Here is a 53,669-nt window from a genome sequence, read left to right on the forward strand (position 1 = left end):
GTGGGCCCGGTCCGTCGGTCTTTTGCGAAATTAGAAAAAGTTCGTCAAAAATGTTCCGGTTCCTGCGGAGACGCCCGCCGCCCCGCTTTTCAGTGCCAGTACGATGGCGACGGCCAGTGCGACAACGGCAGCGGTCAAAACGACCCAGTCAACCGTGACGGCACCGTTTTCGTCGGAACGGATGCTGTTGATCATTTTGCGCATAGAAATAACCTTGTTATTCGTTGCATGAAATTTTGCCCGGATGGGCGAATGCAAAAGGCCGCGCCCTGCGTGCAGGACGCGGCCTTAGCGTCTTTTGACCTAAGCGGTCAGACCGAACCTATTACAGGTTGGGGTCTTGCTTGCCGAGGAATGTGTTGGTGTCTGCTGTCAGGTCCGACGCGCCGGTTTCGATCGACGTATAGGCGGCAACGGCCAGGCCAACAACGGCGGCGGTCAGCACGACCCAGTCAACGGTCACGGCACCAGCTTCGTTTGCGCGGAAGTTCTTGAAGAAGTTTGTCAGTTTTGTCATCGTAGTGTCCCTCCAAAGGATCAGTTTGTTTGTGTTAACCTTGTCTGCACTGTGTGGGCCGCTCTCTCTATTGGCCCGTGTTCGACTTGGTATGACGCTATATAGCTGTCTGAATGGGGCGCGAATTGGGCGGGAAACGGGACAAAATAAGTTTTTCAAGGTTGGCGTGGAAACAATCGGTTAACCTTTTGAAAAACAACAAATCTGTTCGCAAAGAAATTTTGAAACCCCGGTTTGTGTGATCCAAATCATACAGAATGTGGCGGTTTGGCCATGTTTGGGGGCTGATTTTCTGGTTTGCTGTCCGGTTTTCTGCAAGGATAGGCAAAATAATCAACAATAGCCGGACACGAGAGCAGGTCCTGACATGCGTTTTTTTGCGATTTCCCTGTTGGGGGCGGCTTTGGCCTGTGCGCCTGCGTGGTCAGAATCGCCCGCACCCTTTCCTGATTTCCAGGCCAAGCGGGTGAAACCGCCCGCCGCCGGTACGAAAAAGCGGATCACGATCCAGATTGACCCGACCGAAGTGGCGGTTGCGGCGCCCAAACCCACAGCGACCCCCAAAGCCCCCCAGACAGCGAAGGGGTCTTACGACTGGTTCTGGGAGAAAATCTCGCCCGATCTGGCGCAGGCGGGGCCGGGGCGTCTGGAAGAGGCCATGGCCGCGATCAGCGCAGGCGGGGTGGCCGCACCGCGTTTGCAGCAGATGCAGGGAATCGCGCAGGCCCAAGGTGTCGAGATTTTGAAATCGACCATCGGCACCCGTGTGTCCCCCGCGCTGGTGCTGGCGGTGATGACTGTGGAAAGCGCGGGCAAACCTGATGCGGTCAGCCGTGCGGGTGCCCAAGGGTTGATGCAACTGATGCCCGACACCGCCGCGCGCTTTGGTGTGGCCAACAGCCTGGTGGCCGCCGAGAACATTCGCGGCGGGGTGCAATATCTGGACTGGCTGATGGGCCGGTTCGACCACGATCCGATTCTGGTGCTGGCAGGTTATAATGCGGGCGAGGGGTCGGTGCAGACCCATGCGGGCGTGCCGCCCTTTGCCGAGACCCGCGATTACGTGCCCAAGGTGCTGGCGGCCTTTCAGGTCGCCCGTGGCTTGTGCCTGACGCCGCCGCAACTGATCAGCGACGGATGCGTCTTTGCGGCGATGAACTGATCCACAAACGCAAAAGGGGGCCACGTGCGGCCCCCCTTACTATAGTATACGGCCCTTTTGGGCGCAGTTTCAGACGATGGTCGCCTCGGTCGCTGCGCGCAGCTCGTCCTCGGTGACGCCGTCGGCGCATTCCACGATCTTCAGACCGCCCTCGACCACATCCAGCACGCCAAGGTTGGTGATGATGCGATCCACCACGGCCTTGCCGGTCAGCGGCAGCGTGCATTCTTTCAGCACTTTGGATTCGCCGGCCTTGTTCTGATGGTCCATGACCACGATCACACGTCCCACGCCCGCGACCAGATCCATCGCGCCGCCCATGCCCTTGACCAGCTTGCCCGGAATCATCCAGTTCGCCAGATCGCCGTTTTCGGCCACTTCCATGGCGCCCAGAATCGCGGCGGCAATCTTGCCGCCACGGATCATACCGAACGACATGGCGCTGTCGAAATAGGCCGTGCGCGACAACTCGGTGATGGTCTGCTTGCCCGCGTTGATCAGGTCGGCGTCTTCTTCACCTTCAAACGGAAAGGGACCCATGCCCAGCATCCCGTTTTCGGATTGCAGGGTGATGTCCTTGTCGCCGACATAGTTGGCCACCAGCGTCGGAATGCCGATCCCGAGGTTCACATACATGCCGTCTTCTAGCTCTTGAGCCGCGCGCGCGGCCATCTGGTTGCGATCCCAAGGCATTACTTTTCCTCCTGCGGGCGGGTGGTGCGTTGTTCGATGCGCTTCTCGTGTTCGCCCTGAATGATGCGGTGCACATAGATGCCGGGCAAATGGATGCTGTCGGGGTCCAGCGACCCGCGCGGTACGATTTCCTCGACCTCGACGATGCAGACCTTGCCGCACATGGCGGCGGGCGGGTTGAAATTGCGGGCCGTCTTGCGGAACACAAGGTTGCCGGTGTCGTCGGCTTTCCACGCTTTGACGATGGACAGGTCGGCCACGATGCCGCGTTCCAGGATGTAATCCTCGCCGTCAAAGGTTTTCACTTCCTTGCCCTCGGCGATCTGGGTGCCGACGCCGGTTTTTGTGTAAAAACCGGGGATGCCAGAGCCGCCAGCGCGCATACGCTCGGCCAAGGTGCCTTGGGGGTTGAATTCCAGCTCAAGCTCGCCCCCCAGATACTGGCGCATGAATTCCTTGTTCTCGCCGACATAGGACGAAATCATCTTCTTCACCTGCTTGGTCTGCAACAGGATGCCGATGCCGAAATCATCGACGCCGGCGTTGTTGGACGCAAAAGTCAGGTTCTTGGTGCCGGCCTCTTTGATGGCCTGCAACAGCAGTTCGGGGATGCCGCACAGGCCAAAGCCCCCTGCCGCGATCAACATGCCATCCGAAAGAACGCCATCCAGCGCCTCGGCGGCAGAGCCATAGACTTTTTTCATGAATATCCCCTTGTGTCAGTGTCCTGAGAGTTCTGACCTTAGGTCGCCGTGGTGTCAACAAGACCCGGCAGTTCGCAAGGGGGCGTGGGCGACACCGGGCGCATTTTGCGCAGCGGTGTCGCGATGTGCTTAAGCTTTGTCGTCGTCCGTAGATTTGGCCGCAGATTTTGCCGCAGGTTTTTTAGCGGCAGGCTTCTTTGCGGCAGGCTTTTTCGCAGCAGCTTTTTTTGCTGCGGGCTTTTTAGCAGCGGGTTTCTTCTTGGGGGCTGCTTTGCGCTTGGCCGGGGATTTGGCCAGCTTTTCCTCGATCAGCAAAACGGCGGCATCCATCGTCAGGTCGTCAGGCTCGACCTCTTTGGGGATCGTCGCGTTGACCTTTTCCCATTTCACATAGGGGCCATACTTGCCCTTCATGATGTTGACCGGTCCGCCCTGATCGGGGTGCTCGCCCAGTTCGCGGATCGGCTTGGCGGCCACGCCACGCCCCCCGCGCGAGGCGACCTTTTCGGCCAAAAGCTGCACGGCGCGGTTCATGCCCACGGTCCAGACCTCGTCGATGCCTTCAAGGTTGGCGTTGGTGCCGCCGCGCTCGGATGTGCTTTCGGCGTGTTTCAGATAGGGGCCGTAGCGCCCGATGTTGGCCCAGACGCTGATGCCATCCTCGGGGTGGGGACCGACCAGGCGGGGCAGCGACAGCAATTGCAGCGCCTGACCCAGATCGACATCGGCGGGCGGCCAGTCCTTGGGGATCGACTGGCGCGGCGGTTTCTTGTTGTCGTCCGTGACCTCGCCGCGCTGCACATAGGGGCCAAAGCGCCCTTTGAACGCGTAAATCTTGTCACCCTGGTCTTCGCCCAATGTCTTGCCTTCGGGCGGGATGCCGCCCGTGTCTTCGGCACCGGGAGGGCCAAAGGCGCGGGTGTAGCGGCATTCGGGATAGTTCGAGCAGCCGATGAATGCGCCGCCCGAACGAGCCGTGCGCATCGACAGACGGCCATTGCCGCAGTTGGGGCACAGGCGCGGGTCGGTGCCGTCTTCGGTGGGCGGGAACAGATGCGGCTCCAGAACCTCGTTGATCTTTTCCAGAACCTCGGTGATCCGCAAGTCGGACGTTTCGGCCACGGCGGCCGAGAAATCGCGCCAGAAGGTCGCCAGAACCGATTTGTAATCGCGATCCCCTGCGCTCACATCATCCAGCTCTTCCTCGAGCGAGGCGGTGAAATCATAGCCCACGTATTTGCGGAAATAGTTTTCAAGGAACGCGATCACCAACCGGCCCTTGTCTTCGGGGATCAGGCGGTTCTTGTCCTTGCGGACGTATTCACGGTCTTGAATCGTGGTGACAATGCTGGCGTAGGTCGACGGGCGGCCGATGCCCAGCTCTTCCATACGCTTGACCAATGTCGCCTCGGTGTAGCGGGGCGGCGGCTGGGTAAAATGCTGTTCGGGCGTGACGGCGCGCTTGTCCATCTTGTCGCCTTCGCTGATTTGCGGCAGGCGCTTGTCGTCGTCATCCGTCACGTCATCGTCGCGGCCTTCCTCGTAGACTTTGAGGAAACCGTCAAACAGCACGACCTGACCGGTGGCGCGCAGCATCACCTGACCGTCCTGGCTGCCCACATCGACGGTGGTGCGTTCCAGTCGCGCGCTTTCCATCTGACAGGCCAGCGTGCGTTTCCAGATCAGATCATACAGTTTGCGCTGGTCGCCATCGCTGATTTTCAGCGCGTCCACGTCCTGCGTCATCTCGGTCGGGCGGATACATTCGTGCGCTTCCTGGGCGTTTTTTGCCTTGTTCTTGTAAACACGCGGGCTGCTGGGCACATATTCGGCGCCGTAACGGTCCTTGATCGCGTCGCGCGCCATCTGCACGGCCTCGGGGGCCATGTCGATGCCGTCGGTCCGCATGTAGGTGATATAGCCCGCTTCATACAGACGCTGTGCGGCGCTCATGGTCTGGCGCGCACCCATGCCGAATTTGCGGCTGGCTTCCTGTTGCAGGGTCGATGTCATGAAGGGCGCAGACGGGTTGCGGTTGGCGGGCTTGGCCTCGACCGACTGCACCTTCAGATCGCGGCTGGTGATCGCCTGCACGGCCATTTCGGCCTGTGTGCCGTTTTCAATGTCGTAGCGGTCCAGCTTTTTGCCGGCCAGCGTGGTCAGACGCGCCTCGAATTCCTGTCCGCGCGGGGTCGCCAGCAGCGCCTTGACCGACCAGTATTCACGGGCACGGAACGCTTCGATTTCCATCTCGCGCTCGGTGATCAGCCGCAGACAGACCGATTGCACGCGGCCCGCCGATTTTGCACCAGGCAGCTTGCGCCACAGAACCGGCGACAGGTTAAAGCCCACCAGATAGTCCAGCGCGCGGCGGGCCAGATAGGCCTCGACCAGCGGCATGTCGACCTGACGGGGGTTTTTCATCGCCTCGGTCACGGCGGTCTTGGTGATCGCGTTGAACACAACCCGCGACACCGGGGTGCTTTTGGTGATCGACTTGCGCTTGGTCAGCGCCTCTTGCAGGTGCCAACTGATCGCCTCGCCCTCGCGATCGGGGTCAGTTGCGAGGATCAGTTCGTTGTCGTCTTTCAGGGCGTCGGCAATGGCTTTGACGTGCTTCTTGCTGTCGCTGCCAATCTCCCAAAGCATCTCGAAATCATGCTCGGTGTCGACGGAACCGTCTTTGGGGGGCAGGTCCCGAACATGGCCGTAAGAGGCCAGAACGGTGTAGTTGTCACCAAGATATTTGTTGATTGTCTTGGCCTTAGCCGGAGATTCGACGACGACGACTGGCATGAATGATGCACCTCGGGGACAGTAAAACTTGGGCGTCTATGGCGGCGCTAGATGTGGGGTGCAAGCCTTGAATGTCAACATGCCATCGCTTGAGGGCGTTGTGATGGCCCCTAATTGGGGCGTGTCAGCAGCCCGCCGGGGCTGCGTTCGATGTGTCCGTCCAGTTCAAGTTCCAGCAGAACCGGGGCCACATCAGACGGGGCGGCGGCAATGTCGCGGATCAACTGGTCCTCGGCCAGCGGTGCAGGGCCCAGACGGTTCAGGATCTGGCTGTGCAGGGCGGCGGTTTCACGCAAAGTGCGCCGGTCGCGCGGTGCTTGTGGTGGCGGTGTGTGCGGCAGGTCCATCGGCAGCACGGGCGTCCGGGGGGCCATCGGCGAAAGCGCTTCGATCACATCTGCGGCATTGCGGACCAGCGTGGCCCCGTCACGGATCAGCATGTTACAGCCCGAGGCGCGTGCATCCAGCGGGCTGCCGGGCACGGCCAGCACCTCGCGGCCCTGGTCCAGCGCATCGCGCGCGGTGATCAGGCTGCCGGATTTTGCCGCAGCTTCGACCACGATTGTCGCACGGCCCAGACCCGAGACGATGCGGTTGCGCGGGGGGAAATGTCGCGCCATCGGTTGCAGGCCCATGGGCTGTTCTGACAGCCGCAGGCCGTGTTCTGGAATGGCCAGCGCCAGATCGGTGTTTTCCGCGGGGTACATCATATCTACACCGCCGGCCTGAACCGCGACGGTGCCGGTGTCCAATGCTGCCATATGTGCGGCGGCATCAATGCCCCGCGCCAGACCGGAAACGATCACATAGCCCGCATCGGCCAGATCGCGTGCCAACGATTTGGCCATGCGTGTTCCCAGGCTTGAGGCATTGCGCGCACCGACGATCGAGACCATCGGTCGTTTCAGCACTGACAGATCACCGATGGCCCACAGGAACGGTGGCGCATCAGCCAGGTCGCGCAGCGCGTCGGGATAGTCCGGCGCGGTTTGCGAGATTAGAATTGCCCCGGCCGTCTGGCCGGCTTTCAGCTCGGCCTCGATGACGGCGACGGGGCAAGGGGCGTAGTTTTCCACACCAGCAGCGCGCGCCAGTTCCGGCAACGCATCCAACGCATTTTGCGCGGTGCCGTGTTCGATCAGCAATCTGTTGAACGTCGAGATGCCGACCCGGCGAGATCGCAACAGGCGGAGACGAAGGAACCAATCGTCTTCCGGGGTGGGTAGGAGTGGGGGGTGAATGGAAGAAGGATATGATCCTCGATCAGTCATCCGATGCTCCGCCTGTTGCTACAAGCGTTATGCCGTGACGAGGTTAACAACCCGTGAAGGAATCAACGCCGTTCCGACAAAAAACAATTCAGGTACCGCCAGCAATCAGCCGCCGCTGCCGCCCACGGTCAGCCCGCCGATCATCAACGTCGGTTGGCCTACGCCCACAGGCACCCATTGCCCCGCCTTGCCACAGTTGCCCATGCCGGGGTCAAGTGCGGGATCGTTGCCGATGGCGCGGATCTGTTGCAACGCAGTGGCGCCATCTCCGATCAAGGTCGCGCCTTTGACCGGGGCGCCGACCACTCCGTTTTGCACGCGATAGGCTTCGGTGCAGGAAAACACGAACTTGCCATTGGTGATGTCCACTTGGCCGCCACCGAATCCCACGGCATAAATGCCGTCCTTCAGGTCGGCCACGATGTCGCCCGGTGTCACGTTGCCGCCCAGCATATAGGTGTTGGTCATACGCGGCATCGGTGTATGCGCATAGCTTTCGCGCCGTCCGTTGCCGGTGGGGGCCACACCCATCAGCCGCGCGTTCTGCCGGTCCTGCATATAGCCGACCAGCACGCCGTCCTCGATCAGCACATTGCGCGCGCTTGGGGTGCCTTCGTCGTCGACGGTGATCGACCCGCGCCGGTCGGGGATGGTGCCGTCGTCCAGGACTGTCACGCCGGGGGCGGCAATGCGCTGGCCCATCAACCCGGCAAAGGCTGACGATCCTTTGCGGTTGAAATCGCCCTCAAGCCCGTGGCCGATGGCCTCGTGTAGCAGAATACCGGGCCAGCCGGGGCCCAACACCACGTCCATCACACCCGCAGGGGCCGGCACCGCATCCAGATTGACCACAGCCACCCGCAGGGCCTCGCGTGCTTTGGTCTGCCAGTCGGCCGGGTCCAGCAGGCCATCAAGGCCCACACGCCCGCCACCACCTGCCGTGCCTGATTCGCGGCGGCCGTTCTGTTCGACGATCACCGACACGTTTACGCGGGTCATCGGGCGCACGTCGCGCACCGATCCACCTTCGGGGCGCAAAATTTCAACCTCTTGCAAGGACGCCGCGATGGTGGCCGACACCTGCACCACCCGTTTGTCCAAAGCGCGGGCGAATGAGTCGATTTCGCGCAATGTGTCCAGTTTGACCGGAAAGGCAGCACCGGCAATCGGATCTTCGTCGGTATAAAGACGCGTGTTGGTGGCCTGTGGCGCGTCGGCCCATGTGCCGCCGCCATCGCCCACCGCCAGCCGTGCGGTCTCGCTCGCGCGCTTCAGCGCAGCCACCGAAAGCTCGGTAGAATGGGCATATCCGGCAACTTCACCCCGCACCGCGCGCAGCCCGAATCCTTCGGACGCATCGTAGCTGGCGGTCTTTAGACGTCCGTCGTCGAACACCAGTGCCTCGGACCGGCGGCGTTCCAGAAAAAGCTCGCCGTCATCAGCCCCGTCAGTGGCCGCGCGCAGCACCTTCAGTGCCTCTTCACGGTCCAGCAGAGTGTCAAACGGGGTAAATGGGGCATCGGTCATTGGGGGCTGATCCTGATTTTTTTAGGTGATGGCGTCTCTTTGACGCGGTAAGAATGGCTTTATCTTGCAGATAGAATATGATTGTAAGCGCGGGTAATACAACGGGAGGCGAAAGCGCAGTTTGCTTTGTCCGTTCCCCGCGCCCAACAGCGATCACAAGATCAGGACGATACATGACCAAGCATTTCTCGATCAAAGGCCTTGTTTCCGGCCTTTTTGCCGCCACCGCCGCACTGCCAGCGATGGCGCAGGACAACCTTGAAATCGTGGGCGCTCCGCGCGACGGCCTTATGGGCTTTCAGCCCGCCGTGACCGAACTGGCGCGTGATTTGCAGTGGTTGGACCACATGCTGCTGATCATCATTAGCGCGATTTCGCTGTTTGTGATTGGCCTGCTGGCCTGGGTCAGTATCCGCTACAACGCCCGTCGCAACCCGAAACCGGCCGGCTTCACACACAACACCCCGATCGAAATCGCATGGACTGTGATTCCCATCGTGATTCTGGTGTTCATCGGTGCGTTCTCGTTGCCGATCCTGTTCAAGCAGCAGGAAATTCCAGACGCCGACCTGACCATCAAGGTGACCGGTTACCAGTGGTACTGGGACTATTCCTATGTGGACGAAGGCATTGAATTCTCCAGCTACATGATCGGCGCTCCGGCGACCGGCGGTCAGAACATGATGACCCCCGAGGTCGAGCAGCAACTGATCGACGCGGGTTATTCCAAGGACGAATTCCTGCTGGCCACCGACAATGCGGTTGTTGTCCCCGTGGGCAAGATCGTCGTGATGCAGGTAACCGGTGCGGACGTGATCCACTCGTGGGCGATGCCTGCCTTTGGCGTCAAACAAGACGGCGTGCCCGGACGTCTGGCCGAATTGTGGTTCAAGGCCGAGCGTGAAGGCGTCTATTTTGGCCAGTGTTCCGAACTGTGCGGCATCAACCACGCTTATATGCCGATCACCGTCAAGGTCGTCTCGGAAGAGGCCTATGCCGCATGGCTGGAAACGGCCCGCGAAGAATTCGCAAGCCTGCCGATGCCGAAAAGCTTCCAGATCGCTTCGAAGTAAGCCAACAGGGCGGGGGCGTCTCGTTCCCCGCCTTTCCTGACTTCACATGATACGTGAGAGCCAAATGACCGACATCAGCAGCCAGCCACAGGCCTTTGAGGCCGAAGCGTCCTTTGGCGATTATTTCGCGCTGATGAAGCCGCGCGTGATGCAGCTTGTCGTGTTTACCGCATTGGTCGGCATGTTGGCGGCACCCGTCGGGGTGAACCCGGTTGTCGGCTTTGCGTCGATCCTGTTTATCGCCATCGGGGCAGGGGCCTCGGGCGCGCTGAACATGTGGTGGGATGCCGACATCGACCACATCATGAAGCGCACGGCCAACCGCCCCATTCCCGCAGGCAAGGTCCAGCCGGGCGAGGCGCTGAGTATTGGCGTCGCGCTGTCGGGCCTTTCGGTGATGATGCTGGCGCTGTCTGCCAACTTTCTGGCCGCCGGTTTGCTGGCGTTCACCATTTTCTTTTATGCCGTGATCTATTCGATGTGGCTGAAACGCTCGACCCCGCAGAACATCGTGATCGGTGGCGCGGCGGGGGCCTTTCCGCCGGTGATCGGCTGGGTTGTGGCCACCGGGTCCATGTCGGTCGAGGCATGGCTGATGTTCGCGCTGATCTTCATCTGGACACCGCCGCACTTCTGGGCGCTGGCGCTGTTCATGAAGTCGGATTACGACGATGCGGGCGTGCCGATGCTGACCGTGACGCACGGACGCCGGACCACGCGCAAACATATCCTGGCCTATACCGTTGTTCTGGCGGTTCTGGCTGTGGGCACCGCGTTCACGTCGATTGGCGGGCTGATTTATCTGACCACCGCCGTCATCCTGAACGGGCTGTTCCTGAAAGGGGCCGTTGCAATCTGGCGCCGTGACGAAGCGGATGCCGAAGCTGATGGCTATGCCGTTGAGAAGTCGTTCTTCAAGCTGTCGCTGCTGTATCTGTTCCTGCATTTCGGTGCGATCATGGCCGAGGCGCTGTTGCGCAGCTCGGGTATTGGAGGCTGGTGATGGCGATCAAGGCAGAACACGAGATTCATGGCCGCCGCCGTGGTCGGAACCTGGGCGTTGGCCTGTTGCTGGCAGGGTTTGTGGTGCTGGTGCTGGCGCTGACCTTTGCCAAGGTGACCAGCGGTGATTTCGAAGTGCCGCGCGCGGAGGCGTTGAAATGAAACGTCTTCAGGGGCCACAGCGTACAGTCGTTCAACTGGTCGGCGTTGTGCTGATTATGGGTGGTTTGTCGTGGGCATCGGTGCCGTTCTACAACTGGTTCTGCCGTGTCACCGGTTTTGGCGGCACGCCGGGCCAAGTTGCCGAGGGCGTGGATCACATTCTGGATCAGGAAATCACCATCCGGTTCGACGCTTCGGTCGACAGCGAAATGCCGTGGGAATTCAAGCCGGTCGAAACCAAGATGAAACTGCGCATCGGGGAAACGGCGCTGGCGTTTTACGAGGCCTATAACCCGACCGACCACCCGATTGCCGGATCGGCCAGCTATAACGTGACGCCCTATTCGGCGGGCGGGTTCTTCAACAAGATCCAGTGTTTCTGCTTTGAGGAACAGATTCTGCAACCCGGCGAGCGGGTGCAGATGCCTGTGACTTTCTTCGTCGACCCCGAGATTGTCGATGACCGCGATGCAAAATACGTGCATACGATCACGCTGAGCTATACATTCTATGAAATTGATCTGCCCGAAGGCTATGCCGCCCTCGATGTGGACAGCAACGATACCAACCTGAACTGAGGGACTGAACATGGCCCATGCCAAGAACCATGACTATCACATTCTGGCTCCGTCGATCGAGCCGCTTCTGGGCGCAGTAGCTGCCTTTATCATGCTGTTTGGCGGCGTGCTTTGGATGCACGGCATCACACCATTTGTGTTTCTCGCAGGATTCGCGGGCGTCCTTTATGTGATGTTCGCATGGTGGTCCAAAGTGGTCGAAGAAAGCCACGCTGGCGATCACACGCCGGTGGTGCGCATCGGCCTGCGCTATGGCTTTATCCTGTTCATCATGTCCGAAGTCATGTTCTTTTCGGCTTGGTTCTGGTCGTTCTTCAAACATGCGCTCTATCCGATGGAGGAATATATTGGTTCGGGTTATACGCCTCCCTTCATCGTTCCGGTTGACGCGCTGCATCTGCCGCTGATCAACACGCTGGTCCTGCTGCTGTCGGGCTGTGCTGTGACATGGGCGCACCACGCGTTGGTGCACGAAAACAATCGCAAGGATCTGGTGACTGGTCTGGCCATCTCGATCGTGCTGGGCGTCGCCTTTACCGCGCTGCAAGCCTATGAATACGCGCACCTGCTGCACGAAGGCTGGGAATTCGGCGCTGACGAGTTCTATTCCAACTTCTTCATGGCCACTGGTTTCCACGGCTTTCACGTGATTATCGGCACCATCTTCCTGCTGGTCTGCCTGATCCGCGCGATGAAGGGGCACTTTACCCCCGAACGCCACGTCGGTTTCGAAGCGGCTGCATGGTACTGGCACTTCGTGGACGTTGTCTGGCTGTTCCTGTTCTTCGCCGTCTACATGTGGGGCGTGCCCAGCTAATCAGCCGGGTCTGGTTGCACATCGCCAGCAAATCCCTAAAACCCGAAAGGCGCGTGGTGAACCTCGCGCCTTTTGTCATTCCATCGGGCAGCGAAAGACAGGATTGAAAGACGGGCATGGGACGTATTCTGTTTCTGATCGGTATCGGCTTGGGCGGCGCCGCTGTCCTGATTTCGCTGGGCGTCTGGCAGGTCCAGCGGCTGGCCTGGAAACAGGCGGTGCTGGCCGACATTACGGCCCGTATTTCCGCTGATTCTGTGGCATTGCCTGTCGATCCTGATCCTGTGGCCGACAAATACCTGCCTGTTGCCGTGACCGGCACCTACGACGATCAGGTGATCTATGTGCTGGTCAGCCAAAAGCAGATCGGCGCGGGGTACCGTGTGATCGCGCCAATGCAGACCGATGCGGGCCGTCGCGTGTTGATCGACCGGGGTTTCGTGCGGCTGGAAGAGCGTGACGCGGTCACAGCACCCGCAGGCAAGGTGACCGTAACGGGCAACCTGCACTGGCCCCAGGAAATCGACAGCTTTACGCCCGCGCCTGACCTGAAAGAGAACATCTGGTTCGCCCGCGACCTGCCCGCGATGGCGCAGGCCCTGAATGCGGACCCCCTGCTGGTGGTGGCCCGCGAAACGTCACTGCCGGACGGGCCGGTCACACCTTTGCCTGTGGACACTGCGGGCATTCCCAACGATCACTTGCAATACGCCATCACTTGGTTCTCGCTGGCCCTGATCTGGGCTGCGATGACCCTTGTTTTTGCCCTGCGCGGCAGCCGCCGCCGACCAGAAAGGCCCAACTTGTGAAATATATCTCGACCCGTGGCAAAGCGCCCGAGCTGACATTCGAAGACACCATGCTGACAGGTCTGGCCCGTGACGGCGGCCTGTATGTGCCGTCCGAGATCCCGACGCTGTCGCATGACGACATTGCCGCAATGGAAGGCCAGAGCTATGAAGAGATCGCCTTTCGCGTGATGCGCCCATTCGTGGGCGAAACGTTCAGCGACGCCGAATTCCGCGGCTGTATCGACCGCGCCTATGCCGGGTTCGGCCACGCCGCCCGCGCGCCACTGGTGCAACTGGATCAGGGGCATTTCCTGCTGGAACTGTTCCACGGCCCGACGCTGGCATTCAAGGACTTTGCCATGCAACTGATCGGCCAGTTGTTCCAGACCGCCCTGACACGGCGCGGTGAACGGGTGACCATCGTGGGCGCCACCAGCGGCGACACAGGCTCTGCCGCGATCGAGGCGTTTCGCGGGCTGGACAATGTCGATGTCTTCATCCTGTACCCGCATGGCCGCATTTCCGAAGTGCAGCGCCGCCAGATGACGACACCCAGCGAAAGCAACGTGCACGCGCTGGCTGTCGATGGCGACTTTGACGACTGTCAGGCACGGCTGAAGGATATGTTCAACGATTTCGAATTCCGCGATGCGGTGAAACTGGCGGGCGTCAACAGCATCAACTGGGGCCGCGTGCTGGCGCAGGTGGTCTATTACTTCTCGTCCGCCGTGTCCGTCGGCGCGCCGCACCGCAAGGTCAGCTTTACCGTGCCCACCGGCAACTTTGGTGACATCTTTGCAGGCTACATTGCCAAACGCATGGGCCTGCCCATCGACCGGCTGGTGGTGGCGACCAACCAGAACGACATTCTGGACCGCTGCCTGAAAGGGCAGGGCTATCACAAGGGCGACACCGTCCCGTCGATCAGCCCGTCGATGGACATTCAGGTGTCGTCCAACTTTGAACGCGCGCTGTTCGACGCCTATGGACGTGACGGCAAGGCCGTGGCGCAACTGATGGATGAGCTGAAAGAGGGCGGTTTCGACGTGAGCCAGGGCGCAATGGAAACCCTGCAAGAGCATTACGACAGCGGCCGCGCGTCCGAGGATGAAACCAACGCCACCATTGCCGCCACGCTGAAAAACAGCACTGAGCTGCTGTGCCCGCATTCGGCTGTGGGTGTGAAAGTGGCCAATGAACACCGCGTATCGGGCACGCCGATGATCACGCTTGCCACCGCCCATCCGGCAAAGTTCCCCGATGCGGTCGAGAAGGCCAGCGGCATCCATCCCCCCCTTCCCCCGCGCATGGAAGACCTCTATGAACGCGCGGAACGGGTGACGCGGGTGGCCAACGACCTTGCCGCGCTCAAGGACCATATCAAGGGACACATCGCACAGTGAGCTTGCAACAGCACCGCCTTGCCAACGGCTTTCGCATCGTGACCGAACACATGCCGGGGCTGGCCTCGGCGTCTATCGGGATCTGGGTCAATGCCGGTGGCCGGCACGAAACGCCCAAACAGAACGGCATCGCGCATTTTCTGGAGCATATGGCGTTCAAGGGCACGGCCAAACGCAGTGCCCTGCAAATCGCCGAGGCGATAGAAGACGTGGGCGGCTATATCAACGCCTACACCAGCCGCGAGGTCACCGCCTATTACGCACGGGTGCTTGAGGCGGATGTGCCGCTGGCGCTGGACGTGATCGGGGACATCCTGCTGAACCCGTCCTTTGACAAGAACGAGATCGAGATCGAGCGTGGCGTGATCCTGCAAGAGATCGGTCAGGCGCTGGATACGCCCGACGACGTAATCTTTGACTGGTTGCAGGCGCAGGCCTATCCCGAACAGCCCATCGGGCGCACCATCCTGGGCCCGACCGAGCGGATCGAAGCGTTTAGTCGCAGGGATCTGGCCAGGTTCGTGGCCCAGCATTACGGCCCCGAGGAAATGATCCTGTCGGCGGCAGGCGCGGTGGACCACGACAGTATCGTCAAACTGGCCGAGGAAATGTTCGGCGGCATGGTCCCGACGCCTGCCTTCAAACTGGCCCCCGCAAAGTTCCGCGGCGGTGAGGTGCGTCAGGTCAAGGATCTGGAGCAGGCGCATTTCGCGCTGGCGTTCGAAAGCCCCGGCTACCGCGACGAAGAAATCTATGTCGCGCAGATTTACGCAAGCGCCTTGGGTGGCGGCATGTCTTCGCGGTTGTTCCAGGAAGTGCGCGAAAACCGTGGCCTGTGCTATTCGATCTTTGCGCAGGCAGGGGCCTATGACGACACTGGTATGATGACCGTCTATGCGGGCACCAGCGGCGATCAGGTGGCTGAACTGTCGCAGATCACCATCGACGAGATGAAGCGTGCGGCCTCCGACATGAACCCGGCCGAAGTCGCCCGCGCCCGCGCCCAGATGAAAGCCGGATTGCTGATGGGACTGGAAAGCCCGTCCAGCCGCGCCGAACGTCTGGCCCGATTGGTGCAGATCTGGGACCGCGTGCCGCCGCTGGAAGAAACCATTGCGCGCATTGATGCGGTCACCACCGGCGACGTACGCGAGTTTGCGGAACATATCGCGGCCACTGCCCCTGCGGCGCTGGCACTGTATGGGCCGGTTGATACAGCCCCCACGCTGGACGCCTTGCAGGAGCGCCGGGTCGCCTGATGTTGCTGTCCAAGCGGAAACTGCGGATCGAGACCGAGCGCCTGACGCTGCGGCCGCCGATCCATGCAGATTTCCGCCCCTGGGCGGCGTTGCGGGCGCATTCCAAAGACTACCTGACCCCGTGGGAACCCGGCTGGGCCGATGATCATTTGTCGCGCAAGGCGTTTACCAACCGCGTGTACTGGGCGCAGCGGTCCATCTCCAACGGCTCGGCGTTGCCACTGTTCCTGATCCGGCGTTCGGACGAGGTGCTGGTGGGCGCGATCACCCTGGACAACATCCGCCGTGGGCCCGCGCAGGCCGGCACGCTGGGCTATTGGACGGGCCAGATGTTCGCGCGCAAGGGCTATATGCGCGAAGCCATCGAGGCGGTGGTGCACTATGCCTTTACCCGTCAGGACCTTAGCCGGATCGAAGCGGCCTGCCTGCCCGAAAACGCCGCGTCGCGCGGGTTGCTGGAAAAGTCCGGTTTCAAATACGAGGGCGTCGCACAGTCCTATCTGCAAATTGACGGACGCTGGCGAACGCACGTTTTGTACGCATCCTTGCGCCACGACCGTCGCGGGCGCACCGACGCAGGATGACTTTGGCGCAGGATGCGCTAGACTGAGGGTCACAAGGGTGACCATCATGTTGATCCGACTGCTGACAGCTTTGACACTGATGACAGGGACGGCGCAGGCCCAGGCCCAGGCCACGCGCACGCCCAGCCATTGCATCGCGTTGGCGGATGCCATTGACGGCGCGGCCTTCGTCCAGATGGCCAGCTATGACGCCGATGTGCCGAACGAGACGGTGCTGATCCACTATATCGACCACGCCAGTTTTCTGATCCGCAGCCACGGCGGGCTGAACATGGTCACCGATTTCACCGGCTACATTGGCAACGTGCCGATGATCCCCGACGTTGTCACGATGAACCACGCTCACGACACCCATTGGACGGCGTTTCCAGATCCGGCCATCGCCCACACCCTGAACGGCTGGGGGCCCTTCGGGGTGGGGATCGACCATCACGTCGATCTGGGCGAAGTGCTGGTGCGCAATGTGTCGACCGACATCCGCAGCCAGTATGGTGGCAGCGAACCCAAGGGCAATTCGATCTTTGTGTTCGAGATGGCAGGCCTGTGCATTGGCCATCTGGGGCATTTGCACCACGAACCGGACGCCGCGCAATATGCGGCGATTGGGCGGCTGGATGTGGTGATGGCACCGATTGACGGCGGCATGACGCTGGACCTGCCCACGATGACCCGCGTGCTGAAGCGGCTGAAGTCGTCGGTGGTGCTGCCGATGCATTGGTTCTCGGACTATACGCTGGATGATTTTCTGACCGGCATGGCGGATGAATTCGCCGTGGTCGAGGTGGGTGGCCCCGCCTTGCAGGTGTCGCGCGACCGCCTGCCGTCACGGCCCACCATCATGGTGCTGCGCCCGGAATGGTTGCGCCGCTAGGGGCTTGCCATTGCGCCGCTGTGGCAGGATGGTGCGGCCATGACATTGACCTCACTCACTGCCCAGACCGAAGCGCTGCTGACCGCTGCCTTGCCCGCCGACCGCTTTCGCCGCGCCGAAAGCCGCTATCTGGAAGAACCGCGCGGGCGGTATCAGGGGCAAGACACCCTTTTGGCCCTGCCGCGCAGCGCTGACGAGGTGGCTGTGATTGTGCGCCTGTGCGCCCAGCACCGCATCGGGATCGTCCCCTATGGTGGCGGCACGGGGCTGGTCGGCGGGCAGGTTATCGCGGATGGCCCCGTGCCGCTGATCCTGTCGCTTGAGCGGATGAACGCGGTGCGCGCGGTCTACCCGGACGAAAACGTGGCGATTGTCGAGGCAGGTGTGATTCTGGCCGATGTGCAGGCAGCCGCAGCGCAGGCGGGCCGGTTGTTCCCGCTGTCGCTGGCTGCCGAAGGCACCGCGCGGATCGGTGGCAACCTGAGCACCAATGCAGGCGGCACCGGCGTGCTGCGCTATGGCAATGCGCGCGATCTGTGTCTGGGGCTTGAGGCGGTGCTGCCCGACGGCAGCATCTGGAACGGGCTAAGCCGCCTGCGCAAGGACAACACCGGTTACGATCTGCGCCACCTGCTGATCGGGGCCGAGGGCACGCTGGGCATCATCACAGCCGCTGCGCTGAAACTGTCGCCACGCCCCGCGCACAGCGGCACCGCGATGCTGGTGGTCGAAAGCCCCGCGGCGGCGTTGAAGCTGCTGACGTTGGGCCGCGAATTGCTGGGCGACGCGATCAGCGCGTTCGAGCTGATGCACCGGCAAGGCATGGATTTCCTGGCCGAAAAGCTGCCCGACGTCCGCCGCCCGTGGGACACGCCGCCCGAATGGTGCGTGCTGGTCGAGGTCGGCCTGTCGGCGGGGCAGAACCCGACCGAGGCGTTGGAGACATTGTTTGTGGCAGGGGCCGAGCAAGCATTGGTCAGCGACGGCATCATCGCCCAATCGCAAGCCCAGTCAGACGACTTCTGGTCCGTGCGCGAACACATCCCCGAAGCCAACCGGCGCATCGGCGCGATCAGCAGTCACGACATTTCGGTGCCGCTGGGCGCACTGGCCGAATTCATCACCCAGGCCAATGCGCGCATCAAGGCCTTGGGCGACTTTCGCATCAACTGCTTTGGCCACGTCGGTGACGGAAATCTGCATTTCAACGTGTTTCCCGTGCAGGGCAAGACCAAGGCGGACCATCTGGCCGAGCGGGACGGGATCAAACAGGCGGTGCACGATCTGGTGCACGAACTGGGTGGATCGGTCAGCGCCGAACACGGCATCGGGCGGCTGAAAGTGGGCGATCTAGAACGCTATGGCGATCCGGTCAAGCTGGCGGCAATGCGCGCGATCAAGGCGGCACTGGACCCTGCGGGGATCATGAACCCGGGTGCCGTGCTGCGCGGGTAGGCACAGGGGCGCTGCCCCTCGGCGCCAGCGCGCCTCACCCCGGAGTTTTGCGGGCAAGATGAAGGGGGCTCAGTCGCCCGCATAGGCGCACAGCGCCTGCACATCCATGCCCATCGCTTCCAGCTTGGCGCGGCCGCCCAGATCGGGCAGGTCGATGATAAAGCTGCACGAGATGATCTTGCCACCCAGACGCTCGATCAGCTTGATCCCCGCCTCGGCGGTGCCGCCGGTGGCCAGCAGGTCGTCAACGATCAGAACGGTTTCGCCGGCTTGAATGGCGTCATCATGGATTTCGACCACCGCCTCGCCGTATTCCAGCGTATAGGCCTGTTCGATGGTGGCGCCGGGCAGCTTGCCCTTTTTGCGGATCGGGACGAACCCCTTGGACAATTGGTGCGCGATGGCACCGCCCAGAATGAAACCGCGGGCTTCCAGTCCCACGACCTTGTCGATTTGCAGCCCTGCATAGGGGTGCAGCATCTGGTCGATGGCCATGCGAAAGCCGCGCGGGTCGGCAAACAGCGTCGTGACATCGCGGAACATGATCCCCTCGTGCGGGAAATCGGGGATGGTGCGGATGTAGTCCTGGACGGTTTTCATGGGGATTTCCGTTGTTAAGGGGATCAGCCCCACAGTGGCGGTCTGTGGACCATAAGCCAGAAGATGGCGATCAGCGCAAGGAAGGCAGGCCAACCAAGGGCAAACCAGATGCGAAAGGCGCGGCGGGCGGCGTCCGGCACCGCCGTCGCGGCGGCGGTCAGGTTGCGGATGCGGATTTGCAAGCCGACAACGGGCACCCATGCGACAAAGGCCACGGCATACAGCGCATAGGTCAGCAAAAGCCACGGCTCGGTCAGGGGATAACCTTGCAGATGGATCAGCCACAGGCCGGTCAGTGGCTGGATCAGCCCAGCGGGGGTTGTGAACAGCCAGTCGGCCACCACCACGCCTGACGCAGTGCGGTGAATCACCACGGGATTGTTGCTGCGCATCGCCCAGACCATCTGGAACGCCGTGCCGATGCTGGTGCCGAACAGCACGGTGGACGACAGGATGTGCAACCATTTGGCGGTCAGGTAGGCGTCCATCAGCGTTCTCTTTCCACAATCGCGGCGATGCCGATCAGGGCCAGCAGCGGGACGTTCTTTAACAGACCACCCAAGGGCAGCAACCATAACGCGGGGTTCAATGCGGTGAAGGCGACGGTATAGGCGGCAATCATCCCAAACTGCACAGCCGTCATCAGCCGTGGCCGCCAACCGCGCAGCAATGCGGCGGCGATGGCCAGATCGGCAAGGCCTCCGGCACGTGCCATCACGATCAAGAGCGTATCGGGCAGGGTCTCTGGCACCAGCGGCAGGAACTGTGCTGCGGGAAGGGTCAGGCCAATCAGACCCGACACCAGCCACAACGCCGCCAGCACCAGCCGCAGCACGGGGCGCATCAGGTACAGGCGTGCGTGCCACAGGTCTTGGGTGCCGCAGGGTTGGGCGTGCAGGATGTCCGAGAAGGCGCGGGGCTGCGGGCCCTCGGTCAGCGCGTGGGGGGCGTGCACGCCTTGGGACAGTTGGTCGACGGCGGTACGAGAGATCGGGCCGAGGCGCATGGCATCCCCCACGGTGCCCATCAGGCGGGCCAGAGGGCGGGGCAGACGCAGGGGGATCGCAGGGCGCAGACCCATCCAGCCGCGCAGGGCGCGCAGCATCTGCTTTTGCGTCACGGTCTCGGGGCCGCCCACCACATGCGGACCAGGCGGCGGCGGGGTCTCAAGGCTGTGCAGCGCAATCGCCGCCAGATCGTCGGCGTGGATCGGGTTGAACGGCTGGTCGCCCTTGCCCACCACCGGCGTCACCAAGGGCAATGCCGCCAGCGCGCGGGCCAGCGACGACCCACCGTAAGAGGTTTGCCCCAGCACCAACCCGGGGCGCAATATGGTGATGGTCTGGGGTGCTGCGGCCTCGCCGTCGCGGCGGTGGCGGGCAAAGGGGGTATCGGCCTCGATCCCGATGGCCGAGATCAAGACACCCCGCGCGCCGGGGTCCAAAGCGGCATAGACGGCCGCAGGGGCCGTTACATGAACCGCATGCAGGGTGGCATCAGGGCCGTTCAGCACACCGGCGGCGTTGATCACATGCACGCCCCCCGCCAGCACCGGCTGCCAGAACGCCGGGTCGTGGGTTGCCGGATCGGTCAGGTCCGCACGCAGGGTGTCGAACCCCATGTGCTTCAATGCTGCCGGATTGCGGGCGTGCGCCGTCACCTGCCAGCCCGCACGGCGGGCGGCAAAAGCGATGTGGCGGCCGATAAATCCATCAGCGCCGAGGATCAGAACGTGTCGGCGCATCTCGCGGACCTTTGGTTAGGACAGAACCCGACCGGCTACGGCATCCAGCTTGGCCACCAGCTCGGGGTCGCGGGCTTCGGGGGCGGTCATGATCGCGTATTCCAGCGCGCGGTCGCAGCCGTGCGGGCAGGGCGCGCGTTCGGCCCCCAACAGCGCGGGCAGGCGCGACACCAGATTGCGGCCCTTGTCGGCGTTGCCGGTCAGGGTGGCGATAATCTGTGTCACGTCCACTTCGCCATGGTCGGGGTGCCAACTGTCATAGTCGGTGATCATCGCAACCGACGCGTAACACAGCTCGGCCTCGCGGGCGAGTTTCGCCTCGGGCATATTGGTCATGCCGATCACGTCCGCCCCCCAGCTTTCGCGGTACATGCGGCTTTCGGCCAGGGTCGAGAACTGCGGCCCTTCCATCGCCAGATAGGTGCCACCACGATGCACATTGATCCCCGCATCGCGCGCCGCTGTTTCGCAGGCGTCGGACAGGCGCGGGCAGGTGGGGTGGGCGACGCTGACGTGGGCGACGCAGCCGGTGCCAAAAAACGTCTTGTCGCGGTTCACGGTGCGGTCGATGAACTGGTCGACGATGACAAAATCACCGGGCGCCATTTCCTCGCGGAACGACCCGCAGGCCGACACGCTGATCACATCGGTGCAGCCGATCCGTTTCAGTGCGTCGATATTGGCGCGGTAGGGGACCGAAGTGGGCGTGTGCACATGACCGCGCCCGTGACGCGGCAGAAACGCCATTTCGACACCGTCCAGCGTGCCGGTCAGGATCTGGTCCGACGGCTTGCCCCAGGGGGTTGCGACCTGAACCCACTTGGCGTCTTTCAGCCCGTCTATGTCGTAAATGCCAGAGCCGCCGATGACGGCGATGCGGGTTGGGGTCATGGAAGCGGCCTTTGTTCAGGAGGTGCGATGGGCCGCAGACTAACGTGTCGGGGAGGGGCTGCAAGGGGGTGATGTACCTGCAACCGGCCTGACAGGATCGGTCCCCGCTGCTTTACGCAGGCCTAGGCGGCCGGCGCTTTGCCCACCAAAGGCAGCGTAAGGTCCGCAACCAGACCCTCGGCCCGCCAGTCAAAGGTCAGCGTGCCGCCCGAAGCCCTGACCAGCGAGCTGACAATCTTTGAGCCGCTTTCGCGGGTTGGCTGGCTGACGGCGGGGCCGTTTGTTTCTTTCCAACGCAGGTTCAGGGCCGCGGGGTCGTTGGTGTCCCATGTCAGGTCGACGACACCCTGTTCAACGCTCAGGCTGCCGTGTTTCACCGCATTGGTCGCAAGTTCGTGCAACAAAAGCGTGATCACGGTCATGTATTGGTCGGGGACAATGACGGTGTCACCGTTAACGCGGACCTGTTCTTCGCCCAGCGGCGCATAGGCGACCAAAAGCATCTTGGCCAGTTCATCCAGATGCAGAACCTTGGGTTCGTCGTGGGAGAATGTGGCAAAGTGGGCCTGGCCCAATGCGCGCAAGCGCTCGGCAATCCGTTTGCTGTATTCGGCGGTATTGGTGGCCGACCGGCCTGTCATCTCGATCACGACGGTCATTACGTTGACGATGTTCTTCAACCGGTGCAGCAGCTCGTTGGTTTTCAACGCGGCCATCTGGCGTTCTTTTTCCCGCGCGGTCGACACGTCCATCTGCGAACCGAAGTGAAAAATCAGGTTGCCAGCGTCGTCGAAGACGGGGCCAATCTGAAGGGCATTGATGAATTTCTCGCCCGACTTGCGATAATTCACAATCTCGACCATCGTCACACTGTCCGTGCGCAGGGCCTCTTGGATCTGTTCGACACTTTCCTGTGTCGTTTCGGGGCCTTGCAGAAAACGGCAGTTCTTTCCGATAAAATCCTCTTCCGCATATCCGGTCAGATCGGCGAATGCAGGATTGGCAAAGACGATGGGTTCGTCCGGTTTCGACGGATCGGTGATGCACAGCGGCAGGCGGCTGTGACGGATCGCATGGGCAAAAACGGCGTTGCTGCGCAGGTTTTCGGCGGAAAGAAGGGTCGAGGGCAGAATTTCAGAGTCGTCGGCTGACATGTAGCAGGTCCACTAGATCAATAATAATTTGCGACCAATGCCGCGCCGCATTCTAATATGATGCACCAGAACAAGGAATCAAGCGGCGGGGCCCTGACCTTGTGCAAGGCGCCGTGCAGAATTGCCGGTTGCTTGTTGGCAAGACAGGGTTCTTGCGTCGCGCGGCGCCCCCGAAGTTGGCAGGGGCAGCTTTGGACCCTCTGCTGCCTGCGGATTATACAAATCAGGGCCAAAGCTCTGAATCTCGCCTTTGCAGGCCATCGCCAAACAGCATTGTCTCTGGCCCCTCGGGGCTGTTGCCGTTAGAGGGGGCCTTTAACATTGGCGACATATTCGCAACGTACAGGACACTCATGGCTTTGATCTCGAACCTTATCCACACCCGTTTCGGCGATTTTCGCGTGTCGCCCGGTGACACCGAACTGGACGGGCGGCAGTGGAAGACCGAAATTCTTTCGGGTCTGACCGTCGCCCTGGCATTGGTGCCCGAGGCGGTGGCCTTTGCCTTTGTTGCGGGCGTGAACCCTCTGGTCGGGCTGTATGCGGCGTTTATCGTGGGGCTGATCACCGCGATTATGGGCGGGCGTCCGGGGATGATCTCGGGGGCCACGGGGGCGCTGGCGGTTGTGATGGTCGCCTTGGTGGCGCAGCACGGGGTTGAATATCTGTTTGCCACTGTCGTCCTGATGGGGTTGTTCCAGATTTTTGCCGGCGTGATGCAATGGGGCAAGTTCATGCGCCTGGTGCCGCATCCGGTCATGCTGGGCTTTGTTAACGGTTTGGCGATCGTGATTTTCCTTGCGCAGATGAGCCAGTTCAAGGTGCCGGGCACCATGGTCGACACTGGCCACGGTGTCAGCGGCGGGGTCTGGTTGTCAGGTCCGCCATTGATGATCATGCTGGCGCTGGTCGCCGCCACAATGGCGATTATCTGGGTCATGCCGCGCCTGACGCGGGCGATACCGGCGCCGTTGGCGGGGATCGGGATCGTGGCGGCTGTGGTCATCGGGTTTGGTCTGGACGTGCCGCGGGTCGGCGATCTGGCCAGCATCAAGGGCGGCTTTCCGTCGTTTCACATTCCGATGGTGCCGCTGAACTGGGAAACCTTTGAGATCATCTTGCCCTATGCGGTCATTCTGGCGGCCATCGGCCTGATCGAAAGCCTGCTGACGCTGAACCTGGTGGGCGACATGACCGGACGACGCGGGGGTGCCAGCCAGGAGTGTATCGCCCAAGGCGTGGCCAACACCGTGACCGGCTTTTTCGGCGGTATGGGCGGCTGTGCGATGATCGGCCAGTCGATGATCAACGTCAAATCCGGCGGGCGCACGCGGGTCGCGGGGATCACGGCGGCGCTGTTCCTGCTGGCCTTTATCCTGGTTGGATCGAGCGTGATCGAGCTGATCCCGCTGGCGGCACTTGTGGGCGTGATGTTCATGGTGGTGATCGGAACCTTTGCCTGGAACTCGTTGATGATCCTGCGCAAGGTGCCTTTGATGGATGCCTTTGTGATCGTGCTGGTGACCGTTGTGACGGTGATGGAAGACCTTGCCGTTGCGGTGGTTGTCGGCGTGATCGTCAGCGCGCTGGCCTATGCGTGGAACAACGCGCGCCGCATCCATGCGCAGATCGAAAACGCATCGGACGGGTCCAAAATCTACAAGGTTCAGGGGCCGCTGTTCTTCGGCTCGACCGACGGGTTCATGGAGATGTTCGACGTGGAAACCGACCCGCTGAGCGTCACCGTGGACTTTGCCGGCAGCCGCGTGGTGGACCAGTCGGCCTTGCAGGCGATTGAGACGCTGGCGGGCAAATACGAAGAGCTGGGCAAGCGCATCCAGTTGCGGCACCTGTCGCGCGACTGTCACGCGTTGCTGTCCAAGGCGGGGCATCTGGTGATCGACAGCGACGACGACCCCGATTACGCGGTTGCGGCCAACTACGGCGTGCGCACGGGGATTCTGGGCGGTCACTGAAGGCTGAGAGCGGTCAGGGGGCTGTCTGCCCCCCGGCGCTGACGCGCCGTCCCCCGAGGATATTTCAGGCCAAAAGAATGTGGTTTGGAAATTGGAAAAGGCGGCCAGCGGGGCCGCCTTTTGCTTGTCGGATCAGAAGAAAGTGAAGTTCACATCGTCGCCCAGTTGCTCTGCGGTGACACCGACAACCAGCAGCGTGTTGTCGTCATATGTCAGAAGCGCGCCCTCTGCGGTGTCGATGATCGTGGACCCTTCGAGCACCTCGGCATCGACGCTGAGGAAGTCGACGCCCAGTTCGTAGTCGTAGATGATGTCGGCGTCGCCCGACGACACCGCGCTGCTGAAGACAAAGGTGTCGGCGCCATCCGCGCCGCGCAGTTTGTCATCACCCGAACCGCCGTCCAGCGTGTCATTGCCCGCGCCGCCGTTCAGGTTGTCGCGTCCCTTGCCGCCAGACAGGTCGTCGTCGCCAGTGCCACCGCGCAGCAGGTCGCGGCCCTTGGAGCCTTTGATCTCGTCGTCGCCCTTGTCACCGTACAGGCGGTCGTTGTCATTGCCGCCGTCGATGGTGTCGCTGCCTGCGCCGCCAAAGACCGTGTCCTTGCCGTCAGACGCGAACAGGTCATCGGAACCGCCGCGCAGGTCAAAGTAGTCGTCACCCGTCAGGTGGATTTTAACGTTGTCTTTGCTGCGCGTTTGGGATGTCAGGATGTCATCGTTGTCATTTGCATAGATGGTCCAGTCGCGATTCAGCAGCAGGTTTTCCACCGAGTCAGTGGTAAAGCCGTTCTCCTCTTGCTCGAACGCGTCTTGCATTTCCGTAACGGTCAGATTGACGTCGTCCCAGGTCAGCACGTCACCGTTGGTAAAGCTGTAGACCATTTGGTCCATATCCCCATAGACGTAGTCGCCGTTCATGGAGAAGTTCGTGCCGTTGATTGTGATCGTCCCAAACGTCGTCGTGACGAGCAGCTGCGTCGTGCTGAACCCGATGATTGCGGAGCCGTCTGCATAGAGGTCGTCAATGATCTGGAAGAATGTGGTCGCGACGTTGTTGATCTCCGAAGAGAGCGTCAATGTGGACATGCCTAAGCCTTTGTAAAATGTGTGAATGTTTTTGCAAAATAGGTAGGCAGAAGCTGGGGCATCAACCAATATTTGGTCAACGCTCAGAACCGCGCCAAAGTGTTGCGGATCGCACACGGCTCAAAGGTGGCATGGGCGACCCCGGCGGGGCCGCCTTTGTCGTGAAAATTACAAGATTTGCAGGTTGGGATCTTCGTTCAGCTGGGCTGCTGTTACGCCAATGACCAGAATCTGATTGTCCTCATAGGCGATTACCGCGCCATCAAGGGTGTCCGTAATTGTCACGGACCCGGGATCGCTTGCGTCAAGGATAAGGAAATCGGTGCCCAGCTCGTAGTCATAGATGATGTCTGAATCACCCGAGGACACGGCGCTGTTGAACACAAACGTATCCGCACCGTTCGAGCCGCGCAGTTTGTCATCACCCGAACCGCCGTCCAGCGTGTCATTGCCCGCGCCGCCGTTCAGGTTGTCGCGTCCCTTGCCGCCAGACAGGTCGTCGTCACCAGTGCCGCCACGCAGCAGGTCGCGGCCCTTGGACCCTCTGATCTCGTCGTCGCCCTTTTCACCATACAGGCGGTCGTTGTCATTCCCGCCGTCAATAGTGTCGCTGCCTGCGCCGCCAAAGACCGTGTCCTTGCCGTCAGAAGCGAACAGGTCATCGGCACCGCCGCGCAGGTCAAAGTAATTGTCGCCGGTCAAATGAAGCTTGATTCCGTCGGCGCTGGTGGTTTTTGAATTCAGGATGTCGTCACTGTCGTTGAACGTTATGTCCCAGGCCAACGGCAACAGCAGGTTTTCGACGGCGTCGATCTGCGGGGTTACCGGGTTTTCTTCGGCGTCATAGGCGGCGACGATGTCCTGCACCAGCAGGCCGATGTCGGTCCAGTCTATCGTTTCTCCGTTGGTAAAGGCAAAGCTCATCGAGTCCAGGTTGCCGAAATACCCCGACCCATTCGCGCCAAATCCCGTGCCGCTTAATGTGACGACGGCGCCCGCCGTGGTGATTGTCACTTCGGTCGTGCTGAAGCTGGTTACCGTGCCTTCGAGAAAGGCGTCATCAAGAGCGCCATAAAACACGCTTACAAGGCTGGTAATGCCGTCGGAAATCACGAGTTGGGTCATGCAAAGAACTCCCTTGGATTAATGCATATGGGGCAAAGCCCGAAATGACCCGCCCATATGTCTGGCCGGGTGGTGTCAAAATGGCAGCCCTTAAAATGACCGGCGAAAATGGCGGCCAAAGCGATGGGGTACATACGCTGGTTTGTTCATGCAGAACCCTGCAAGACCAAAGGTCGCGGGGTCAAGCAACAGTGCCTTTGAAAGGCCTCAAAGGGTGTATTTTCAACTTCAGGGTGTGAATTGTCGCGCGACCCCCACACGGTTCAATCGTCGGGGCGGGTCAGTTCGAACAGATCCTTGATCACGGTATAATCGCGATAGCCCAGCCGGGACAGCGGTTGATAGGTTGTAATATCAAACCGGCCATCCACGATGGTGTCGTCGCGCATGTGCACGCCTGTGACTTCGCCAAAGACGACATAGTTGGACGCGCCTTCGATCTGCACGATCTGGGTGACCTTGCATTCCAGCGCCGCAGGTGCGCCGCCGACGCGTGGGCAGTCTATCGTCTCGCAGCGTTCGGCGGTGATACCGGCCTTGGCGAATTCGTCGGTGCCTTTGGGGAATGTTGCGGACGAGGCATTCATCGCATCGCGGGCGGCGGATTCGACGATGTTGACGCAGAACACGCCGGTTTCACGAATATTGGCGACGCTGTCCTTGGTGTTGTCCTGATCGTCCTTGACGCCGGTCGAGGCGAACATGACCTGTGGCGGCACGTAGGCCACGCCGTTGAAGAACGAATAGGGCGCCAGATTGGGTACACCGTCCGCATCTTGCGTCGAAATCCAGCCGATGGGGCGGGGGGTGACGATGGCGTTGAACGGGTTGTGCGGCAGCGGGTGTCCGTCGGCGGGGCGGTAAAACATGTGCGTGGCCTTTCAGTTCGGTTTGGCAAAGGGTTAGCTGCATGATAGGGCAAAGGCCAGACGGAACCAGCCAAGTAAGACCTGCCGCCGATGTACGCCCTGACGCCCGAGACCCGCGATGATTGGTGGGAAGTCGAAGCTTTGTACGACCTGTGCTTTGCGCCGGGCCGCGAGGCGCTGTCGTCCTATCGTTTGCGCGACGGTATCGCACCGGTTGCCGGGCTAAGCCACGTGGCGCGCGACCGTGACGGCATTCTGGGCGGTGCCATCCGCTATTGGCCTGTGCGTGTGGCCGGGTCGGATGTGCTGTTGCTGGGCCCTGTGGCCGTGCACCCGACGCGGCAGGGCGAAGGGCTGGGCGGGCTGTTGATGCATGTGTCACTGCAAGTGGCCGCCGAAATGGGCTGGGCTCGGGTGATGCTGGTGGGCGATGCGCCCTATTACCAGCGTTTCGGGTTTACCCGTCTGGATCATGTGGTCATGCCGCCGCCCACCAACCCCGAACGGGTGCTTGGCCGTGCGCTGGTGACAGGCGCCTGGGACCGGATCGAGGGCGATGTCAGGCGCTGGGACGCTGCCGATTGATCGCCGGCATTGATTTTTGCGCAATCCACACCGATCTATCAGTGCAGGAGGACTGCACATGAGCGAAGTGACCTTTCCTGAACACACCGGACTGGCCGTGCTGGACCTGGAAGCCGAACTGGACCGGCTTGCCGTGCGCTATCGCAAGGCGGGCGGCTTGGGCATTGATCTGCTGAACGCCATCGGTGCGCGCGCCGACGGGTTGCTGGGGCGGTTGCCCGGCGATGTGCGGCAGCGGCTGGAAGGGGCGACCGTCATGGCGCTGACCCAGGCGATGAAAGCAGCCAGCGGATCGCGCAAGATGGTCAAGGACCAGTCCAATTGGGTGAACCGCACCGTCAGCGCCGCGATGGGTGCGGCTGGCGGTTTTGGCGGCCTGCCCACGGCGCTGGCCGAGCTGCCGGTGACCACCACGCTGTTGCTGCGGGTGATCGAGGGCGAGGCGCACAAGCTGGGCTTTGACACCAGCGCCGATAATGTTCGGTTCGACTGCGTGCAGGTCTTTGCCGCTGCGGGGCCGCTTGCTGAAGATGACGGGGCGGACATTGCGTTTTTATCCGCGCGCGTGGCGCTCAGCGGGGCCGCGATGCAGACGCTGATTGCCCGGGTCGCGCCCAAGCTGGCGGTGGTCTTGGGGCAGAAACTGGCGGCGCAGACGGTGCCGGTTTTGGGTGCTGTGGCGGGGGCTGCGGTGAACTACGCCTACACCAGCTATTACGCCGAGATGGCGCATATCCATTTCGCGCTGCGCAAGCTGGCGATTGATGCCGACACCCCGCGAGAGGTCTTGGTCGCCAAGTTGAAAGAACGTCTTGAGCGGGGCAAGGGCGTCAGGGTTTGACCCTTAGGGCAGGTGATGCCCGATAGACGACTGCGCCACCGACGTTGCCTTGAGCACGGCAAAGCAGTTCATGCCCACGTGCAGCCCAAGATCCCGCGCCGACCGTGCGGTGATCCGCGCCAGCAGGGCGTCGCCTGCGGCGTCCAGCGCGATGGCGGCCCCCGGCCCGTCGCCCATCTGCACGGCCGTCACCGTCACCGGCAGGATATTGACCGAGCTGAGCCCCGTGGGCCGCGCGCGTGCGACAATCACGTCGCCCGCCCGAATGCGCACCCGGATGCTGTCGCCCACATGGGCCTGTACACCGGGCAAATAAATATCACCCGCCGCGATGCGCAACGTGGTCAGCCCGTCGTCGGCGTGATGGGTCACCGTGGCGTCGATCACCGCACCCGCCTCGCGCACGCCCAGCAGCGGCACCAGCGCTGGATCGGACAGCAGCGCGCGGATCGGTCCCGCCGCTTGGACCGCGCCATCTGACAACAGCACCAGCGTATCGGCCAGCCGCGCGATTTCGTCCAGCGCGTGCGACACGTAGAGGATCGGCAGATGATACGCGGTTTTGAGCCGCTCCAGATAGGGCAGGATGTCGGCCTTGCGCGACGCATCAAGAGCTGCCAGCGGTTCGTCCATCAACAGCATCTCGGGGCGCGACAGCAGGGCACGTCCGATGGCAACCCGCTGGGTTTCACCGCCAGACAGGTGGCGCGGACGGCGGTCCAGCAGGGGGCCAAGGCCCAGCAGGTCGATCACATCGTCGCGTGACATGGCGGTGCCGCCAGCGGGCGCATACCGCGTTCCATAGTCCAGATTGCCAGCGACACTCAGATGCGGAAACAGCCGCGCGTCCTGAAAGACATAGCCCAACCGGCGCTGGTGCGGCGGCAGGCATATGCCCGCGTTCCGGTCCAACAGCACGCGCCCCTTCAGCGTGATCCGCCCCGCATCAGGACGCAGCAGCCCTGCCACAGCGTTCACAAGGGTCGTCTTGCCGGCGCCCGAGCGTCCGAACAGGGCCGTGACACCCGCAGGTGCCTGAAACGCGGCATTCAGGGTGAAACCGTCGAAGCGGTGGCAGATGTCGACGCTCAGGCTCATGCGGCACCGATCCGCGCGGCGATGCGCCGCGACAGCCATTCGGACACCACCACCGCCGCCACCGCGATGGCACAGGCGATCAGGGTCAGTTGCGCGGCGCGGGCCTCGCCCCCCGGGACTTGCAGATAGCTGTAGATCGCCGAAGGCAGGGTTTGCGTCTGGCCGGGAATGGCGGCGACAAAGGTGATGGTCGCGCCGAATTCGCCCAAGGCTTTGGCAAATCCCATGACCGCGCCTGCAAGGATGCCCGGTGCGATCAGCGGCAGGGTGACGGTTGCGAAAACAGCATAACGCGGGGCCCCCAGCGTGGCGGCGGCGGCCTCGATGCGCGGGTCCACCGCCTCGATCGCCAACCGCATGGCGCGCACCATCAGCGGAAAGCCCATGACCATTGCAGCCAGCACCGCACCGGTCCAGCGAAACGCCAGTACCAACCCCAGCGTCTGTTCCAGAAACCGGCCCAGGGGTGCCGTGCGGCCAAAGGACAACAGCAGCAAATAGCCGGTGACCACAGGTGGCAGCACCAGCGGCAGGTGAATCGCGGCGCTCAGCAGGTCCTTGCCCCGAAAATCACGCCGTGCCAGCAACCACGCACAGCACAACGCCAGCGGCAGCCCGATCAACGTCGCAGTGCCCGAAACCAGCAGTGACAGCCGCAGTGCTTCGTATCCGGCGGCATCCATCAGGGCAGGCCAAAGCCGTATTGCTTGAAAATCTCGGCGGCTTGCGGGCTGCGCAGAATGTCCATGAACTGCGCGCCTTCGGGGCTGAGCGCTACCGCCGGATAGGTGATTGGCGGGTGCTGGTCGTCGGGAATGTGCCACAGCACCGTGACCTTGGGGTCCGCCAGCGCGTCCGAGCCATAGACAACACCCAACGGCGCATCGCCGCGTGCAACCAGCGCCAGCGCGGCGCGGACGTTCTCGACCTCGGCCAGATGCGGCACAAGCCTGTCCCACGCGCCGATATGTTCCAGCCACGCGCGGGCGTAGATGCCCGCAGGCACCGCCTGACGCTGGCCGATGGCAAGCCGCCTGTCACCAAGGCGTGCCAGCAGGGCATCGGCGTCGGGATCGTGCAGGGCGGGGCCATCGTGACCGATCAGCACCAGCGTGTTGGTCAACAGCGTCACCGGCAGGTCGGCGGCGACAATGCCCTGATCTTGCAGCCAGACCATCCACTGCGGATTGGCCAGCACAACCACGTCCGCAGGCGCGCCCTGGGCCACCTGCCGTGCCATTGCACCGGAGCCGCCATATGAAATCGCGACCGGCGTGTCGTTTAGGGCGGCAACCTCGTCCAATGCGCCGCGCAGGCTGGCAGCGGCAAAGACAATCAAATCACGCGCCAGAACGGGCGCGCCGGCAACGCAGATCAGCGTCGCAGCCAAGACCATGATTTTACGAACAGCTTTTCCCATCAAACAGCAGTATTTACCCGCTGCCACGCGGCCACAAGCCCCTTCTTCTCAGCGGCGCTGTTGCGAAAACTCCGTTTTCTTTACTAAAACTTCGTAAAAAATTGGCTAGTGTCTGGCATCGCCCTAAAATCAATGCATTGTAAAAGCCAGTGCGTTGTATTTGTACCAATCGCTTCGAGGATTTCGATGACCGCTCCGATGATCAAGCAACTGCCCATCACGGTGAACAGTGCGCGCAAAACCGATGTGCGCACCCAGTTTGCCGCGCTGTGCTGGCGCGTGATGGACGGAAAGGTGCAGATATTGCTGATCACCTCGCGCGGGTCGGGCCGTTGGATCGTGCCCAAGGGCTGGCCGATGGACGGCCAAACCCCGGGCGAGGCGGCGCTGACCGAAGCCTGGGAAGAGGCGGGCGTTCTGGGCAAGGTCGACTGGCGGCCCGTGGGGCTGTATTCTTACAGCAAGTCGGTCGATGACGACAGCGATATGCCCTGCGTGGCAATGGTTTACCCCGTGCGGGTCAAATCGCTGGCCAAAACCTTCCCCGAAGCGTTGGAACGCAAACGCCGCTGGGTGGGGCGCAAAAAAGCCGCGCGTTTGGTCGAGGAACCGGAACTGGCCCAGATTATTCGGGACTTCGACCCCAAGATTTTGACCTAAGAGCCGGACACGACCCCTGCCGCTTGACGCGGCAGCTTTCGTGTATATCTCGGATGTGTCGTCCGCCGCTGGAGCTGTTATGATCCGCTACGCTTTGAAATGTGATCGGGGCCATGCTTTTGAAAGCTGGTTCAAATCCGCAGAAGCTTTTGACGCCCTGCGCGGCGCGGGTCATGTGAATTGCGCCGTATGTGGCAGCGCATCGGTGGACAAGGCGGTGATGGCACCGCGTGTATCGTCGGCCCGTGATGCTGCCGCCACAGCCGAAGCAGAGGCCGCGCGCAACGCCAAGGCCGCCGAGGTCAAGGCCGCATTGGCGCAGATGCGCAAACACGTTGAAACGCATTCGACCTACGTCGGTGGCAACTTTGCCCGCGAGGCGCGGGCGATGCATCTGGGCGACGCCCCTGAACGCGCCATTCATGGCGAGGCAAAACCCGATGAGGCCAAAGCGCTGATCGAGGATGGTGTGCCGGTGATGCCGCTGCCCTTCCTGCCCAAATCAAAGGTAAACTGACCCATGAGAATTGTGATTACGGGTGCCACACGTGGCATCGGTGCGGGCCTTGCCGCGCAGTATCGGGCCGCGGGCCATCAGGTGACCGGAACGGGGCGCGGTGACGGGGCCGACGTGGCGATGGACGTGACGCAGCCTGCGGATTTTGCCAAGCTGGCTGTGGCACTGGGCGATGATCCTGTCGACCTGCTGGTGTGCAATGCGGGTGTTTACGAGGACAAGGGGCAAAGCCTGGACAGCGGCTATCCCGCCGATATGTGGGCCAACGGTTTCGCGGCCAATGTGACGGGCGTGTTCCAGACGGTGCAGACTCTGCTGCCGAACCTGCGGGCGGCCAAGGGCAAGATCGCCATTATTTCCAGCCAGATGGGGTCCGACACCCGCGCGCCCGGTGGCAGCTATATCTACCGCGCGTCCAAAGCTGCGGCGCTGAACCTGGGGCGCAATCTGGCGACGGACCTTCAGTCCGAGGGGATTGCCGTTGGCATCTATCATCCGGGTTGGGTGCAGACAGATATGGGCGGCAGCGGTGCTGCGATCACTGTTGATGAAAGCGTTGCGGGTCTGAGCGCGCGGTTTGCCGATCTGGACATTGGAACGACCGGCGCGTTCCTGACCTATGACGGGCAGGTCCACCCGTTCTGACCGCTTGCGGCAAGCGTGGTTCGGGGGCTGTCTGCCCCCCGACGCTGGCGCGCCGTCCCCCGAGGATTTATCGAACCTCAGAAGTGGAATGGGCATTTGATGCCTTGACGCTTGTCATTGGTGTTCGCGGCGCGTAGGGAAGCCTCGGATTTTGAGGTGAGGACATCATGCCCGTTCTGGTGATGAAATTTGGCGGCACATCCGTGGCCACCCTTGACCGCATCCGCCGTGCCGCGAAACGCGTGGGCGTGGAAGTGGCCAAAGGCTATGATGTGATCGTGATTGTCTCGGCGATGTCGGGCAAGACCAACGAGCTGGTCGGCTGGGTCAACGAAACCTCGCCGATGTATGACGCGCGCGAATATGATGCGGTCGTGTCCAGCGGCGAGAATGTGACCGCCGGTCTGATGGCGTTGACCTTGCAGGAAATGGACGTGCCCGCGCGGTCCTGGCAGGGCTGGCAGGTGCCGGTGAAAACCACCAGCGCCCATTCCTCGGCGCGGATCGAGGAAATTCCCAGCGACAACATCATGGCCAAGTTTCAGCAAGGTATGCGTGTGGCCGTGGTCGCAGGCTTTCAGGGCGTCAGCCCCGAAGGGCGCATCACCACGCTGGGCCGGGGTGGCAGTGACACCACCGCCGTCGCTTTTGCGGCAGCCTTCAATGCCGAACGCTGCGATATTTATACCGACGTGGACGGGGTTTACACCACCGACCCGCGGGTCAGCGCCAAGGCGCGCAAACTGGACAAGATCGCGTTCGAAGAGATGCTGGAGCTGGCATCGCTGGGCGCAAAAGTGTTGCAAACCCGCTCGGTCGAGCTGGCGATGCGGTATAAGGTCAAGCTGCGCGTGCTCAGCAGTTTCGAGGAACAATCGGACACAGCCGGTACGCTGGTCTGTGACGAGGAGGAAATCATGGAAAGCAATGTTGTAGCCGGTGTCGCATTCAGCCGCGACGAAGCGAAAATGACCCTTGTGTCGGTGGCCGACCGCCCCGGCATCGCCGCCACAATCTTTACCGCGCTCAGCGAAGCGGGCGTGAACGTGGACATGATTGTGCAGAACATCGCCGAAGAGGGCCGCACCGACATGACGTGGTCGTGCCCCAACGATCAGGTCAAACGCGCCGAAAAGGCGATGGAAGAGGCCAAGCAGTCCGGCGTGATCAATTTTGACGAGATGATCGCCGATTTGGACGTGGCCAAGGTCAGCGTCGTTGGCATTGGTATGCGCAGCCACACCGGCGTGGCAGCCAAGATGTTCCGCGTGCTGTCCAACGAGGGCATCAACATCAAGGTCATCACCACATCCGAGATCAAGATCAGCGTGCTGATCGACCGCAAGTACATGGAACTGGCGGTTCAGGCGCTGCACGACGCATTTGAGCTGGAAAAAGCCGCTTAATCTCAGGGCACTACGCCTTGGGCCGCCTGCACTTAGGGCAGCCCTTGCGACATTCCGCAAAGGCATGTGGCAAATCCGCGGCTGGGGCGCAAAACCCGTTTCTTCTTGGCGTTCGGTATGATCTAAGCTGATACCGGACACCAAGGGGGGCGCCAGAATGACAGAGCGCACGGACACCGAGAGCCGAAAATTGCTGGGTCGGCTGCGCGACGAGCTGGCGCAGGATGCACCCGGGCAAACACGGCTGGACAAGATCACCGCGCTGATTGCGTCGTCGATGGGCTGCGAGGTGTGCTCGATCTATCTGTTCCGCGATCAGGACACGCTGGAACTGTGCGCCACCGAAGGGCTGAAGCCCGAGGCCGTTCACCAGACACGGATGCGCCTGGGCGAGGGGCTGGTGGGCCGCGTGGCCCAACGTCGTCAGGTGGTGAACACCGCCAACGCCCCCAAGGCCAGCGGTTTCCGTTTCATGCCCGAGACCGGCGAAGAGGTTTATTCAAGTTTTCTGGGGATTCCCGTGCAGCGTCTGGGCGAGGCGCTGGGCGTGCTGGTCGTGCAATCCAAGGACGCGCGCGAATTTTCGTCGGACGAAGTTTATGCGCTGGAAGTGGTCGCGATGGTGCTGGCCGAGATGACCGAACTGGGCGCGTTCGTGGGCGAGGGCGCCGCGATGTCGGCCCGCCACAGCCATCCGGTGATGATCAAGGGAACGACCGGCCAAGAGGGCGTGGCCGAGGGGCACATCTGGCTGCACGAGCCGCGCGTGGTCGTGGTGAACCCCATTGCCGACGATCCGCAGCGCGAAATGGAGCGTCTGAACGTCGCCGTGGACGAATTGCGCATCGGCGTGGACAAAATGCTAAGCCTTGCGGGGCCGGATCAGGAACAGCGGCAGGTTCTGGAAGCCTACCGGATGTTCGCCAACTCCAAAAGCTGGATGCGGCGCATGGAAGAGGACATCGGCCGCGGACTAAGCGCCGAGGCGGCGGTCGAGAAAGAACAGTCGCTTGCCCGTGCGCGGGTGGGGCAGGCCTCGGACGGGTATCTGCGGGAACGGTTGAGCGATCTGGACGATCTGTCGAACCGTCTGCTGCGCATTTTGACCGGGCAGGGGCAGGACACCGGCGCGGAAATGCCGCCCGATCCGATCCTTGTGGCCCGCAACATCGGGCCGGGCGAATTGCTGGACTATGGCCGCAGGCTGAAAGGGATTGTGCTTGAGGCAGGCTCGGTCGGCAGCCATGCGGCCATCGTGGCACGCGCGCTGGCGATCCCGCTGGTCGTCCACGCTAAGGGGATCACAACCGAGGCGTTGAACGGCGATCCGGTGATGGTGGACGGGGATCAGGGCATTGTGCACCTGCGGCCCGACGACAACGTGGTATCGGCCTTTCGCGACAAGATCGCGATGCAGGCCGAGGCGCTGGAACGGTACGCGTCGATCCGCGATAAACCTGCCGAAACCCTGTGCGGTGCCAAGATTGATCTGATGATGAACGCAGGGCTGATGGCCGATTTGCCGTCTTTGCCGTCTTCGGGGGCCGAAGGGGTGGGGCTGTTCCGCACCGAATTGCAGTTTCTTGTGCGCAACCAGATGCCCAAACGGTCCGAGTTGAGCGCGCTGTATGCCCGTGTCATGGATGCGGCACAGGGCAAGCCGGTGGTGTTCCGGACGCTGGATATCGGGTCGGACAAGGTGCTGACCTACATGAAACCCAATGACGAACCGAACCCGGCGATGGGCTGGCGGGCGATCCGCGTGGGGCTGGACAAACCCGGCATTCTGCGGATGCAGTTGCAGGCGCTGATGCGCGCGGCGAATGGCCGACCTTTGTACGTGATGTTCCCCTTTGTGGCGCAATACGAAGAGTACACGCAGGCCCGTGACGAGGTGAACAAGGCGCTGGAGCGCGAGCGGCGTCTGGGGCATCCGTTGCCGTCAAAGATCGAAGTTGGCGCGATGCTGGAAACACCGTCGCTGGGCTTTGCGCCGCGCAAGTTCTTTGAAGAGGTCGATTTTATCTCTATCGGGGGCAACGACCTGAAACAGTTCTTCTTTGCCGCCGACCGCGAGAACGAACGGGTGCGGCGGCGCTATGACACGCTGAACGTCAGTTTCCTAAGCTTTCTTGAACAGATCGTCGAGCGATGCGCGGCATCCAACACACCGGTGTCGTTCTGTGGCGAGGACGCGGGCCGTCCGGTCGAGGCGATGTGTCTGGCGGCCATCGGCCTGCGGCGTCTGTCGATGCGCCCGGCGTCGATCGGGCCGGTAAAGTCGTTGCTGCGCCGGTCGAACCTTGAGGAATTGCGCAAGGTGATTGCGGTCACCCGCCACCGCGGTGCGATGTCGGTGCGTCCGGCCGTGATGGAGTGGCTGCGCGGGCAGTGAAAAAGGTTCGGCAGTGGTGAATGGTCGGAAGGTTTAGGTTTCAGTATTTTCACATTTTTGACGAGTGATTTGGGTGAGATTGCAGGAAAATTTGTTTTATTGCGACTTTATCGAGTTTTATCCACAGGTCGGGAACTTGCCTTGGTTTGGCCCGGCAGATCGGCGGAAATCATCGGAAAATCATTGCTTTTTCACTCTGTGGCGAAGGTTGCCAGCAAACTGCGTGCCCCCGCCAACATAGGTGCCGAATTTACCGACCTAATATTCATCGCTGTGGATAAGTTTCGGGGGGATTCTTGCTTATGTTCAAGCCCTTGCCGTACTGAGCTCAAGTCTGCCAAGGCGTTATCCACAGGTCAATGCCGCCCGTTTCGCCGCCTGAACCAGGATGGTTTCGTCAGATTTTTCCAAGGGGGATGTTCCTCATACCGTGTCGCCGATGTGCATTCTGGAGTTCAGGGAACGATGAGTTTCTTTCGGCAAAAGCCTGATATTAAACGGATAAAGTTGAAAACGTGCATATAAAACAATGCTTCCTCGGGGCATGTGCAACAAACCTGCCTGTTCAGACTAACCAATGAATATCAATAGATTGCAACGATACCTCAATGTTGCGTCATATCAGTTGTCTTCCCCCACATCATGGATTTACCCTGATGGTAGAACGCTGCTTTGATCGGTGACGAGGGCGCGATGAAAGGACCACAGATGACATCTCTTGCGACTTTCCATGACCTTGCGGACGCCTCGGTGTTCATCACTGGCGGCGGGTCGGGCATTGGCGCGGCGCTGACCGAAGGGTTCCTTGAGCAGGGGGCCAAGGTGGCATTTGTTCAGCGGTCCGATGCCGGTGATTTTGTGGCTGAAATGTCTGGCAGGTATGAATACGATCCGCTGTTCCTGAGGTGTGACATCACGGATATTGCAGCGTTGAAGGACGCGATGCAGGCTGCGGCGCAGGCCCACGGGCCGATCACGCGGCTGGTGAACAATGCCGCCAATGATACACGCCAGTCTATCGCGGACACGACGGTGGAAGATTGGGACGCCTGCCAGAACGTCAACCTGCGCCCGCAGTTCTTTGCAGCGCAAGCCGCCGCGCCGATGATGAAGGCGGCGGGTTACGGGTCCATCGTGAACTTTTCGTCAATATCTTACATGATGGGTATGGCGGGCATGGCGGGCTATGTCACGGCCAAGGCCGCGGTCACCGGCCTGACCCGTGCCTTGGCGCGCGAGCTTGGACCCGATCAGATCCGTGTGAACGCAGTGATGCCGGGCTGGGTTCTGACCCGGCGGCAGATGGATCTGTGGGCCACGCCCGAGGATCTGGCCGCGCATCTGGAACGGCAATGCCTGCCCGAACATCTGGCCCCGCGCGACATTGTCGATGCGGTGTTGTTCCTGTCGTCGCAGACCAGCCGGATGATGACGGGTCAGGCGATGGTTGTTGATGGCGGCGTGGCGGTGTCGGGATGACCGTGGATTGGATTGCGGTTGACTGGGGCACCACCCATATGCGGCTGTGGCTGATGACCCGCGACGGTCAGGTTCTGGACGCGCGCAACAGCGATCGCGGCATGGGCACGCTGGCTCCGCAAAACTACGAGGCGGTGCTTCTGGCGCTGTGCGAGGATGCTTTGGGGACGAAACCGGTGCCTGTGATCATCTGTGGCATGGCCGGCGCGCGGCAGGGCTGGGCCGAGGCGCCCTATGCGTCCGTGCCCTGCGCTCCGCCAGACGCGCACAGCGCGCTGCGGGTGCCGACGCAGGACAAGCGGTTGCAAGTGCACATTCTGCCGGGCGTCAGCCAACGCACCCCTGCCGATGTGATGCGGGGCGAGGAAACCCAGATCAAAGGGCTGGTTGCCACCCAATCCGATTTCGACGGTGTCGCCTGTCTGCCCGGCACCCACACCAAATGGGCCCACCTGAGCGCAGGCGAGATTGTTAGTTTTCAGACCTTCATGACCGGCGAGATGTTCGCGCTGTTGTCGCAGCAATCGGTGCTGCGCCATTCGGTGTCGTCCACAGGCTGGGACGAATCCGCCTTTGCCGCAGCGGTCGATGACGCGATGGGTCGTCCGCAAGCCGTCGCGGCCAAACTGTTCGGCCTGCGGGCCGAGGCGCTGTTGGGCGGGCTGGAAGGGGCTGTCGCGCGTGCACGCCTGTCCGGCTTGTTGATCGGGATCGAGCTGGCCGCGTCGAAACCCTACTGGCTGGGCCAGCAGGTGGCGGTGATTGGTGCGGCGGCATCCGCCGACGCCTATCAGGCTGCGCTGACGGCCCAAGGGGTGCCAGTGTTGCGACTGGACCCAACCGAAATGACACTGGCCGGCCTGCGCGCCGCCCATGCAGAACTGGAGCATCAATGAGCCGCAATATCATTGCGATCCTGCGCGGGATCACCCCGTCCGAAGCATTGCCCGCCTGCGAGGCGCTGATCGCTGCGGGGGTTACCAAGATCGAGGTGCCACTGAATTCGCCCGATCCTTTCGACAGCATCCAGAAGATGCAGGCCGAATTCGGTGCGGACGCGCTGATTGGTGCGGGCACCGTTTTGACGGTCGCCGATGTTGAACGGCTGGCCGACATCGGCGCGCAGATGGTCGTTTCGCCCGATTGCAATGTTGCGGTGATCGCCGCGACCAAGGGGGCGGGCCTGTTGTCTTATCCCGGCTGCCTTACGCCGACCGAATGCTTTGCGGCGCTGGCCACGGGCGCGGACGGGATCAAGATTTTCCCGTCTTTTCTGGTCGGCACAAAGGGCTTGCAAGCGATGCGCGCCGTTCTGCCAGCAGCGGCACAGGTATATGCGGTGGGTGGCGTCGGGGCCGAGAATTTTGGCGACTGGATGGCGGCGGGGGCCGACGGCTTTGGCATTGGCACGGCGCTGTATACGCCCGGGATGGCAGCACAGGACATTCGCGCACGGGCGGCGGGCATTGTCGCCGCCTATGATATGGCAAAGGAAGCACGTTAAGATGGATATTTTCAGCGATACCGTTTGTACCTTGGGTGAGGGTCCGTTGTGGCACCCCGGACGCAAGCAACTGTTCTGGTTTGACATTCTGGGCAAAAAGCTGCTCAGCCGGACAGCCGATGGCGAACAGGTGTGGGCGTTTGACGACCATGTCTCGGCTGCGGGCTGGATCAATGACACGCAGCTTTTGATTGCGTCAGAACGGGCCCTTTTCACGTTTGATTTGGACACAGGCGCGCAAGAGCATGTGGCAGCACTTGAGGCTGACAATCCGGTGACGCGGTCCAATGACGGGCGCGCCGATCCGCAGGGCGGTTTCTGGATTGGCACCATGGGCAAGGAAAAAGAGCGCAAGGCAGGCGCGATCTACCGATATTATCGCGGCGAACTGCGCAAGCTGGTGGATCAGGTGACCGTCAGCAATGCCATCTGTTTCAACCCTGCTGGCACCCATGCCTATTACGCCGACACGGTGACCCAACAGATTATGCGTACGGCGCTGGACGGCGATGGCTGGCCCACGGGCGAGGCCGAAGTATTTGTCGATCTGCGCGCGGATGGCGTGTTTCCCGATGGCGCGGTTGTGGATGCCACCGGCCATCTGTGGAGCGCGCAATGGGGCGCCAGTCGCGTCGCATGCTACGCGCCTGACGGGGCTTTTGTGCGGGCCTTCGGCGTGCCGGCGGTGCAGGCATCATGCCCCAGCTTCGGCGGTGACGACCTTAAAACGCTCTATGTCACCTCGGCAGCCGTCAACCGCGATGGCGCGGCCGAGCCACAGGCGGGCATGACTTTTAGCTGCTCTATGGACGTGGCCGGGCAGTCCGAGCATCGTGTGATCTTGTAGCGCGCGTTCCCCTCGGGGAACCTCGTGCCGCCTTGCTGCGTTGCAGTATCAGGGTCCGCCTGCCGGCGCAGTCTGCTCTGGCGCCGACCGCCCCGTGCCTTGCACGGGAAAACAGAAGTAAAAGGTGGACAGATGCAAGCCAATACAGCGCCCGATCTTCAACCCGACGCTTCCACCATGACGGCACATGTGCTGGTCAATATCAAATCCGGACGCGGGGCAGGGCACCCTGACATCCAGGATCTGGAACGCGCCTTTGAAGACAACGGCATAAACGCCCGGATCATCAGATTGACCCCCGGTGAAGACATTCCCGCGCGGGCCGCGCAACTGGCCCGCGACGGGGCCGATCTGGTGGTGGCCGCGGGGGGGGATGGCACGATCTGTGCCGTGGCCTCGGGCCTTGTCGGGACGCAGACGGCGATGGGGGTCATCCCGCTGGGCACGTTCAACTATTTCGGGCGGTCGCTGGACATCCCCGAAGACGCAGCCGAGGCGATTGCCGTGATTGCACGCAACCGGCGCAAGGCGCTGCCCGTGGGGATCATCAACGACCGCGTGTTTCTGAACAACACCAGCCTGGGGATTTATCCGCAGATTCTGCGCACCCGTGAAACCGTCTATGCCCGCTGGGGTCGCAGCCGGATCGCCGCCTATTGGTCGGTTCTGAAAACCATGCTGCGCCTGCCACGCAGGCTGAAGCTGCAAGTGACGGCTGACGGTGAAACGCGCGAAATCAAAACCTCGTTGTTGTTCGCGGTCTCGAACGCCTTTCAGCTCGAACAGATGGGCCTTGAAGGGGCCGAGTGCATCGAGGCGGGGCAACTGGCTGTGCTGATCGCACCCAACGCCGGGCGTTTGGGGCTGTTGAAGAACGGTCTGGCGCTGATGCTGGGCCGGGCACAACGCGATCAGGATTTTGACCTGCTCTGCGCGCAAAGCCTGCACATCACCTGCAAGCGCAAGTCCTTGCTGGTGGCACGGGACGGGGAACGTACCCGGATCAAGGGGCCGTTCGATCTGGAACTGCGTCAAGGGGCGCTGACCGTGGTGACACCGCATGGTGAGGACGGGGTGGTGCGTTGAGACGGATCATCCACTTGTCAGACCTGCACTTTGGCCGCGACCGTCCCGAGCTGATGGCCCCACTTTTGGAACGCATAAACGGGTTGAACGCCGATCTGGTGGCGATTTCCGGCGATCTGACGCAGCGCGCGCGCAACCGTCAGTTCCAGCAGGCGCGCACGTTCATCGACGCCATTGACGCACCGACGCTGGTGGTGCCGGGCAACCATGACACACCGCTTTATAACTTCTTTGAACGTCTGTTCTGGCCGTTCCGGCGGTATCGCCGCTGGATCAACCGCGATCTGCAACCGGTCATGCACGCGCCGCAGGCTTCGGTTGTGGGAATCAATTCGGTCAATCCGCTGGGCATTCAACGTGGCTGGTTCAGCCCGCGCGACATCCGCCGCGTGCGGCGCGGGTTTCGGGACGCCGCCGAAGGGGCTTTGCGCATTGTGGTGGTGCATCACCCGCTGGAACATTTGCCGGGGGAGGACAAAAAGCTGATGCGCGGCGCACGTACGGCGATCAAGGCACTGGGCGACGCGGGCACCGACATCGTGCTGTCGGGGCATCTGCACAGCTGGCGCGCCGAAACCTTCGCGCGCATCGAAGACCACCGAGGCGTTATCCAGATCCATGCAGGCACCGGCCTGTCGAATCGCGTGCGCGGCGAGCCGAACGATTTCAACCTGCTGCATCTGGACGGTGACCGCGTTCATGTCGAACGCTTTGCCGCGGTGGACAGCACCCGCAGCTTTGATCACCACCAGAAGGTCAGCTTCTGCCGCGACGCTGACGGGTGGGCCCAATGCAATGACGCGGCACCATCGGAGTAAACCATGTTTGACTGGATCACCGGGCTGATCGCGCAAAGCGGGCTCGCGGGGGTATTTCTGCTGATGCTGGGCGAGAATGTTTTCCCGCCGATCCCGTCCGAGGTGATCATGCCGCTGGGCGGGTTTCTGGCGCATCAGGGCAGGCTGACGATCACAGGGGTGATCGTGGCGGGCAGCCTGGGGTCCTTGCTGGGCACAACGCTGTGGTATTGGGCCGCGCAAGCCCTGGGCGAGGCGCGCCTGCGCCGTTTGATCCGGCGCCACGGACGCTGGCTGACCCTGTCCGAAGCCGATTTCGACCGCGCCCGCGACTGGTTCGACCGACATGGCAACTGGGCCGTCTTGATCGGCCGGATGATCCCGGGCGTGCGCACATTGATTTCGGTGCCCGCAGGGCTGACGGATATGCCGCTTGCGCGGTTTCTGGCGCTGTCATTCGTGGGCAGCGTGTTGTGGGTGAGCTTGCTGACCGTTGCAGGCTACGCACTGGGCAACCAGTACGCGCGTGTGTCGGAATGGGTCAATCCCGTGACAAATGTGCTGCTGGCCGGATTGCTGGCGTTGTACCTGTACCGGCTGATCGCGCAAAAGGGCAAGTAACGTTGCCCCTGTTGCGCAGGGCCGAACCGGTTTGGCCGAACATTCAAAGGAGTGTGGAGGCGAGTAGGAGAATCGAACTCCTGTACACGGATTTGCAATCCTAAGGATTCCACTGAAAACATTGGACTTTTTTGTGAAAGGAACCGCAGGGTACCTGTGGAATATCAGTGGGTTAGCACTTCAATGTAAAATGGAAGCCGCCACCACAACGTTTGATTCTATCAATGAAAACCTTGGAAATCCATTGGTCTATTATCTGACGTATGCTATCTGCAGATTAATCTGGGCAGATAGACATTAAGATGGCATTTGGAGGTGATCAATATGGGAATCAAAATAACAGCTAGTAAAGCAAAGAGTATCGCAGGGGGCGTGTGGCAACTCGAAATGGCACCGCATGAAGTCCGCCTATTTGGCGGTGGGACAAAATCTGTCGGGCCGCGCAGTGTTCTTCTTCTGAAGAACTATGAGTTCAATGAGAATGGTTCCGAACTAACGTTCGATCTTGAAGATGCTATCGCTCTGAATGTAGGGACGTTAGCCGACACCATAGCAGTATCAGCGATAGCCGCTTCAGCTTCTGATATTGTCTCAAATGAAGTGCAGAGTGTAAGTGTAATGTACGGTCCGGGAGACCAAGAGTTCCTGTCGCTTGTGAAGGAATTACTGGAGCCCCCAATGGCCAAGGCGGCCGAAGCTTTGTTGAGGGGCGTTCGCCAGCGCTACACAGGCGACTTCAAGCGAGGCAAATCGAGGAACTTCTCAGATACTCCAGATAACTTCTGGTATGTAATCATCCAGCCCCAAATTCAACAACTGTCAGTGACGGTACGTGGAACAGTGGATCACTTCGAGCCCGTTGCGAAATTACCGATTAAAGATGATCGAGGTAATACGCTCTTTAAGCTAACAAGTGAGAGTGAGGTTCCCGCAGCTCTAAAGATAATTTTTCATGCGAAAAAGAAGTAGACCTTAAAACGGTAGTGGATTGGACCAACAGGAACGTCATGGCAGTCTCGTGCGGCTTCGATGACTAACAAAGAAAATTGATGCAGCAGTGTTGCAAAGGCCCTACCGAATTTTCTCCTGCCTAATTTCTGCCACAGGCTATTGAAACAAACGTGATGAGAAATCAGTCTAGTGCGAGAGATTTACGATGGCGGAATATGCTGAGCTGAATAAAGTTCTGGACCTCGATAAGTTGCCTGATCAAATGGCCCTTTTGCGTTGGAGTAAAGAACTTCCATCCGCGAGCGCACAAGACCCGCTAGGACTGAATTTAAGAGTCTCAGCTAGACTGGCCGCGGAACTATTGCACTGCATTACTTCGATCACACCGAGGGCGAGATACTATGCGTTCTTTCCTTGGGCGATCGAAGATTATGCAAAATCAGAGAAAGGAAAGATGAGCGATCGTGGCCTAATAACTGGCGTTGTCGTTCGTGAGAGGGCGATGGTGCTTGGCGCTGTATTGCATCACAAAGGTCAAGCCTGTGAAGGGGGAGCACTTGGTGGATCTAACAAGGCTTCGACGATTGCTACGGCTTTACCAAAGGACGATTACGACCTTGAGGCTTGGTTGCATCTGGATTCGCCACAGGGCCAATTGGGCGCAGCGTATCAAGCATCGCTTGTAAATCTTGGTTTGTTCGAAACTGCGAAGGCTGAGATGAACGAGGAGGTCGACCTCGAAACTAACATGCTTGGCCAAAATCAAGCGGAAGTTGATCTTTCAAGGTTGTCGGCCCGCGGGAAAAAGTTAGCCGCGGCATTTCGCGAGTCAATCAAGAACACTGACTATTTGTCGAATAGTTGGTCTTCAAAGTCGGTCGTTGACAGAGAAGTTTTGATCGAATTCGGCTCAAAAGCGGGGCTATGCGAAATAAATGACCCATTGGCGTCAGATCGCCGGATACTTACAGAAGTCTTCTTTTCATGTGATCGAGAAAACGCTGAGTCCGCGCATCACACGCGGCGGATGTCATTGCTGCTCGTGTTAGAGTGCGTCCGAAAATGTGAAGAGCTAGGGGTCCAGTTTAGTCAGGAAGTATTCTCGGAACTGATATATCTTGGAGAAGTCAGCGAAAGCGGGCAAGACGGCGAAGGATTTCCGGTCAAGCTTCCGGAAGAGCTAGTTGATATCTCGAAACGTTGGAGAGTCTTCTACTTTCACAGCAACTTGGCCATGGCTCTCCAGTCGATTCTTGTCTCTGTCGTGAGAGTGGTTCGGGACCATGAAGGTGGAATTGCAAAATCCCATCTTCTTGACCAGTACGATGGGAAAGTGATTTCTGCTCGACTATCTGATGTGCTTGATAGAGATTTTGGCGATGATTTCATGGCAATGACTCCTGCCCAAACCCTCAAAGCTGCAGGCTGGGACATGGAAGAGCATCCTCCGATCCATCCTGAGACGATCGTTGGGGCCGTTGCCACTGGAAAGTTGAACGAACATCAGATTGCTGAGGTTCTCTTGAATAAGAATGAAGTCAATGGAATGGGTGGAATAGGGCTGTCAGCACTGCTCCTTTTCGTAGCGGTGCTTCGATATCAAGGCCAGATGGGTTCTCGTTATGACAATTGGTACCGGAACCATGTGAGCGATCCCACATCAGACATCTCTTTGAGTGGATTATGTGATTGGCTTGATAACTTCGAGGGTCATTGGTGGGAAAAGAGCAACCGCGAAGTATTGAGCAGCATTGTTTGGAAATACATCATTATCCAACATCAACGTATGAGCTACGATCGAGGATTTGGAGGTAGCTCGGCGCTGTTCCATCTGGATGGTACAATAATAGTAGGCACTGGCGCAGACTATACCGATCCGCGCCCTGAGAATGCCAGATTGCCCAGCGCCGTTCAGATCTTAGTGGATCTTGGGTTGCTTGAAAGAGATGATGAAAAACAGGTAGCCATGACTTCAGTAGGGTTATTGTGGTTGAATACGCAGCTTAAAAAAGGTGAAGGAAAATGAACCCTTTGGATATTCTGAAGACCTTCGATCGAGATGTGGGGAAGTTTGCATTCATCGCGACATATGACTTTGATCCGGAATTTTTCGAAGGCCGTTTTCTGAAAACCAAAGGTTTTGGAAGTGCCTCGACTATCCTTATACTTATGGATAGCCGACGGTACGCCGAGCTGCTTAATCGAGGCATTGAAGGCACGTCATTCAATCGTCGATATTTGGTTCTACCAGTCAGCCCATCTCACGGTGTTTTTCATCCCAAGCTGTATTTGGTCTTGGGGAAAAAAACTGCTACCGCCATGGTTGGTAGCGCAAACTGCACTAGTGCCGGTGTGGCCTATAACATGGAGCTCTGTTCTACTTTTTTTGTCGATAATGAGCAAGAATTGCCACTAAAGACTGATAATGCAGCAATTGTTCGTCATATTTATAGGGCAATTCGCGGCTACTCTAACGCCACCAAAATGGCAAAGCGAGTGCTAGAGGAGCACTTCTTCAATCCAGTAGAGGAAGTTTTTCCTTGGCTTGATCTAAACGTCTTAGAGATTGCAACACCGTCTAAGGTTGCTCTGCTAAATTCAATGGACAGTCCCTTGCTGGAGCAGGTCAGAACACGTCTAATTGGAAGAGATGTTAGCAAGGTGTCCATAATCTCACCGTTCTATGATAAAGATCTCCGAACGCTGGAACGAATTTCGCGGTATTGGCCAAGTGCCAAAATGGATGTGGTTGCCCAGCCAAAATACAGCCAATTGTCTAGTGAAAAACTCGCTGCGATGTTTTCAACAGATTTGAATGGGAGGTTATTGGCAGCATCTCCGCCCCCCGGAAGACGTTTGCACGCGAAGGCCTTTGCGTTCGAAACGGAAATTGGGACCTTTTGGCTGGCAGGTAGTGCCAACGCCACGGACTACGGGCTTGGCGGCAACAACATTGAAACCGGTGTTTGGTTCGTTACGGCTGATGGATTTGACCACCTTTTCGATGAAGAAGACCTGAAGCTCACGGAAATCGACCCAAAAGATTTCGTTCCCGGAGATATTGACGAACCGGGCGTTGGTGACGAAAAACAAAGTACTAATTTGATCACGCTATTCTCTGCAATGCTATTCGAAGATGGGCAGGTCCAAGTGGACACTAAGGATTCCAAAGGCGTTTCGGATCTGGTGCTCTCCATTAGGAACGTTGGTCAGGAATATTCGAGCTTTTCGCTACCAATTTCACTCACCAGTAGCGGGCGTGCTTATCTTGAGTTTGATCCCGTGCAAGTTTCGCAGATTGAACGAGCCGCCATCTGTCAGCTAACTGGCAAGAAGGAGGGCCAATCCGTCGAAAGTAATAGAGTCGCATTGGCGCAGTTGAATCGGATGTTTCGGGAAGGTGAAGCTGGAAGATCGCACGGAAATCCCCTGAAACGCATTGCAGAAACGGGGGAAGGGTTGAACAGTTTTGTTGATTCCCTTGACGGTACTAGGGACGTTATCGAGTTCTTCCGAAACACCAATATTAGGTTCTTCGACAATGAGGATAAGCGGAGAACGACCGCGGGGAAAAATTTTAAGCCCCGCGATCCGTTCGTGTCAGATTCCCCAAACGGATGGGAAGGAATATCTATTGAAGGTGACCTAGGCGAGCTTAGGGAAGCGATTAGAGAATTCGTAAAACGACACCAGAAAGAGAAACTATCAAAGCATGTTAAGCGGGGTAACCTTAACGGCCTCCCGAATTTTCTCGATGTCTTTAGGACAACGAATTCTATACTCCTGACATGGCATTCACGCCGTTCAAGCGACGGCCATCCGATCGTTCCTGATGGGCATGTTACCCCTTTGATTCTGAGAAATATTGAGTTCTTGATTGGGGCCATGCCGGGACGGGCGGATGGAGAACAGGGGTTTATCGACGCCATCAGAGTAAACCTACAAAGTGAGGGCGATCTAGTTCTAGAACTTCTTGGTCAACTTTCTGTCGCTCCTATGCTACGTGCCGCGGTAGAGGCATTGGTGGATGTGCGTGAGAAGGCTCTCGGGCTGGATGGCCGCGATCGTTGGGCGCTAGCTAAGCTGCGATGGGTTTCCGATTGGATAGAAAAAAATGGTTTGAAAGCGCCGACAGAGGATGCTGTGGACACCGCACTTCGCGAGTATAGGCCTCTTACGCTGATGACTGGCTAACGGCTTTCTCTGAATAAATCGCTTTGTTGTATAGCTGGCCTAATGTCGAAACAGGTCTCCCTCAGCTACCGTCCCCTCGACATTGCCCATGCGTTTTTCAGCGCTTCCTGACCATTCTTGCTCCCTTCGTCTCAAACAGTTTCTCATGACACTGTTTCCTGAAATCTGCAGTTTTACCGTTTTTAGGAGTATCAACGGGCAAGCAGCATAAGCAATCCTCCCACGTCGTCGCCACAAACCGGGTCCGAATTGAGTATACCCATTCAAGACGCAAAAAATCGGTGTGAATGTGTCCGAATAGACTTAACGAATCAACTTTCGGACGGTAGAGTTTTCTGAGACAGTCTAGTCGGACACTTGGAGGTAAAGATGGGCGAGATGATCGGGTATGCACGTGTTTCCAGTCGAGGACAGAACATCGAACCACAGATCGATGCGCTGACGCGCGCAGGTGTCAAATTGGACCACATGTATCAGGAGAAGGTGTCAGGAACATCTCGCACCGGTCGCGCTGAATTGGAAGCGTTGTTGCACAGGGGGATCCGCAAGGGCGACAAGCTGGTCGTTACCCGCCTCGATAGATTGGCAAGGTCATTAAGGGACCTGCAGAACATTACCCATGACCTGAAAGAACGTGAGGTAGATCTGGTTGTGTTGGAACAGTCCATAGACACGAGCACGGCAGAGGGGCGTCTGTTCTTTAACATGCTTGGCGCGATAGGTGAATTCGAAACTGAGTTGCGGAAGGCCCGACAGCGCGAAGGCATAGACGCCGCGCTCGCAAAGGGGGCTGACAGTCCATTCAAGGGGCGTCCGGTGACAATCGATGCTGACAGGGTTCTGTCCCTTCGTCAGCAGGGTATGACTCCGACTGCGATAGCGAAGGAACTGGGGGTCGCTCGCTCGTCCGTCTATCGCTACCTTAGTTCGGAGTAAGTTGACGCACCCATCCGGCCCATAGCAGACGCTCAGGCTGATCCGCTTGTTGCGCTGTAGCTTATGGTTAGCAGCCGTTCCAACTGGTCTATGCTACCCGGAAACTAGCTAGATCCGGGCCGACCCACTGGGAGAGAAATGAACTGGCAATCGCAGTCTCATTCGCCTTAGGTGGAAGAGCGGTTTTTCTAGAAGTAAGGTGAGGTGGAAACCTATGGGCTCTGATGCGAAGAAACTTCAAGAACAGGTTCAAGCAACGCTGGGGCGCATTCAGGAGCTTGATGATGCGGCGGCGCTCAAACGCCTTCATGAGAATATTCACCGCCATCCAGATTTAGAAGACGTAGACCGTGAAAAGCTTGATGAAGCTATTATGAAGCGTCTTCGCATAGTTTCACCCTCTATCGCCACGCGCTTGGGCGGACCAAAAGATGAGCAAGGCCGAGAATTTCTCCAAGCACTCTACGAACGGATTGCCGCCGAATTTGACCTGTCAGGCAATCAGCTTAAGAACGGAGTTAAGACTGGTGGGTACATGATCAACGGAACAAGATACGTTGACGTTTATATCTCGTACAAAACGGCCACCAAGACGAACCTCAGTCTAGCGTGGATCCAGGATGACGTGGCGAGCAAGCCTTACCTTCACCTACTCTTGCGTCAAGTTGGAAAGACGGGTGAAGGGGAGCTTCAGAATGGAACATTTGAAGATCAAGATAAGGCAGCAGAGACCTACACCCGTGAATTGATGAACTTACTGCACGCGACGTAACCGATTCAAACAGGAAGCGCCCGACTACTCTACTCTCCGCCGATTTAGCATTGTAACATTGCTGAGCGGCCACTGCTTTCGGCCCAGAGCTGACCCTGGTGCCGGATGACCAGGCTGCGCCGCAGCTTCACCGAAGCGGTGCGTCGCGCAGCATTTTCCGACGACCAAAAGTCTGCTTGGCGGGTCAAAGTGAACTGGTGAACTGACTACTCTGACCTGAGTGAAACAGTTCCTTCCCCCCGGGCTTGTGCCAACAGCAATGCCTGCAGAACAACATCCGTTGTCTGCCGACTTTGCATCGACCAAGCAATTTCCCGGGGGTCAGTTCGCAAAGAGATCAACAGCCTCTAACTTTGCGGGCTAAGGATCGTCTCCACGACGCGCCTGGTGCCTACGATGGGGTTGTTCAAGCTGATCGTCGCGGGCAGTTCCACACGGAAGGTGACCGACTGGGCATCCACATGCTGATGGGTGACGACGTCATCGCGTCGCAAAACCTCGACGGCCGGATCCACCATGTCATACCCACGGACGAAGTTCACATTAAATGTAGTCGTGAACGGTGCCTCGTTGACCATTGTGGTATGCTCGTATCCGATGCCCGACTCTGCGCCGTATACAGACACGCGCGTGAGGAACTCTTCGATCAAGCCGCTAGCTCCGGTGGCGTTGAGTCGATTAAGAATGCTCTCCACCAAGGAAGGGATCGACAAAGCAGGCGTATTGAGATCTGCTTGGCACAGACCGATACTTACGAGGAGCAGGCGCTCTTCCCCAGCGTCGTCATCACTAACGGGGGCGGGTTCGATTTGGTGAACGCCATGGATGGCGTGACTTGAGGTGGTGCGCGTAGTGGTTTTTATCTCTATCCCCGTGCCTTCCCATGTAAAGTCCCTTGCGGAGCGGCGCCAGCCATCCCAAGCCTGAACGATTGGTCCGACCTGGTGATCGGCCGCGCGACGGCAGAGAGCGTCGAGTAGAAGCAGTTCCCCGACGAGTCCAAGGATAGCGTTTTCGGAGATCTCCATGCGTTTAATGGCGAGTTGGATCAGCGGCTCAGTGACGGCAAAGGCGCGCTCCAAATTAGCATCAGCCTTCTCGCGCAGCAGTTCAGCGGCAATAAATGCACCAACTTGGTCGAAATGCCCTAGCGCGGGCAAGCAAATCCGGTTGGCATTTAGCGGAGGCAGTGTGTCACGGTGCCAGGAGTGATAGTGCATCGCAGTCTTCACTGTGGCGGTTCGGGGCCTTAACTCGTCGCCTGCAAGGAACAGTTCCAAGTGACTGCGACTATTCCGAGCGACCCCAATTACCTTCGCATCAGTCAACCAAGTAATGTCTCGGTCTTCTCCACCTGCGCCCGTTGGAAGCACGTTGATCTGGTTTAGAACTGCTTCGTAGCTGGTCATGGGAAATCCTTCTTAACGATGGTTGCCCCAGCACGGGTGGCTGAAAACTGCTCCGGACCTCCCGCAGGGAGGCAGACTCCAACTGCGACCGTGGGGTGCTCGTCGTCCGGATGTTGATTGACGTAGAAGAGAATTTGACCGTCGGATCCGCTGGGTCGCCAACCTGTGTTGTTGCTCGACGGCACTTCAGCGTAACGGTGGTAATAGTCGAAATAGACGTCGCCGCGATACTGGCTCGGTCCGGCGTTGGGGTCACTCGCACCCCAAGTGGTCTTGAGTTCGCCTCCGGTCACCCTCTTGGTGGTGGCGCGTATGTTAAATGGCAACTGTGCTAGAGGACCTTTGGATACGGTGGCACCTTCTCCGTAACGAATGCCGATCCAGAACCGTGGCTGCTCAGCGTTCTTGCGCGAGAGGTCGGCGTAGGACCATCGATCACCGGGCTGGCCGGTGACAAATAGGCCCGTGATCGACCGAGTGAGGCTGGCCGACCAAAGCCGAAGGTAGGCGGCGATGGCATAGGGACAGGCCCGCCTCGGCTGGTCTCCCTTACCATTCCTCGCCGGAGGGCGATAGAAAGGTGCATCGGCCAGTGTGGCGAGCGCGCTTGCGCGGGCTTCGATACCACGCCAGATGTCTGCATGAAACCCCTCGTTCCCGGGTCGGTAATCCGCGAAAGTGAGACGATCCAAGAGTTCGGCGGCCTCGGTCAGTTCGAGTGGAACATCTAGGATCCGGCCCCGCAGCACCTTGGCGACAGTGAGGTCGCTTGATGGCCGGTCGAAGAGTCCAGCCACGATTTTTGCATTGGGATCCTGCTGTCCGCTATCATTTATGACTGTAATGAAGGGCCGTGCACCTGGAGATATTGGAAGGGTGCCCACGCCTGCGATCTTGCCTGTGGCTGCGAAATTGAGCCCCTGCAAGACGGCAGGTTTAGGGGCGTCGCTCATCATGCGCTCAGTAATGGAGTTTCGAACCGCTTCATCTACATCGTGATAGTCACGGAAGAGGGAGAGTTGGTCGCTGGAGGCGAAGACGCGGCACAGTTCAATATATGACCCGCGGTAGCCAAACCAGCGCTGCATCTGCATCTGAGTGTCTGCCAACGGGTTGGCCGATGAACGTTGAAACAACGCCGTGGTCATCCCTTCCAGCGTCAGTCCCCGGGCCATGACATTCCCTGAGATGAAGATCGTGCAAAGGTCGCGAGGTGCTTTCCATTTACCGGTGCCTGTGTCCTGGCTTGGAGCGTAAGCAGGACGATCGTCAGCGTTAGGGTCGCTGTTGACCACGGCGATCCTTGTTCCAGGGATCACCTCCGTGATTAGTAGGTTTTCGACCTGTTGATTGTCACTGAGAACTGACCCGGTATTTTCACCGAGATTTGACCCAC

Annotated in this window: 52 protein-coding genes and 1 pseudogene; 32 read left to right on the forward strand and 21 right to left on the reverse strand. The window is 60.0% G+C overall.

Annotated elements, in window-relative coordinates; all coding sequences use genetic code 11:
- Positions 1-30 precede the first annotated feature (30 nt).
- Together AAC077_RS13660 and AAC077_RS13665 are read right to left on the reverse strand one after the other, a co-directional pair.
- A complete protein-coding gene (locus AAC077_RS13660; RefSeq protein WP_339770494.1) occupies positions 31-195 on the reverse strand; it encodes a hypothetical protein in 165 nt (54 codons plus the stop codon).
- A 130-nt stretch (positions 196-325) separates the two neighbouring features.
- On the reverse strand, positions 326-508 hold the full coding sequence (locus AAC077_RS13665; RefSeq protein WP_028954655.1) for a hypothetical protein: 183 nt from the start codon (positions 506-508) through the stop codon (positions 326-328).
- Positions 509-884: 376 nt separating this feature from the next.
- On the opposite strand from AAC077_RS13665, the gene AAC077_RS13670 reads away from it, so the two are divergent.
- Positions 885-1,679 carry a transglycosylase SLT domain-containing protein gene (locus tag AAC077_RS13670; RefSeq protein ID WP_339770496.1) on the forward strand — a complete coding sequence of 265 codons (795 nt, stop codon included), beginning with the start codon at positions 885-887 and terminating at the stop codon, positions 1,677-1,679.
- Between the two features lie 69 nt (positions 1,680-1,748).
- Here AAC077_RS13670 and AAC077_RS13675 read toward each other — a convergent pair whose 3' ends face one another.
- The 5 genes from AAC077_RS13675 to tldD form a co-directional block, all read right to left on the reverse strand.
- Entirely contained in the window at positions 1,749-2,372 is a 624-nt protein-coding gene (locus AAC077_RS13675) for a CoA transferase subunit B (protein WP_339770498.1), read from the reverse strand.
- Positions 2,372-3,076 carry a CoA transferase subunit A gene (locus AAC077_RS13680; protein ID WP_339770500.1) on the reverse strand — a complete coding sequence of 235 codons (705 nt, stop codon included), beginning with the start codon at positions 3,074-3,076 and terminating at the stop codon, positions 2,372-2,374. Before AAC077_RS13680 ends, AAC077_RS13675 begins: the two co-directional genes overlap by 1 nt.
- Positions 3,077-3,205: 129 nt before the next feature.
- Positions 3,206-5,872, reverse strand: a complete 2,667-nt coding sequence (gene topA / locus AAC077_RS13685) for a type I DNA topoisomerase (RefSeq protein WP_339770502.1) — start codon at positions 5,870-5,872, stop codon at positions 3,206-3,208.
- A 110-nt stretch (positions 5,873-5,982) separates the two neighbouring features.
- Positions 5,983-7,143: a DNA-processing protein DprA gene (gene dprA, locus AAC077_RS13690; protein WP_339770504.1), complete on the reverse strand. Its 1,161-nt coding sequence runs from the start codon at positions 7,141-7,143 to the stop codon at positions 5,983-5,985.
- A gap of 105 nt (positions 7,144-7,248) precedes the next feature.
- On the reverse strand, positions 7,249-8,670 hold the full coding sequence (gene tldD / locus AAC077_RS13695; RefSeq protein ID WP_339770506.1) for a metalloprotease TldD: 1,422 nt from the start codon (positions 8,668-8,670) through the stop codon (positions 7,249-7,251).
- A 173-nt stretch (positions 8,671-8,843) separates the two neighbouring features.
- Here tldD and coxB point away from each other — a divergent pair, with 173 nt between their 5' ends.
- From coxB to AAC077_RS13750, 11 genes are all read left to right on the forward strand, one after another.
- Complete coding sequence (gene coxB, locus AAC077_RS13700) at positions 8,844-9,743, forward strand: cytochrome c oxidase subunit II (RefSeq protein ID WP_339770508.1); 900 nt, start codon at positions 8,844-8,846, stop codon at positions 9,741-9,743.
- Positions 9,744-9,807: 64 nt separating this feature from the next.
- Positions 9,808-10,746, forward strand: a complete 939-nt coding sequence (gene cyoE / locus AAC077_RS13705; protein WP_339770510.1) for a heme o synthase — start codon at positions 9,808-9,810, stop codon at positions 10,744-10,746.
- Complete coding sequence (locus AAC077_RS13710; protein ID WP_339770512.1) at positions 10,746-10,907, forward strand: cytochrome C oxidase assembly protein; 162 nt, start codon at positions 10,746-10,748, stop codon at positions 10,905-10,907. The genes cyoE and AAC077_RS13710 overlap by 1 nt, the downstream gene beginning before the upstream one ends.
- On the forward strand, positions 10,904-11,485 hold the full coding sequence (locus tag AAC077_RS13715) for a cytochrome c oxidase assembly protein (protein WP_339770514.1): 582 nt from the start codon (positions 10,904-10,906) through the stop codon (positions 11,483-11,485). Before AAC077_RS13710 ends, AAC077_RS13715 begins: the two co-directional genes overlap by 4 nt.
- 10 nt (positions 11,486-11,495) lie before the next feature.
- On the forward strand, positions 11,496-12,302 hold the full coding sequence (locus AAC077_RS13720; RefSeq protein ID WP_339770516.1) for a cytochrome c oxidase subunit 3: 807 nt from the start codon (positions 11,496-11,498) through the stop codon (positions 12,300-12,302).
- 116 nt (positions 12,303-12,418) lie between these two features.
- Positions 12,419-13,111: an SURF1 family protein gene (locus AAC077_RS13725; protein WP_339770518.1), complete on the forward strand. Its 693-nt coding sequence runs from the start codon at positions 12,419-12,421 to the stop codon at positions 13,109-13,111.
- Entirely contained in the window at positions 13,108-14,496 is a 1,389-nt protein-coding gene (thrC, locus tag AAC077_RS13730; RefSeq protein WP_339770520.1) for a threonine synthase, read from the forward strand. The genes AAC077_RS13725 and thrC overlap by 4 nt, the downstream gene beginning before the upstream one ends.
- On the forward strand, positions 14,493-15,755 hold the full coding sequence (locus AAC077_RS13735; protein ID WP_339770522.1) for a pitrilysin family protein: 1,263 nt from the start codon (positions 14,493-14,495) through the stop codon (positions 15,753-15,755). The genes thrC and AAC077_RS13735 overlap by 4 nt, the downstream gene beginning before the upstream one ends.
- Positions 15,755-16,339, forward strand: coding sequence for a GNAT family protein (locus tag AAC077_RS13740; RefSeq protein ID WP_339770524.1), 585 nt, complete (start codon positions 15,755-15,757; stop codon positions 16,337-16,339). The genes AAC077_RS13735 and AAC077_RS13740 overlap by 1 nt, the downstream gene beginning before the upstream one ends.
- A 46-nt stretch (positions 16,340-16,385) precedes the next feature.
- On the forward strand, positions 16,386-17,210 hold the full coding sequence (locus AAC077_RS13745) for an MBL fold metallo-hydrolase (RefSeq protein WP_339770526.1): 825 nt from the start codon (positions 16,386-16,388) through the stop codon (positions 17,208-17,210).
- 39 nt (positions 17,211-17,249) lie between these two features.
- Positions 17,250-18,665 (forward strand): FAD-binding oxidoreductase, encoded by a 1,416-nt coding sequence (locus AAC077_RS13750; RefSeq protein WP_339770528.1) that lies wholly within the window; start codon positions 17,250-17,252, stop codon positions 18,663-18,665.
- A gap of 69 nt (positions 18,666-18,734) precedes the next feature.
- Here the strand turns inward: AAC077_RS13750 and AAC077_RS13755 are convergent, their stop codons facing one another.
- The 5 genes from AAC077_RS13755 to AAC077_RS13775 form a co-directional block, all read right to left on the reverse strand.
- The gene (locus tag AAC077_RS13755) at positions 18,735-19,265 is read right to left on the reverse strand and encodes an adenine phosphoribosyltransferase (protein ID WP_339770530.1); all 531 of its coding nucleotides are present in this window, start codon (positions 19,263-19,265) and stop codon (positions 18,735-18,737) included.
- Positions 19,266-19,288: 23 nt separating this feature from the next.
- The gene (locus AAC077_RS13760; protein WP_339770532.1) at positions 19,289-19,753 is read right to left on the reverse strand and encodes a DUF2269 domain-containing protein; all 465 of its coding nucleotides are present in this window, start codon (positions 19,751-19,753) and stop codon (positions 19,289-19,291) included.
- Positions 19,753-21,009, reverse strand: a complete 1,257-nt coding sequence (locus AAC077_RS13765) for a DoxX-like family protein (protein WP_339770534.1) — start codon at positions 21,007-21,009, stop codon at positions 19,753-19,755. Before AAC077_RS13765 ends, AAC077_RS13760 begins: the two co-directional genes overlap by 1 nt.
- A 15-nt stretch (positions 21,010-21,024) precedes the next feature.
- Complete coding sequence (locus AAC077_RS13770) at positions 21,025-21,900, reverse strand: S-methyl-5'-thioadenosine phosphorylase (protein ID WP_231033174.1); 876 nt, start codon at positions 21,898-21,900, stop codon at positions 21,025-21,027.
- Positions 21,901-22,022: 122 nt separating this feature from the next.
- Positions 22,023-23,054, reverse strand: coding sequence for a PAS domain-containing protein (locus tag AAC077_RS13775; protein WP_339770538.1), 1,032 nt, complete (start codon positions 23,052-23,054; stop codon positions 22,023-22,025).
- Between the two features lie 353 nt (positions 23,055-23,407).
- Between AAC077_RS13775 and AAC077_RS13780 the strand changes: the two genes are divergently transcribed.
- A complete protein-coding gene (locus AAC077_RS13780; RefSeq protein ID WP_339770540.1) occupies positions 23,408-25,030 on the forward strand; it encodes a SulP family inorganic anion transporter in 1,623 nt (540 codons plus the stop codon).
- Between the two features lie 132 nt (positions 25,031-25,162).
- Here AAC077_RS13780 and AAC077_RS13785 read toward each other — a convergent pair whose 3' ends face one another.
- The 3 genes from AAC077_RS13785 to AAC077_RS13795 all read right to left on the reverse strand — a co-directional run bounded on the left by AAC077_RS13785 (position 25,163) and on the right by AAC077_RS13795 (position 28,110).
- Positions 25,163-26,116 carry a calcium-binding protein gene (locus AAC077_RS13785; RefSeq protein WP_339770542.1) on the reverse strand — a complete coding sequence of 318 codons (954 nt, stop codon included), beginning with the start codon at positions 26,114-26,116 and terminating at the stop codon, positions 25,163-25,165.
- 168 nt (positions 26,117-26,284) lie between these two features.
- Positions 26,285-27,241, reverse strand: a complete 957-nt coding sequence (locus tag AAC077_RS13790; protein ID WP_339770544.1) for a calcium-binding protein — start codon at positions 27,239-27,241, stop codon at positions 26,285-26,287.
- A 263-nt stretch (positions 27,242-27,504) separates the two neighbouring features.
- Positions 27,505-28,110 (reverse strand): flavin reductase family protein, encoded by a 606-nt coding sequence (locus tag AAC077_RS13795; RefSeq protein WP_339770546.1) that lies wholly within the window; start codon positions 28,108-28,110, stop codon positions 27,505-27,507.
- Positions 28,111-28,200: 90 nt separating this feature from the next.
- Here AAC077_RS13795 and AAC077_RS13800 point away from each other — a divergent pair, with 90 nt between their 5' ends.
- Positions 28,201-28,695 carry an N-acetyltransferase gene (locus AAC077_RS13800; RefSeq protein WP_339770548.1) on the forward strand — a complete coding sequence of 165 codons (495 nt, stop codon included), beginning with the start codon at positions 28,201-28,203 and terminating at the stop codon, positions 28,693-28,695.
- Positions 28,696-28,753: 58 nt separating this feature from the next.
- Positions 28,754-29,536, forward strand: coding sequence for an EcsC family protein (locus AAC077_RS13805; RefSeq protein WP_339770549.1), 783 nt, complete (start codon positions 28,754-28,756; stop codon positions 29,534-29,536).
- A gap of 3 nt (positions 29,537-29,539) precedes the next feature.
- On the opposite strand, the gene modC is transcribed toward AAC077_RS13805, so the two are convergent.
- From modC to modA, 3 genes are read right to left on the reverse strand one after another with little or no spacing between them, the layout of a single operon-like run.
- Positions 29,540-30,634 (reverse strand): molybdenum ABC transporter ATP-binding protein, encoded by a 1,095-nt coding sequence (gene modC / locus AAC077_RS13810; RefSeq protein WP_339770551.1) that lies wholly within the window; start codon positions 30,632-30,634, stop codon positions 29,540-29,542.
- Positions 30,631-31,317: a molybdate ABC transporter permease subunit gene (modB, locus tag AAC077_RS13815; protein ID WP_339770553.1), complete on the reverse strand. Its 687-nt coding sequence runs from the start codon at positions 31,315-31,317 to the stop codon at positions 30,631-30,633. The genes modC and modB overlap by 4 nt, the downstream gene beginning before the upstream one ends.
- Entirely contained in the window at positions 31,317-32,030 is a 714-nt protein-coding gene (gene modA, locus AAC077_RS13820) for a molybdate ABC transporter substrate-binding protein (protein WP_339770555.1), read from the reverse strand. The genes modB and modA overlap by 1 nt, the downstream gene beginning before the upstream one ends.
- A gap of 210 nt (positions 32,031-32,240) precedes the next feature.
- On the opposite strand from modA, the gene AAC077_RS13825 reads away from it, so the two are divergent.
- The 17 genes from AAC077_RS13825 (at position 32,241) to AAC077_RS13905 (ending at position 50,864) form a co-directional block, all read left to right on the forward strand.
- On the forward strand, positions 32,241-32,714 hold the full coding sequence (locus AAC077_RS13825; protein ID WP_339770557.1) for an NUDIX hydrolase: 474 nt from the start codon (positions 32,241-32,243) through the stop codon (positions 32,712-32,714).
- Positions 32,715-32,793: 79 nt separating this feature from the next.
- The gene (locus AAC077_RS13830; protein ID WP_339770559.1) at positions 32,794-33,231 is read left to right on the forward strand and encodes a DUF1178 family protein; all 438 of its coding nucleotides are present in this window, start codon (positions 32,794-32,796) and stop codon (positions 33,229-33,231) included.
- Between the two features lie 3 nt (positions 33,232-33,234).
- Positions 33,235-33,876: an SDR family NAD(P)-dependent oxidoreductase gene (locus tag AAC077_RS13835; RefSeq protein ID WP_339770561.1), complete on the forward strand. Its 642-nt coding sequence runs from the start codon at positions 33,235-33,237 to the stop codon at positions 33,874-33,876.
- 167 nt (positions 33,877-34,043) lie between these two features.
- Positions 34,044-35,282, forward strand: a complete 1,239-nt coding sequence (locus tag AAC077_RS13840; RefSeq protein WP_339770563.1) for an aspartate kinase — start codon at positions 34,044-34,046, stop codon at positions 35,280-35,282.
- A 157-nt stretch (positions 35,283-35,439) separates the two neighbouring features.
- Positions 35,440-37,677 (forward strand): phosphoenolpyruvate--protein phosphotransferase, encoded by a 2,238-nt coding sequence (gene ptsP, locus AAC077_RS13845; protein ID WP_339770565.1) that lies wholly within the window; start codon positions 35,440-35,442, stop codon positions 37,675-37,677.
- 708 nt (positions 37,678-38,385) lie between these two features.
- Positions 38,386-39,156: an SDR family oxidoreductase gene (locus AAC077_RS13850; RefSeq protein ID WP_339770566.1), complete on the forward strand. Its 771-nt coding sequence runs from the start codon at positions 38,386-38,388 to the stop codon at positions 39,154-39,156.
- Entirely contained in the window at positions 39,153-40,052 is a 900-nt protein-coding gene (locus tag AAC077_RS13855) for a 2-dehydro-3-deoxygalactonokinase (protein ID WP_339770567.1), read from the forward strand. The genes AAC077_RS13850 and AAC077_RS13855 overlap by 4 nt, the downstream gene beginning before the upstream one ends.
- Positions 40,049-40,660: a 2-dehydro-3-deoxy-6-phosphogalactonate aldolase gene (locus AAC077_RS13860; RefSeq protein ID WP_339770569.1), complete on the forward strand. Its 612-nt coding sequence runs from the start codon at positions 40,049-40,051 to the stop codon at positions 40,658-40,660. Before AAC077_RS13855 ends, AAC077_RS13860 begins: the two co-directional genes overlap by 4 nt.
- Position 40,661: 1 nt before the next feature.
- Positions 40,662-41,507, forward strand: coding sequence for an SMP-30/gluconolactonase/LRE family protein (locus AAC077_RS13865; protein ID WP_339770571.1), 846 nt, complete (start codon positions 40,662-40,664; stop codon positions 41,505-41,507).
- Positions 41,508-41,639: 132 nt separating this feature from the next.
- Positions 41,640-42,593 carry a diacylglycerol kinase family protein gene (locus AAC077_RS13870; RefSeq protein ID WP_339770573.1) on the forward strand — a complete coding sequence of 318 codons (954 nt, stop codon included), beginning with the start codon at positions 41,640-41,642 and terminating at the stop codon, positions 42,591-42,593.
- A 14-nt stretch (positions 42,594-42,607) separates the two neighbouring features.
- A complete protein-coding gene (locus AAC077_RS13875; RefSeq protein ID WP_339770575.1) occupies positions 42,608-43,411 on the forward strand; it encodes a metallophosphoesterase in 804 nt (267 codons plus the stop codon).
- 3 nt (positions 43,412-43,414) lie between these two features.
- Positions 43,415-44,011, forward strand: a complete 597-nt coding sequence (locus AAC077_RS13880; protein ID WP_339770577.1) for a DedA family protein — start codon at positions 43,415-43,417, stop codon at positions 44,009-44,011.
- Between the two features lie 324 nt (positions 44,012-44,335).
- The gene (locus AAC077_RS13885) at positions 44,336-44,980 is read left to right on the forward strand and encodes a hypothetical protein (RefSeq protein ID WP_339770579.1); all 645 of its coding nucleotides are present in this window, start codon (positions 44,336-44,338) and stop codon (positions 44,978-44,980) included.
- Positions 44,981-45,167: 187 nt separating this feature from the next.
- Entirely contained in the window at positions 45,168-46,988 is a 1,821-nt protein-coding gene (locus AAC077_RS13890) for a hypothetical protein (protein ID WP_339770581.1), read from the forward strand.
- Entirely contained in the window at positions 46,985-49,156 is a 2,172-nt protein-coding gene (locus AAC077_RS13895) for a hypothetical protein (RefSeq protein WP_339770584.1), read from the forward strand. Before AAC077_RS13890 ends, AAC077_RS13895 begins: the two co-directional genes overlap by 4 nt.
- 369 nt (positions 49,157-49,525) lie before the next feature.
- Positions 49,526-50,092, forward strand: coding sequence for a recombinase family protein (locus AAC077_RS13900; protein WP_339770586.1), 567 nt, complete (start codon positions 49,526-49,528; stop codon positions 50,090-50,092).
- A gap of 214 nt (positions 50,093-50,306) precedes the next feature.
- Positions 50,307-50,864, forward strand: coding sequence for a hypothetical protein (locus AAC077_RS13905; protein WP_339770588.1), 558 nt, complete (start codon positions 50,307-50,309; stop codon positions 50,862-50,864).
- Between the two features lie 193 nt (positions 50,865-51,057).
- Here AAC077_RS13905 and AAC077_RS13910 read toward each other — a convergent pair.
- From AAC077_RS13910 to AAC077_RS13920, 3 genes and pseudogenes are all read right to left on the reverse strand, one after another.
- Positions 51,058-51,181 (reverse strand): annotated as a pseudogene (locus AAC077_RS13910) (IS3 family transposase); the annotation flags it as partial.
- Between the two features lie 30 nt (positions 51,182-51,211).
- The gene (locus AAC077_RS13915; RefSeq protein ID WP_339770590.1) at positions 51,212-52,273 is read right to left on the reverse strand and encodes a PD-(D/E)XK motif protein; all 1,062 of its coding nucleotides are present in this window, start codon (positions 52,271-52,273) and stop codon (positions 51,212-51,214) included.
- A partial coding sequence (locus AAC077_RS13920; protein WP_339770592.1) for a Z1 domain-containing protein occupies positions 52,270-53,669 on the reverse strand: 1,400 nt, incomplete at its 5' end. The genes AAC077_RS13915 and AAC077_RS13920, both read right to left, overlap by 4 nt.

The sequence above is a fragment of the uncultured Pseudosulfitobacter sp. genome (genome assembly GCF_963976325.1).
Lineage (GTDB): Bacteria > Pseudomonadota > Alphaproteobacteria > Rhodobacterales > Rhodobacteraceae > Pseudosulfitobacter.

Coding starts and splice junctions, on each gene's coding strand:
- AAC077_RS13765 (WP_339770534.1), bottom strand. CDS start 21,009: ATGCGCCGACACGTTCTGATCCTCGGCGCTGATGGATTTATCGGCCGC.
- AAC077_RS13670 (WP_339770496.1), top strand. CDS start 885: ATGCGTTTTTTTGCGATTTCCCTGTTGGGGGCGGCTTTGGCCTGTGCG.
- AAC077_RS13790 (WP_339770544.1), bottom strand. CDS start 27,241: ATGACCCAACTCGTGATTTCCGACGGCATTACCAGCCTTGTAAGCGTG.
- AAC077_RS13915 (WP_339770590.1), bottom strand. CDS start 52,273: ATGACCAGCTACGAAGCAGTTCTAAACCAGATCAACGTGCTTCCAACG.
- AAC077_RS13675 (WP_339770498.1), bottom strand. CDS start 2,372: ATGCCTTGGGATCGCAACCAGATGGCCGCGCGCGCGGCTCAAGAGCTA.
- AAC077_RS13835 (WP_339770561.1), top strand. CDS start 33,235: ATGAGAATTGTGATTACGGGTGCCACACGTGGCATCGGTGCGGGCCTT.
- AAC077_RS13725 (WP_339770518.1), top strand. CDS start 12,419: ATGGGACGTATTCTGTTTCTGATCGGTATCGGCTTGGGCGGCGCCGCT.
- AAC077_RS13750 (WP_339770528.1), top strand. CDS start 17,250: ATGACATTGACCTCACTCACTGCCCAGACCGAAGCGCTGCTGACCGCT.
- AAC077_RS13850 (WP_339770566.1), top strand. CDS start 38,386: ATGACATCTCTTGCGACTTTCCATGACCTTGCGGACGCCTCGGTGTTC.
- AAC077_RS13660 (WP_339770494.1), bottom strand. CDS start 195: ATGATCAACAGCATCCGTTCCGACGAAAACGGTGCCGTCACGGTTGAC.
- topA (WP_339770502.1), bottom strand. CDS start 5,872: ATGCCAGTCGTCGTCGTCGAATCTCCGGCTAAGGCCAAGACAATCAAC.
- AAC077_RS13755 (WP_339770530.1), bottom strand. CDS start 19,265: ATGAAAACCGTCCAGGACTACATCCGCACCATCCCCGATTTCCCGCAC.
- AAC077_RS13830 (WP_339770559.1), top strand. CDS start 32,794: ATGATCCGCTACGCTTTGAAATGTGATCGGGGCCATGCTTTTGAAAGC.
- AAC077_RS13855 (WP_339770567.1), top strand. CDS start 39,153: ATGACCGTGGATTGGATTGCGGTTGACTGGGGCACCACCCATATGCGG.
- AAC077_RS13770 (WP_231033174.1), bottom strand. CDS start 21,900: ATGACCCCAACCCGCATCGCCGTCATCGGCGGCTCTGGCATTTACGAC.
- AAC077_RS13905 (WP_339770588.1), top strand. CDS start 50,307: ATGGGCTCTGATGCGAAGAAACTTCAAGAACAGGTTCAAGCAACGCTG.
- AAC077_RS13805 (WP_339770549.1), top strand. CDS start 28,754: ATGAGCGAAGTGACCTTTCCTGAACACACCGGACTGGCCGTGCTGGAC.
- AAC077_RS13895 (WP_339770584.1), top strand. CDS start 46,985: ATGAACCCTTTGGATATTCTGAAGACCTTCGATCGAGATGTGGGGAAG.
- AAC077_RS13710 (WP_339770512.1), top strand. CDS start 10,746: ATGGCGATCAAGGCAGAACACGAGATTCATGGCCGCCGCCGTGGTCGG.
- AAC077_RS13780 (WP_339770540.1), top strand. CDS start 23,408: ATGGCTTTGATCTCGAACCTTATCCACACCCGTTTCGGCGATTTTCGC.
- AAC077_RS13775 (WP_339770538.1), bottom strand. CDS start 23,054: ATGTCAGCCGACGACTCTGAAATTCTGCCCTCGACCCTTCTTTCCGCC.
- tldD (WP_339770506.1), bottom strand. CDS start 8,670: ATGACCGATGCCCCATTTACCCCGTTTGACACTCTGCTGGACCGTGAA.
- ptsP (WP_339770565.1), top strand. CDS start 35,440: ATGACAGAGCGCACGGACACCGAGAGCCGAAAATTGCTGGGTCGGCTG.
- AAC077_RS13880 (WP_339770577.1), top strand. CDS start 43,415: ATGTTTGACTGGATCACCGGGCTGATCGCGCAAAGCGGGCTCGCGGGG.
- AAC077_RS13900 (WP_339770586.1), top strand. CDS start 49,526: ATGGGCGAGATGATCGGGTATGCACGTGTTTCCAGTCGAGGACAGAAC.
- modA (WP_339770555.1), bottom strand. CDS start 32,030: ATGGTCTTGGCTGCGACGCTGATCTGCGTTGCCGGCGCGCCCGTTCTG.
- AAC077_RS13740 (WP_339770524.1), top strand. CDS start 15,755: ATGTTGCTGTCCAAGCGGAAACTGCGGATCGAGACCGAGCGCCTGACG.
- AAC077_RS13720 (WP_339770516.1), top strand. CDS start 11,496: ATGGCCCATGCCAAGAACCATGACTATCACATTCTGGCTCCGTCGATC.
- AAC077_RS13715 (WP_339770514.1), top strand. CDS start 10,904: ATGAAACGTCTTCAGGGGCCACAGCGTACAGTCGTTCAACTGGTCGGC.
- modB (WP_339770553.1), bottom strand. CDS start 31,317: ATGGATGCCGCCGGATACGAAGCACTGCGGCTGTCACTGCTGGTTTCG.
- AAC077_RS13785 (WP_339770542.1), bottom strand. CDS start 26,116: ATGTCCACATTGACGCTCTCTTCGGAGATCAACAACGTCGCGACCACA.
- AAC077_RS13890 (WP_339770581.1), top strand. CDS start 45,168: ATGGCGGAATATGCTGAGCTGAATAAAGTTCTGGACCTCGATAAGTTG.
- AAC077_RS13760 (WP_339770532.1), bottom strand. CDS start 19,753: ATGGACGCCTACCTGACCGCCAAATGGTTGCACATCCTGTCGTCCACC.
- AAC077_RS13745 (WP_339770526.1), top strand. CDS start 16,386: ATGTTGATCCGACTGCTGACAGCTTTGACACTGATGACAGGGACGGCG.
- AAC077_RS13865 (WP_339770571.1), top strand. CDS start 40,662: ATGGATATTTTCAGCGATACCGTTTGTACCTTGGGTGAGGGTCCGTTG.
- coxB (WP_339770508.1), top strand. CDS start 8,844: ATGACCAAGCATTTCTCGATCAAAGGCCTTGTTTCCGGCCTTTTTGCC.
- AAC077_RS13680 (WP_339770500.1), bottom strand. CDS start 3,076: ATGAAAAAAGTCTATGGCTCTGCCGCCGAGGCGCTGGATGGCGTTCTT.
- AAC077_RS13840 (WP_339770563.1), top strand. CDS start 34,044: ATGCCCGTTCTGGTGATGAAATTTGGCGGCACATCCGTGGCCACCCTT.
- AAC077_RS13795 (WP_339770546.1), bottom strand. CDS start 28,110: ATGTTTTACCGCCCCGCCGACGGACACCCGCTGCCGCACAACCCGTTC.
- AAC077_RS13860 (WP_339770569.1), top strand. CDS start 40,049: ATGAGCCGCAATATCATTGCGATCCTGCGCGGGATCACCCCGTCCGAA.
- AAC077_RS13800 (WP_339770548.1), top strand. CDS start 28,201: ATGTACGCCCTGACGCCCGAGACCCGCGATGATTGGTGGGAAGTCGAA.
- cyoE (WP_339770510.1), top strand. CDS start 9,808: ATGACCGACATCAGCAGCCAGCCACAGGCCTTTGAGGCCGAAGCGTCC.
- AAC077_RS13825 (WP_339770557.1), top strand. CDS start 32,241: ATGACCGCTCCGATGATCAAGCAACTGCCCATCACGGTGAACAGTGCG.
- AAC077_RS13870 (WP_339770573.1), top strand. CDS start 41,640: ATGCAAGCCAATACAGCGCCCGATCTTCAACCCGACGCTTCCACCATG.
- modC (WP_339770551.1), bottom strand. CDS start 30,634: ATGAGCCTGAGCGTCGACATCTGCCACCGCTTCGACGGTTTCACCCTG.
- dprA (WP_339770504.1), bottom strand. CDS start 7,143: ATGACTGATCGAGGATCATATCCTTCTTCCATTCACCCCCCACTCCTA.
- AAC077_RS13885 (WP_339770579.1), top strand. CDS start 44,336: ATGGGAATCAAAATAACAGCTAGTAAAGCAAAGAGTATCGCAGGGGGC.